Source organism: Spirillospora sp. NPDC000708 (assembly GCF_040299565.1).
In the GTDB taxonomy this organism is placed as follows: Bacteria; Actinomycetota; Actinomycetes; order Streptosporangiales; family Streptosporangiaceae; genus Spirillospora.
Window position 1 is genome coordinate 1 of the sequence record NZ_JBEPCJ010000061.1, and the last position, 55643, is coordinate 55643.

Annotated in this window: 56 protein-coding genes (1 of these 56 running past the window's edge); 24 read left to right on the forward strand and 32 right to left on the reverse strand. The window is 74.9% G+C overall.

Annotation, left to right across the window (positions count from 1 at the left end; genetic code table 11):
- Positions 1–311 (reverse strand): hypothetical protein (locus tag ABT299_RS34030; RefSeq protein WP_500253230.1); only part of this gene is annotated, 311 nt, incomplete at its 3' end.
- 89 nt (positions 312–400) lie between these two features.
- Here ABT299_RS34030 and ABT299_RS34035 point away from each other — a divergent pair.
- Genes ABT299_RS34035 through ABT299_RS34050 form a run of 4 tightly spaced genes read left to right on the forward strand, consistent with a single transcriptional unit; the run spans position 401 to position 3224 of the window.
- Positions 401–1306 (forward strand): LysR family transcriptional regulator, encoded by a 906-nt coding sequence (locus ABT299_RS34035; protein ID WP_500253231.1) that lies wholly within the window; start codon positions 401–403, stop codon positions 1304–1306.
- Positions 1307–1319: 13 nt separating this feature from the next.
- Complete coding sequence (mgrA, locus tag ABT299_RS34040) at positions 1320–2345, forward strand: L-glyceraldehyde 3-phosphate reductase (RefSeq protein ID WP_387026206.1); 1026 nt, start codon at positions 1320–1322, stop codon at positions 2343–2345.
- 55 nt (positions 2346–2400) lie between these two features.
- Positions 2401–2853: a YbhB/YbcL family Raf kinase inhibitor-like protein gene (locus ABT299_RS34045; RefSeq protein ID WP_190868172.1), complete on the forward strand. Its 453-nt coding sequence runs from the start codon at positions 2401–2403 to the stop codon at positions 2851–2853.
- Positions 2850–3224, forward strand: a complete 375-nt coding sequence (locus ABT299_RS34050; RefSeq protein ID WP_500253232.1) for a DUF6343 family protein — start codon at positions 2850–2852, stop codon at positions 3222–3224. Before ABT299_RS34045 ends, ABT299_RS34050 begins: the two co-directional genes overlap by 4 nt.
- Here the strand turns inward: ABT299_RS34050 and ABT299_RS34055 are convergent, their stop codons facing one another.
- Positions 3225–4106: a helix-turn-helix transcriptional regulator gene (locus ABT299_RS34055; RefSeq protein WP_500253233.1), complete on the reverse strand. Its 882-nt coding sequence runs from the start codon at positions 4104–4106 to the stop codon at positions 3225–3227.
- Positions 4107–4208: 102 nt separating this feature from the next.
- Between ABT299_RS34055 and ABT299_RS34060 the strand changes: the two genes are divergently transcribed.
- Positions 4209–5636, forward strand: coding sequence for an MFS transporter (locus tag ABT299_RS34060; protein ID WP_500253234.1), 1428 nt, complete (start codon positions 4209–4211; stop codon positions 5634–5636).
- A gap of 25 nt (positions 5637–5661) precedes the next feature.
- Here the strand turns inward: ABT299_RS34060 and ABT299_RS34065 are convergent, their stop codons facing one another.
- Positions 5662–6486, reverse strand: a complete 825-nt coding sequence (locus ABT299_RS34065) for a glycosyltransferase family 2 protein (RefSeq protein ID WP_190868178.1) — start codon at positions 6484–6486, stop codon at positions 5662–5664.
- 17 nt (positions 6487–6503) lie between these two features.
- The gene (locus ABT299_RS34070) at positions 6504–7391 is read right to left on the reverse strand and encodes a glycosyltransferase family 2 protein (protein WP_190868180.1); all 888 of its coding nucleotides are present in this window, start codon (positions 7389–7391) and stop codon (positions 6504–6506) included.
- 269 nt (positions 7392–7660) lie between these two features.
- On the opposite strand from ABT299_RS34070, the gene ABT299_RS34075 reads away from it, so the two are divergent.
- The 10 genes from ABT299_RS34075 (at position 7661) to ABT299_RS34120 (ending at position 18709) form a co-directional block, all read left to right on the forward strand.
- Positions 7661–9301, forward strand: a complete 1641-nt coding sequence (locus ABT299_RS34075; RefSeq protein ID WP_500253235.1) for a carbamoyltransferase family protein — start codon at positions 7661–7663, stop codon at positions 9299–9301.
- Positions 9298–10818 carry an HAD-IIIA family hydrolase gene (locus ABT299_RS34080; RefSeq protein WP_500253236.1) on the forward strand — a complete coding sequence of 507 codons (1521 nt, stop codon included), beginning with the start codon at positions 9298–9300 and terminating at the stop codon, positions 10816–10818. Before ABT299_RS34075 ends, ABT299_RS34080 begins: the two co-directional genes overlap by 4 nt.
- Entirely contained in the window at positions 10815–11843 is a 1029-nt protein-coding gene (locus tag ABT299_RS34085) for a glycosyltransferase family 9 protein (protein ID WP_500253237.1), read from the forward strand. Before ABT299_RS34080 ends, ABT299_RS34085 begins: the two co-directional genes overlap by 4 nt.
- The gene (locus ABT299_RS34090) at positions 11840–12835 is read left to right on the forward strand and encodes a glycosyltransferase family 4 protein (RefSeq protein ID WP_190868186.1); all 996 of its coding nucleotides are present in this window, start codon (positions 11840–11842) and stop codon (positions 12833–12835) included. Before ABT299_RS34085 ends, ABT299_RS34090 begins: the two co-directional genes overlap by 4 nt.
- Positions 12836–12843: 8 nt before the next feature.
- Complete coding sequence (locus ABT299_RS34095) at positions 12844–14049, forward strand: glycosyltransferase (protein ID WP_500253238.1); 1206 nt, start codon at positions 12844–12846, stop codon at positions 14047–14049.
- Positions 14046–14657 (forward strand): D-sedoheptulose-7-phosphate isomerase, encoded by a 612-nt coding sequence (locus ABT299_RS34100; protein ID WP_433135655.1) that lies wholly within the window; start codon positions 14046–14048, stop codon positions 14655–14657. Before ABT299_RS34095 ends, ABT299_RS34100 begins: the two co-directional genes overlap by 4 nt.
- A gap of 78 nt (positions 14658–14735) precedes the next feature.
- Positions 14736–16133: a PfkB family carbohydrate kinase gene (locus ABT299_RS34105; RefSeq protein WP_500253239.1), complete on the forward strand. Its 1398-nt coding sequence runs from the start codon at positions 14736–14738 to the stop codon at positions 16131–16133.
- Positions 16130–16807 carry an SDR family oxidoreductase gene (locus ABT299_RS34110; RefSeq protein WP_500253240.1) on the forward strand — a complete coding sequence of 226 codons (678 nt, stop codon included), beginning with the start codon at positions 16130–16132 and terminating at the stop codon, positions 16805–16807. The genes ABT299_RS34105 and ABT299_RS34110 overlap by 4 nt, the downstream gene beginning before the upstream one ends.
- Positions 16798–17742, forward strand: a complete 945-nt coding sequence (locus ABT299_RS34115; RefSeq protein ID WP_500253241.1) for a glycosyltransferase family 9 protein — start codon at positions 16798–16800, stop codon at positions 17740–17742. Before ABT299_RS34110 ends, ABT299_RS34115 begins: the two co-directional genes overlap by 10 nt.
- A 10-nt stretch (positions 17743–17752) precedes the next feature.
- The gene (locus ABT299_RS34120; protein ID WP_387026225.1) at positions 17753–18709 is read left to right on the forward strand and encodes an NAD-dependent epimerase/dehydratase family protein; all 957 of its coding nucleotides are present in this window, start codon (positions 17753–17755) and stop codon (positions 18707–18709) included.
- 20 nt (positions 18710–18729) lie between these two features.
- On the opposite strand, the gene ABT299_RS34125 is transcribed toward ABT299_RS34120, so the two are convergent.
- The 5 genes from ABT299_RS34125 to ABT299_RS34145 all read right to left on the reverse strand — a co-directional run bounded on the left by ABT299_RS34125 (position 18730) and on the right by ABT299_RS34145 (position 21760).
- Positions 18730–19617: a polysaccharide pyruvyl transferase family protein gene (locus ABT299_RS34125; protein ID WP_347257131.1), complete on the reverse strand. Its 888-nt coding sequence runs from the start codon at positions 19615–19617 to the stop codon at positions 18730–18732.
- Between the two features lie 320 nt (positions 19618–19937).
- Positions 19938–20300 (reverse strand): fluoride efflux transporter FluC, encoded by a 363-nt coding sequence (locus tag ABT299_RS34130; RefSeq protein ID WP_387026229.1) that lies wholly within the window; start codon positions 20298–20300, stop codon positions 19938–19940.
- Positions 20297–20647, reverse strand: a complete 351-nt coding sequence (locus ABT299_RS34135) for a DUF190 domain-containing protein (RefSeq protein WP_190868193.1) — start codon at positions 20645–20647, stop codon at positions 20297–20299. The genes ABT299_RS34130 and ABT299_RS34135 overlap by 4 nt, the downstream gene beginning before the upstream one ends.
- Positions 20644–21129, reverse strand: coding sequence for a fluoride efflux transporter FluC (locus ABT299_RS34140; protein ID WP_500253242.1), 486 nt, complete (start codon positions 21127–21129; stop codon positions 20644–20646). Before ABT299_RS34140 ends, ABT299_RS34135 begins: the two co-directional genes overlap by 4 nt.
- A gap of 130 nt (positions 21130–21259) precedes the next feature.
- Positions 21260–21760, reverse strand: a complete 501-nt coding sequence (locus ABT299_RS34145; protein ID WP_190868194.1) for an SRPBCC family protein — start codon at positions 21758–21760, stop codon at positions 21260–21262.
- A 228-nt stretch (positions 21761–21988) separates the two neighbouring features.
- Here ABT299_RS34145 and ABT299_RS34150 point away from each other — a divergent pair, with 228 nt between their 5' ends.
- Positions 21989–22804, forward strand: coding sequence for a SigB/SigF/SigG family RNA polymerase sigma factor (locus ABT299_RS34150; RefSeq protein WP_190868195.1), 816 nt, complete (start codon positions 21989–21991; stop codon positions 22802–22804).
- Positions 22805–22810: 6 nt separating this feature from the next.
- On the opposite strand, the gene ABT299_RS34155 is transcribed toward ABT299_RS34150, so the two are convergent.
- Positions 22811–23707 carry a S1 family peptidase gene (locus tag ABT299_RS34155; RefSeq protein WP_500253243.1) on the reverse strand — a complete coding sequence of 299 codons (897 nt, stop codon included), beginning with the start codon at positions 23705–23707 and terminating at the stop codon, positions 22811–22813.
- 120 nt (positions 23708–23827) lie between these two features.
- Between ABT299_RS34155 and ABT299_RS34160 the strand changes: the two genes are divergently transcribed.
- On the forward strand, positions 23828–24817 hold the full coding sequence (locus tag ABT299_RS34160) for a Gfo/Idh/MocA family protein (RefSeq protein WP_500253244.1): 990 nt from the start codon (positions 23828–23830) through the stop codon (positions 24815–24817).
- On the opposite strand, the gene glpK is transcribed toward ABT299_RS34160, so the two are convergent.
- From glpK to ABT299_RS34195, 7 genes are all read right to left on the reverse strand, one after another.
- The gene (gene glpK, locus ABT299_RS34165; RefSeq protein ID WP_190868200.1) at positions 24793–26310 is read right to left on the reverse strand and encodes a glycerol kinase GlpK; all 1518 of its coding nucleotides are present in this window, start codon (positions 26308–26310) and stop codon (positions 24793–24795) included. The genes ABT299_RS34160 and glpK overlap by 25 nt on opposite strands.
- Positions 26311–26392: 82 nt before the next feature.
- Entirely contained in the window at positions 26393–27244 is an 852-nt protein-coding gene (locus tag ABT299_RS34170) for an MIP/aquaporin family protein (RefSeq protein ID WP_241756529.1), read from the reverse strand.
- Between the two features lie 92 nt (positions 27245–27336).
- A complete protein-coding gene (locus ABT299_RS34175) occupies positions 27337–29028 on the reverse strand; it encodes a thiamine pyrophosphate-binding protein (protein ID WP_500253245.1) in 1692 nt (563 codons plus the stop codon).
- Positions 29025–29798 (reverse strand): cyclase family protein, encoded by a 774-nt coding sequence (locus tag ABT299_RS34180; protein WP_190869000.1) that lies wholly within the window; start codon positions 29796–29798, stop codon positions 29025–29027. Before ABT299_RS34180 ends, ABT299_RS34175 begins: the two co-directional genes overlap by 4 nt.
- Positions 29799–29903: 105 nt before the next feature.
- Positions 29904–30407 carry a MarR family winged helix-turn-helix transcriptional regulator gene (locus ABT299_RS34185; protein ID WP_387026242.1) on the reverse strand — a complete coding sequence of 168 codons (504 nt, stop codon included), beginning with the start codon at positions 30405–30407 and terminating at the stop codon, positions 29904–29906.
- A gap of 44 nt (positions 30408–30451) precedes the next feature.
- Entirely contained in the window at positions 30452–32125 is a 1674-nt protein-coding gene (locus ABT299_RS34190) for an FUSC family protein (RefSeq protein WP_500253246.1), read from the reverse strand.
- 77 nt (positions 32126–32202) lie between these two features.
- Complete coding sequence (locus ABT299_RS34195) at positions 32203–32664, reverse strand: nuclear transport factor 2 family protein (protein WP_500253247.1); 462 nt, start codon at positions 32662–32664, stop codon at positions 32203–32205.
- A 188-nt stretch (positions 32665–32852) separates the two neighbouring features.
- Here ABT299_RS34195 and ABT299_RS34200 point away from each other — a divergent pair, with 188 nt between their 5' ends.
- A complete protein-coding gene (locus ABT299_RS34200; protein ID WP_433234142.1) occupies positions 32853–33698 on the forward strand; it encodes a siderophore-interacting protein in 846 nt (281 codons plus the stop codon).
- Between the two features lie 74 nt (positions 33699–33772).
- Here the strand turns inward: ABT299_RS34200 and ABT299_RS34205 are convergent, their stop codons facing one another.
- Both ABT299_RS34205 and ABT299_RS34210 read right to left on the reverse strand, forming a co-directional pair.
- On the reverse strand, positions 33773–35131 hold the full coding sequence (locus ABT299_RS34205) for an AarF/UbiB family protein (RefSeq protein ID WP_190865711.1): 1359 nt from the start codon (positions 35129–35131) through the stop codon (positions 33773–33775).
- A 100-nt stretch (positions 35132–35231) separates the two neighbouring features.
- Positions 35232–35912 carry a QsdR family transcriptional regulator gene (locus ABT299_RS34210; RefSeq protein ID WP_500253248.1) on the reverse strand — a complete coding sequence of 227 codons (681 nt, stop codon included), beginning with the start codon at positions 35910–35912 and terminating at the stop codon, positions 35232–35234.
- A 168-nt stretch (positions 35913–36080) separates the two neighbouring features.
- Here ABT299_RS34210 and ABT299_RS34215 point away from each other — a divergent pair, with 168 nt between their 5' ends.
- Together ABT299_RS34215 and cphA are read left to right on the forward strand one after the other, a co-directional pair.
- Positions 36081–36914, forward strand: a complete 834-nt coding sequence (locus ABT299_RS34215; protein WP_190865715.1) for a cyanophycinase — start codon at positions 36081–36083, stop codon at positions 36912–36914.
- 2 nt (positions 36915–36916) lie between these two features.
- Complete coding sequence (gene cphA / locus ABT299_RS34220) at positions 36917–39574, forward strand: cyanophycin synthetase (protein ID WP_190865717.1); 2658 nt, start codon at positions 36917–36919, stop codon at positions 39572–39574.
- On the opposite strand, the gene ABT299_RS34225 is transcribed toward cphA, so the two are convergent.
- The 13 genes from ABT299_RS34225 to ABT299_RS34285 form a co-directional block, all read right to left on the reverse strand.
- Positions 39575–40474: a phosphatase PAP2 family protein gene (locus ABT299_RS34225; protein WP_387026258.1), complete on the reverse strand. Its 900-nt coding sequence runs from the start codon at positions 40472–40474 to the stop codon at positions 39575–39577.
- Positions 40475–40573: 99 nt separating this feature from the next.
- Positions 40574–42799 carry an MMPL family transporter gene (locus tag ABT299_RS34230; RefSeq protein ID WP_500253249.1) on the reverse strand — a complete coding sequence of 742 codons (2226 nt, stop codon included), beginning with the start codon at positions 42797–42799 and terminating at the stop codon, positions 40574–40576.
- Between the two features lie 161 nt (positions 42800–42960).
- Positions 42961–43554, reverse strand: a complete 594-nt coding sequence (locus ABT299_RS34235; RefSeq protein WP_500253250.1) for an acyl-CoA-like ligand-binding transcription factor — start codon at positions 43552–43554, stop codon at positions 42961–42963.
- Positions 43555–43692: 138 nt separating this feature from the next.
- Positions 43693–44853, reverse strand: coding sequence for a 4-hydroxybenzoate 3-monooxygenase (locus ABT299_RS34240; protein WP_387026262.1), 1161 nt, complete (start codon positions 44851–44853; stop codon positions 43693–43695).
- 66 nt (positions 44854–44919) lie between these two features.
- Positions 44920–45720 carry an IclR family transcriptional regulator gene (locus ABT299_RS34245; protein WP_190865728.1) on the reverse strand — a complete coding sequence of 267 codons (801 nt, stop codon included), beginning with the start codon at positions 45718–45720 and terminating at the stop codon, positions 44920–44922.
- A gap of 14 nt (positions 45721–45734) precedes the next feature.
- Positions 45735–46124, reverse strand: coding sequence for a 4-carboxymuconolactone decarboxylase (pcaC, locus tag ABT299_RS34250; RefSeq protein ID WP_500253251.1), 390 nt, complete (start codon positions 46122–46124; stop codon positions 45735–45737).
- Positions 46125–46167: 43 nt separating this feature from the next.
- Entirely contained in the window at positions 46168–46962 is a 795-nt protein-coding gene (gene pcaD / locus ABT299_RS34255) for a 3-oxoadipate enol-lactonase (protein WP_500253252.1), read from the reverse strand.
- Complete coding sequence (gene pcaB / locus ABT299_RS34260; RefSeq protein WP_500253253.1) at positions 46959–48152, reverse strand: 3-carboxy-cis,cis-muconate cycloisomerase; 1194 nt, start codon at positions 48150–48152, stop codon at positions 46959–46961. Before pcaB ends, pcaD begins: the two co-directional genes overlap by 4 nt.
- A complete protein-coding gene (pcaG, locus tag ABT299_RS34265; RefSeq protein WP_500253254.1) occupies positions 48142–48708 on the reverse strand; it encodes a protocatechuate 3,4-dioxygenase subunit alpha in 567 nt (188 codons plus the stop codon). Before pcaG ends, pcaB begins: the two co-directional genes overlap by 11 nt.
- On the reverse strand, positions 48708–49373 hold the full coding sequence (gene pcaH, locus ABT299_RS34270) for a protocatechuate 3,4-dioxygenase subunit beta (RefSeq protein ID WP_387026272.1): 666 nt from the start codon (positions 49371–49373) through the stop codon (positions 48708–48710). Before pcaH ends, pcaG begins: the two co-directional genes overlap by 1 nt.
- Positions 49374–49622: 249 nt before the next feature.
- Positions 49623–50609, reverse strand: coding sequence for a sigma-70 family RNA polymerase sigma factor (locus ABT299_RS34275; protein WP_190865735.1), 987 nt, complete (start codon positions 50607–50609; stop codon positions 49623–49625).
- A gap of 151 nt (positions 50610–50760) precedes the next feature.
- On the reverse strand, positions 50761–51009 hold the full coding sequence (locus ABT299_RS34280) for a DUF397 domain-containing protein (protein ID WP_433135689.1): 249 nt from the start codon (positions 51007–51009) through the stop codon (positions 50761–50763).
- 251 nt (positions 51010–51260) lie between these two features.
- A complete protein-coding gene (locus ABT299_RS34285; RefSeq protein ID WP_387026276.1) occupies positions 51261–52133 on the reverse strand; it encodes a helix-turn-helix domain-containing protein in 873 nt (290 codons plus the stop codon).
- A 502-nt stretch (positions 52134–52635) separates the two neighbouring features.
- Here ABT299_RS34285 and ABT299_RS34290 point away from each other — a divergent pair.
- From ABT299_RS34290 to ABT299_RS34305, 4 genes are all read left to right on the forward strand, one after another.
- Positions 52636–53250, forward strand: coding sequence for a hypothetical protein (locus tag ABT299_RS34290; RefSeq protein WP_387026277.1), 615 nt, complete (start codon positions 52636–52638; stop codon positions 53248–53250).
- Between the two features lie 76 nt (positions 53251–53326).
- A complete protein-coding gene (locus ABT299_RS34295) occupies positions 53327–54802 on the forward strand; it encodes a B12-binding domain-containing radical SAM protein (protein ID WP_500253255.1) in 1476 nt (491 codons plus the stop codon).
- 76 nt (positions 54803–54878) lie between these two features.
- Positions 54879–55433, forward strand: a complete 555-nt coding sequence (locus ABT299_RS34300) for a universal stress protein (RefSeq protein WP_190865739.1) — start codon at positions 54879–54881, stop codon at positions 55431–55433.
- Positions 55434–55477: 44 nt separating this feature from the next.
- Positions 55478–55643, forward strand: partial view of an adenylate kinase family protein gene (locus tag ABT299_RS34305; protein ID WP_190865741.1) — the 5' portion only. Its footprint extends 479 nt past the window's final position; the window shows 166 of its 645 coding nt (coding positions 1–166); the start codon lies at positions 55478–55480; its stop codon lies beyond the right edge, outside the window.

Genomic DNA, 55643 nt, shown 5'->3' on the forward strand with positions numbered 1-55643 from the left:
GCCAGCGCCAGCGCGGCGAGCGCGAGCGCCCCGGCCGCCGCCAGCACCACCGGCACGTGCAGCCGCGCCGCGACGCGCTTGGCGGCGAACGAGCCCAGCGCGCTCGCCGCGAAGAAGCCGCTCAGCGCCAGCCCGAACCCGGTGGCGGAGACGCCCAGCCCGCGTTCGACGGGCGTGGCGAGCGCCGCGACGCCGAACGCCGGCGTCATGGCCGCGACGGACGTCAGCACGATCGCGCCTATCCCCGCCCAGGGCCGGCCGGTGCTCCCCGCCGGGCGGGCCGTCCCGATCTCGATCTCAGTGGTCGTCACTGTCCCCCTCCTCGGTCCCCAAGGCTGGCCCCGCCGCGCCGCCGCGTCGAAGATCCATCGTTATGCCTGGATGGAATTAGCATTCGGGCATGGACGTAGCGATCCGGTCGCTCCGGTACTTCGTCGCGGTCGCCGAGGAACTGCACTTCACCCGCGCCGCGGAACGGCTGCGCATCGCCCAGCCCGCGCTCTCCAAGTCGATCCGGCGGATGGAGCTGGAGATGGGCGTGACGCTCTTCGAGCGCAGCCGCCAGGGCGTGGCGCTGACCGACGCGGGCCGCTCGCTGCTGCCCGTCGCGCGCGGCGTGGTCGGCGACCTCGACTCCTGGCTCGCGGGCGTGCGCCGGGCCCGGGACGCCGCGTCCCGCGTCCTCCGCGTCGAGTACCACTCCGGCATGGACGCCGGGACGATCGAGCCCGTCATCGCCCGGTTCGCTCGGCTCCGTCCCGGCTGGCGGCCCGACCTCCGGCTCGGCGACTGGCACGACCCGGCCGGCGGCGTCCTCGACGGCCGGGCGCACGCCGCGTTCATCCCGCTGCCGGTGCCCGGCCAGGAGAGCCTGGACACGGAGATCCTGCGCCGCGAGCCCCGCCGCGTCGCGCTGCCCGCGGAGCACCCGCTGGCCGCGCGGGCGACGGTCCGGCTGGACGACCTGCGCGGCGAGAGGTTCGTCGCGCTGCCGGCCTCGTCCGGCCCGCTCCGCGAGTTCTGGCTCGCGACCGCCGAGTTCGGCCGGACCCCCGCGATCGGTGCCGAGGTCGACAACTCCGAGGACTGGCTCCAGGCGGTGCTGTCCGGGCGCGGCGTCGCGATGATCAGCGAGTCGAGCGCCCGCGTGTACGCGCGGCCGGGCATCGTCTACCGGCCGGTGGAGGGCGTCGCGCCGGCCGTCCGCGCCGTCGTGTGGCGGCGGGACGCGACCGATCCCGTCCTGCGCGACTTCGTGCGCGCCTGCGTCGAGGCCGCCGCCGGGGCGCGGGCGGGGCGCGCCTGAAATACTCGTGACCATGACTTACACGGCCGACGGCGACCGATACGAACGACTTCCCTACCGGCGGTGCGGGCGCAGCGGGCTGCGGCTCCCCGCGATCTCGCTCGGGCTGTGGCACAATTTCGGCGACGACCGCCCGATCGACGTCCAGCGGGCGATCCTGCGGCGGGCGTTCGACCTCGGGGTGACCCACTTCGACCTCGCCAACAACTACGGACCGCCCTACGGGTCGGCGGAGACCAACTTCGGCCGCATCATGCGCGAGGACCTCGCGCCCTACCGGGACGAGCTCGTCATCAGCACGAAGGCCGGCTACGACATGTGGCCGGGCCCGTACGGCGAATGGGGGTCGCGCAAGTACCTGCTCGCCAGCCTCGACCAGTCCCTGAAGCGGATGGGCCTGGACTACGTCGACATCTTCTACAGCCACCGGTTCGACCCGGACACGCCGCTGGAGGAGACGATGGGCGCGCTGGACCACGCCGTCCGGTCCGGGAAGGCGCTGTACGCGGGGATCTCGTCGTACTCGCCGAAGCGCACCGCGGAGGCCGCGCGGATCCTGCGGGAGATGGGGACGCCGCTGCTGATCCACCAGCCGTCCTACTCGATGCTGAACCGGTGGATCGAGGGCGGCCTGCTCGCCACCCTGGAGGAGGAGGGCGTCGGCTGCATCGCGTTCTCGCCGCTGGCGCAGGGCATGCTCACCGGCAAGTACCTCGGCGGCATCCCGGAGGGGTCGCGGGCCAGCCGGAACACCTCGTTCTCCAGCGACCTGCTCACCGAGGAGAACGTCCGGCACGTCCGGACGCTCGACGAGATCGCCCGGGGCCGCGGCCAGTCCCTCGCGCAGATGGCCCTCGCCTGGTCGCTGCGGGACGAGCGGGTCACCTCGGCGCTCATCGGCGCGAGCAGCGTCGCGCAGCTGGAGGAGAACCTCGCCGCGCTGGACCGGCTCGACTTCACCCCGGACGAGCTGGAGGCGATCGACCGGGACGCGGTGGAGGCCGGGATCAACATCTGGGCGGCGTCCAGCGCCGACTGACCGAAGGCGGCGGCGCGGCGTGCATCGTCGTGCCCGCACCGGGCACGAGGCCCGCATGGAAGAGATGACGCTGCGCAGTGCCGCATTCGACGATCACACGCTCATGCCGTCGGAGTACTCGCACGACAGGGGCGACGTCTCGCCGCCGCTGGAGTGGTCGCCGGTCCCGGAGGAGGTGGTGGAGCTGGCGCTCGCCTGCGAGGACCCGGACGCCCCGGTCGGGACGTTCGCGCACTGGCTGGTCGCCGGGATCGACCCGGTCACCACCGGCCTGGACGCCGGCGAGCGGCCGACGGGCGCGGTCCTCGGCCGCAACGACTACGGGACCGAGGGGTACGGCGGGCCGAAGCCGCCGGCCGGCGACGACCCGCACCGCTACTTCTTCCGCCTGTACGGGCTGTCGGAGCCGTCCGGGCTGCGGGACGGCTTCACGGCGGAGGAGCTGAGGGACGCCGTCGAGGACAAGGTCGTGGCGTCGGGCACGCTCGTCGGCACGTTCGCGCGGTGACCGCCGCGAGCCCCGGCCCGGACGACGACGACCGCGGCCGCGAGCACGACCACCACGGCGACGAGGGCGGCGAGCACCGTGAGGACGGCGGGCACCGCGAGGGCGGCGGGCACCGCGAGGGCGGCGGGCACGGCGGGCGCGAGGAGCCGCCGGGGAACGAGCCGCTGACCGCGCGGAGCGCGCTGGGCCTGCGCGCCGTCCTGTCCGGCATCGCGCTGGTGGCGGCGGCCGCGGCCGCCATCGTGTTCGCCATCGTCGCGAACCATGACGGGAGCGGCTCGGCCTGGGGCGCGGCGGTGGTCTGCGTCATCGTCGCGGCGATCGCGGCGACGGACCTCGCGGTGATCGCCCGCCGCGCCCGCGGCCGCTGATCAGTGGCGGTGGGCCGGCGCGGCGAGCTCGGGGTGGACGAGCAGCCAGGAGATCCGCTCGCGGCTCTCGTCGTCGGTGGGCGTGTACACGGTCAGCCGGGCGCCCGCCGACCCGGCGATGTCCAGGTTGGTGGTGCGGGTGCGGATCTCCTCGACCACGGGGTGCCGGAAGACCTTCACGCGCGGGCCCGGCAGGGCCACCTCGTGCTCGGCCCACAGCCGCGCGAACTCCGGATTGGCCGCCTGGAGCCGCTGGACCAGCTCCTTCCAGCCCGGCTCGTTCATGTGCCGGCTGTAGCGGTACCGGAACACCGCGACGTGCATCGGCATCTCCTCGGCCATGTTCCCGATCGGGTTGCAGCACGGCGGCGTCGTGAACGTGATCCACATCGTGTTGCGCTCGGACGGCGGGAACGTCTCGACGCTCGGGAAGATCGCCGAGAAGGCGGCGTTCCAGGCGAGCACGTCGGAGCGGGCGTTGCACACCGACGCGGGCAGCGGCAGCAGCTCGTCCAGGATGGTCCGCATGTCCTCGGGCAGCTGCTCGGCCTCGTCGGGCGGCTCCGCCTCCGGCACCTCGGCCAGCCGGTACAGGTGCTCGCGCTCGGCGCCGTCGAGGCGCAGCGTGCGGGCCACCGCGTCCAGCACCTGGGTGCTGGCGTTGATCGGGCGGCCCTGCTCCAGCCAGGTGTACCAGGTGACGCCCACCCCGGCGAGCTGCGCGACCTCCTCGCGGCGCAGACCGGGCGTGCGGCGCCGCGGGCCCGGCGGCATCCCGACCTCGTGCGGGGTGATCCGCTCGCGCCTGCTGCGCAGGAACTCGGCCAGTTCGGTGCGGCGCCGGGACGTCCCGCGCCTGGTCGCCGTTCCGGTGGTCGTCACGGTTCCACCCTGCCCTCCGCGCGCGTCCGTTGCCAGGTGCTGTCAGTACCAGTATCGAGGGGCTCTCGTTACCGGTACCGGATCGGCGCCAGTGTCGTTCCTATGACACAGACAACCGACCTGCGCGGGGTCGTTCCCGAGCGGGACGCGCGGAGCGGTCCCGGCGGCCTGACGCTCGGCCTCCTGCTGCTGGGACAGTTCATGGCCATCCTCGACGTGAACATCGTCAACGTGGCGCTGCCGACGATGCGGGCGGACCTGCACGCGTCCGGCGCGGGGCTCCAGCTGATCGTCGCCGGGTACACCATCACCTACGCCGTGCTGCTGATCACCGGGGCGCGGCTCGGCGACATCGCCGGGCACCGCCGGGCGTACCACGCCGGCCTGGCCGCGTTCACGGTGCTGTCGCTGGCCTGCGGCCTGGCGCCGTCCACCTGGCCGCTGGTCGGGTTCCGGTTCCTGCAGGGCGCCGGGGCGGCGCTGATGACGCCGCAGGTGATGTCGATGATCCAGCGGAACTTCGCCGGCGCGGCACGGGCGCGCGCGCTCGGCCTCTACTCGGCGGTGATCGCGGGCGGGGTGGTCGTCGGCCAGGCGGCCGGGGGCCTGCTGGTGAGCGCGGACCTGTTCGGCGCGGGCTGGCGGACGGTGTTCCTCGTCAACGTCCCGATCGGCGCGGTGCTGCTGGCGGCCGGGCCGCGGCTGCTGCCGCGCGACGGCGGCGCGCGGGGCGGGGGCGTCGACGTCCCTGGGCTGCTCACGCTGTCGCCGGCCGTGCTGCTGTTCGTCGTCCCGCTGATCCTCGGGCACGAGCTGGGCTGGCCGCTGTGGGGCTGGTTCTCGCTCGCGGCGAGCGCAGCGTTCCTCGCCGCGTTCGTCGCGGTGGAGCGGGGCGCGGCGGCGCGCGGCGGCCGGCCGCTGATCTCGCCGCGGGTGCTGCGGGCGCCGCGGCTGCTGCCCGCCTGCGGGGCGCTCATGCTGGCGCCGGGGACGTGGGGCTCGTTCCTGTTCACCACGACGCTGCACCTGCAGGGCGACCTGAGGATGTCGCCGCTGCGGTCGGGGCTGGCGTTCGTCCCGTGCGTCGCCGCGTTCGCGCTGGTGGGGCTGAACTGGCAGCGGCTCCCGGCCCGCTGGCACCGCCGGGTGATCCCGGCCGGCTTCGCCCTCGCCGCCGCGGGCTACCTGTGCGTCGGCCCGGTGGCGGGCGGCGGCGTCGCGTACGAGCTGCTCACCGCGGTGATCGGGTTCGGCCTCGGGGTCATGTCGATCATCATGACGGTGGGGCTGGAGCACGTCCCGGCGGCGGACGCGGCGGACGCCAGCGGGCTGCTGCTGACGCTCATGCAGATCAGCCAGGTCATCGGCATCGCGACGATCGGGACGCTGTTCCTGACCGCGGCGGAGTCGAGCGGCTCCACCCGGCACGCCGAGTACGGCACCGGGTGGGCGCTCGGGGCGGTCGCGCTGGTCGGGACCGCGTTCACGGTGCTGCTGGCCCGGGGCCGGGCGGGCGCGCGCGACGCGTGACGCTTCCCGCCTCGGGTGAGCGGCTCTAGGCGCCGAGGCGGGCGCGCGCGGCCTCCACGGCGGGCGGAAGGGGCCGCCGGGCGCCGGCCAGCCGCGGCAGCGCGCGCGCCGCGTCGGCGAGCCCCGCCCGGCCGTCGCGGGTGCCCAGCGCCGTCCCGGCCATCCGCGCGACCGCGGGGAGGGGGCGGCGCAGCCAGGCGGTCAGCAGCGCGTTGCGGATCTCCCGGCGGCGCCGTGCCGCCGGGTTGCGGCCGCTCCGCGACGGGTGGTGGTGCACGACGAGCTCCGGCACGTAGGCGAGCCCCCAGCCGGCGGACGCCAGGTCGAGCGCGAGGAGCTCCTCCTCGCCGGCGAAGTGCAGGACGCCGGAGAAGCCCCCGGCGTCGAGGTAGGCGTCGCGGCGGACGATCGCCGAGCACGCGAGGAAGCCGAGGACGGCGGGTCCGGGCAGCCCGTCCGGCCGCCCGAGCGGTGCCCGCGCCATCGCCTCCGACACCGGTTCCAGGCGTTCGTCGTCGCCGACCAGGACGCGGGCGGCCAGCAGCGCCGTCCTCGGATGGGCGTCGAGGATCTCCACGGCCCGCTCCAGCGCTCCGGGCGCCCACCATGAGTCGTCGTCGGCGAAGGCGACGTAGCGGGTCGCGGCCTCCCGCACGCCGGCGTTGCGGGCGGCGGCGCCCAGGTTGCCCGGCAGCCGCAGCACCCGCGCGCCGGCGGCCTCCGCGACCTCCGCGGTGCCGTCGGCGGAGGCGTTGTCGGCCACGATGACCGGCGCGGCGTGCCGGGTGAGGCTGTGGCGCAGTTCGGCGGCGCGGTCGCGCGTCGCGACCACGATCGTGACGTCGGGCATGCTCTCCCCCGCTTCCATCAGCTGACGTACCGGCGCGCCTTGGAGGTCCGCTGCGCCTCCTCCAGGCTGCGCAGCCTGGCCTCGACGTCGCGCGGCAGCGTGCGCCGCTCCCGGGCGACCCAGCGCAGTCCCGCCGCCGCCTCGGCGAGCGCGCCCGCGGTGACGCGGTCGCGCGGCAGCGTGCGCAGCAGCCCGGCGGTGCGGCGGAGCGCGACGGGCAGCGGGCGGCGCAGCCAGGTGAACCACAGCGTGTTGCGGATGCCGTGGCGGCGCCGCAGGTGGGCCTCGCGCAGCGGGGACGGCTCGTGGTGCACGACGACGTCCTCGGCGTAGCAGAGGTGCCAGCCGAGGGCCATCAGGTCGGCGCTGAGCAGCTCCTCCTCGCCGCCCAGCCACAGCCGGGCCGAGAACCCGCCGGCCTCCCGGAACGCCTCGGCCCGCAGCATGGACGCCCCCGCCAGGAACGAGCCGAGCGCGGGCCCGGGCATCCAGGACGGCCCCGGGACGGGCGAGTCGCGCAGTTCAGGGACGATCGGGTCCTCGCGCCCGCCGGGCTCGACCAGGATCCGCCCGGTCACCACGGCCAGCCGCGGGTGCGCGTCCAGCAGGTCGGCGGCGCGCGGCAGCGCGCCCGGCTCCCACCAGGTGTCGTCGTCGCAGAACGCCACGTACGGGGTGCGGACGTGGTCGACGGCCAGGTTGCGGGCGACGGCGCCGAGGTTGCGCTGCGACCGGATCAGCCGGAAGCCGGGGAACTCCTCGGCGACGGCGTCGGGCGACCCGTCCCGCGAGGCGTTGTCCACCACGATGACGGGCGGCGGCCCGGGCAGCGCCCGCAGCCGCCCGAGCGTCGCCAGCAGGGAGCGCCGGCGGTCCCGGGTGATGACGACGAGCGTGCATCGCATGGCCCGCCCCGTACCCGCCGCACCCGCCTCCATGTCCGACTTACGTCTTGAAAGCCAACAAAAGCCCTCAATCATAGTGATGCACGTAAAACCCGCTTGAACTGTCAGTTCACTCATCAGCGGCTTTTCCGACACAGCGTTTAGAGCCGGACTTCCCGGTAATGCACGAAATCACCTATAGGGGATTCGCTCCCATCGAGATCCCGGGCCGGTGCCCACGACGGACGGCATCGGCACTCCACCGAACGCTGCGCCGAAACGGGGCTCACATGCGCGTGCTCGGAATCAACGCGATCTTCCACGACCCGGCCGCCGCCCTCGTGGTGGACGGAACGGTCGTGGCCGCGGCTGAGGAGGAACGGTTCAGCCGCCGCAAGCACGGGAAACGGCCGGTCGCCTTCTCCGCCTGGGAACCGCCCGAGCAGGCGGCCCGCTGGTGCCTGGAGCGCGCCGGGCTCGAACCCGGCGACCTCGACGCCGTCGCCTACTCCTACGATCCCGACCTGGTCGAGCCCGGCCTGGACGGCCACGACGAGCAGTGGGAGCGGCTGCGGACCCTGTACGCGCGCCGCGCCCCGAACTTCCTCGCCGCCGCCCTGCCCGGCCTGGACCCCGGGATCGTCCGGTACGTCCCGCACCATGTCGCGCACGCCGCGTCCGCCGCCCTGGCCGCGCCGCGGCCCTGCGACGGCGACGTCCTCGTGCTGGACGGCCGGGGCGAGTCGCACTCGCACCTCGCCGGGACCTACGGCGGCGGCGAGCTGACCCCGCTGCACGCGCAGCGCCTGCCGCACTCGCTCGGCCTCATGTACGAGGACCTCACCGAGCACCTCGGTTTCCTGCGCTCCAGCGACGAGTACAAGGTGATGGCCTTGGCCTCCTACGGCGAGCCGCGCTTCCTCGACGAGCTGCGCGAGCACGTCCGGGCCACCGGCGACGGCGGGTTCGCGGTCGCCCCCATCGACTGGGGCGCGCTCGCCAAGGCCCGCTCGTCCGACGGCGAGTGGACCCGCGACCACGCCGACCTCGCCGCCAGCGTCCAGGCGCGGCTGGAGGAGGTGCTGCTCGACCTGGTGACGTGGCTGCACGGGCGGACCGGCTCGCGCCGGCTGATGCTCGCCGGCGGCGTCGCACTGAACTGCGTGGCGAACTCGCGGCTCGCCGCGGACGGACCCTACGACGACATCTGGGTGCAGCCCGCCGCGGGCGACTCCGGCACCGCGCTCGGCGCCGCCCTGCACCTGGCGCACGACGGCGGCGACACCGTCACCGCGATGCCGGGCGCCGACCTCGGCCGCCAGTGGGACGAGGCCTCGATCGCGCGCCGCCTCGACATCGCCAAGGTGCCGTACGAGCGTCCACCCGACGTCGCGGCGGCCGTCGCCGAGGCGCTGGCCCGCAACGAGATCGTCGCGTGGTTCCAGGGCCGTTCGGAGTTCGGCCCGCGCGCGCTGGGGCACCGGTCGCTGCTCGCCCATCCCGGCCACGCCGCCAACGTCGAGCGGCTCAACGACGTGAAGGGCCGCGAGCAGTTCCGGCCCATCGCCCCGATGGTCGCGCTGGAGCACGCCGCCGAGATCTTCGAGGGCCCGATCCCGAGCCCGTACATGCTGTTCGTCCACCGCGTCCGGCCGGAGTGGCGGGAGCGGATCCCCGCCGTCGTGCACGTGGACGGAACCGCCCGGATCCAGACCGTCGCGAGCGGCCACGAACCGCTCGTCGCGCGGCTGCTGGAGGAGTTCCGGTTGCGCACCGGCCTGCCGGTCGTCGTCAACACCAGCCTCAACACCGCGGGCCGGCCCATGGTGGACGACCCGCGGGACGCGCTGGAGTGCTTCGGCTCCGCGCCCGTGGACCTCCTCGCGATCGGCCCGTTCGTCGTCCGCCGCCGGGAGGTGCACGCCCGATGAGCTGCACCGTCGTCATCCCGACGATCGGCAGGCCGAGCCTGCGCACGGTGCTGGACGCCCTGCTGGACTCGATCGCGGGCGGTCCCGAGCCGGCCCCGCACGAGATCATCGTCGTCGACGACCGGCCCGCGCACGGCGCGCCGCTGCCGCTGCCGGACTCCCGCGGGCGCCGCGTCCGGGTGATCCGCTCCGGCGGGCGCGGCCCGGCCGCCGCCCGCAACGCGGGCTGGCGCGCCGCCGCCACCGAATGGGTCGCCTTCCTGGACGACGACGTCGTCCCCGACCCCGGCTGGACGCGGCGGCTCGCCGCCGACCTCGCCGGGCTGCCGCCGAAGGTCGCCGGCTCGCAGGGCCGCGTCACCGTCCCGCCGCCGGACGGCCGCCGCCCCACCGACTGGGAGCGCACCACCGCCGGGCTCGCCGGCGCCGAGTGGATCACCGCCGACATGGCCTACCGGCGCGGCGTCCTCGCCGAACTCGGCGGCTTCGACGAGCGGTTCCGCCGCGCCTACCGGGAGGACGCCGACCTCGCGCTGCGCGCCCTCGCCGCCGGGCACGACCTGGTCCGGGGCGAGCGGCACGTCACGCATCCGGTCCGCGCGGCCGGGTTCTGGGCCTCGGTCCGCGCCCAGGCCGGCAACGCCGACGACGTCCTCATGTGGCGGATCCACGGCGCCGGCTGGCGGGACCGCGCGGGCGAGGGCAGGGGCCTGCTGCGGCGGCACGTCCTCACGGCCGCCGCCGGGACCGCCGCGCTCGCCGCCGCACCCGCGGCGCTGCGCGGGAGCCGGGCCGGCGCGGCCGCCGCGGCGCTGGCCGCCGGCGCGTGGGCGGTCTCGACCGCCCGGTTCGCGTTCGAGCGGGTCCGTCCCGGGCCCCGGACGCCCGGCGAGGTGCTGAAGATGGCCGCGACCAGCGCCGCCATCCCGCCCGCCGCCGTCGCGCACCGGATCAGGGGGCTGCTGGCGCACCGCGACGCCCGGCCGTGGGCCGGGCCGTGGGTCGTGCTGTTCGACCGCGACGACACCCTCATCCGCGACGTGCCGTACAACGGCGACCCGGCGCTGGTCGAGCCGATGCCGGGCGCGCGGCGGGCGCTGGACCGGCTCCGCCGGCACGGCGTGCGGATCGGCGTGGTGTCCAACCAGTCGGGCGTGGCGAAGGGGCGGATCACGGTCCGCGACGTCCGGCGCGTCAACGCGCGGGTCGAGGAGCTGCTCGGCCGCATCGACGTGTGGGAGTTCTGCCCGCACGACGGCGACGACGGCTGCGAGTGCCGCAAGCCGCGGCCCGGGATGATCGTGCGGGCCGTGCGGCGGCTCGGCGCGCTGCCGGCCGACTGCGCCGTCATCGGCGACATCGGCCGCGACATCGAGGCCGCGGCGGCGGCCGGCGCGCGGGGCATCCTGGTGCCGACCGTCCGCACCCGGCCCGCCGAGATCGCGCGGGCGCTGGAGACCGCGCCGAACCTCGGCGCCGCCGTCGATCTGGTCCTCGGCGGAAGGCGGTCGCGATGAGGGTGCTGCTGGTACGCCAGGACAACCTCGGCGACGTGCTGCTCGCCGGGCCCGCGGTACGGGCGGTCGCCGCGCGCGCGGACGAGGTCGTGCTGCTGTGCGGCCCGCGCGGCCGCGCCGCCGCCGACCTGCTGCCCGGCGTGGACGCGGTCATCGAGTGGCGCGCGCCCTGGATCGACCCGGAGCCCGACCCGGTCGACCGGGCCGACATCGAGCGGGCCGTCGCGAGGCTGGCCGGCTTCGACCGGGCGCTGGTCCTCACCTCGTTCCACCAGTCGCCGCTGCCGCTCGCGCTGCTGCTGCGGCTGGCCGGGACCCCGTGGATCGGCGGCATCAGCGAGGACTACCCCGGCTCCCTGCTGGACCTGCGGCACCGTCCGGAGGGCGACGTCCCCGAGCCGCTGCGGATGCTGGCCCTCGCCGAGGACGCCGGGTTCCCGGCGCCCGCCGACACCCGGCTGCGGGTGCGCGAGCCGCTGCCCGACACCGACCACCTCACCGGCGGCCCCGGCTACGTGGTCGTGCATCCGGGGACGTCCGTCCCGGCGAGGGCCTGGCCGCCGGAGCGGTGCGCCGAGGCCGTCCGGCTGCTGCGCGCCGCCGGCCACCGGGTCGTCGTGACCGGGCACGGCGAGGAGAAGGAGCTGACCGCGCTGGTCGCCGGGGAGGACGGCCTCGACCTCGGCGGCCGCACCGCCCTGCCGGAACTGGCGTCGGTGCTGCGCGGCGCGCGCGCCGTCGTCGCCGGCAACACCGGCCCCGCGCACCTCGCCGCCGCCGTCGGCACCCCCGTCGTGTCGCTGTTCGCGCCGACCGTGCCCGCCGCCCGGTGGGCGCCGTTCGGGGTGCCGATGGCGCTGCTCGGCGACCAGGGCGCCCCCTGCAAGGACAGCCGCGCCCGCGAGTGCCCGGTGGAGGGCCACCCCTGCCTGGCGTCTGTCGGCGCCGACGAGGTCGCCGCCGCCGTCGAGGTCGTCGCCGCGGACCCGCGCGGAACCCCCCGTGAGGAGGCCCCCGCCCGATGAGAGTCCTGCTCTGGCACGTCCACGGCTCGTGGGCCACGTCGTTCGTGCACGGGCCGCAGACCACGCTCGTCCCCGTCACGCCGGACCGGGGGCCCGACGGCCGGGGACGCCCCGACACCTTCACCTGGCCGGACCGCGCCGTCGAGGTGGCCCCCGAGCGGCTGCGGCACGAGGACGTCGACGTCGTCGTCCTGCAGCGCCCCCACGAGCTGAGGCTCGCCGAGGAATGGCTCGGCCGCCGCCCCGGACGCGACGTCCCCGCCGTCTACGTCGAGCACGACACCCCCCGCCGCACGCCCGCGGACGCGAGCCTCCCCGAGGAGGTCGTCCCCGACAGCCGCCACTTCCTGCACGACCGCGACGACATCCCGGTCGTGCACGTCACCCACTTCAACCGGCTGTTCTGGAACTGCGGCCGCGCGCCGACCACGGTCATCGAGCACGGCGTCGTCGACCCCGGCTACCGCTGCACCGGCGACATGCCCCGGGCGGGCGTCGTCATCAACGACCCGCTCCGGCGCGGGCGCGTCGCCGGGACCGACCTGCTCGCCGGCCTGGCGCGCGCCGTACCACTGGACCTGTTCGGCATGAACGTCGCGGGCGTCCCGGAGGCGCTCGGCATCGCGCCCGAGTCCCTGTGGACGTTCGAGGACCTCCCGCAGGCGCGGATGCACGAAGAGCTCGCCCGCCGCCGCGTCTATGTCCACCCCTACCGGTGGACCTCGCTCGGCCTCGCCCTGATCGAGGCCATGATGCTCGGCCTGCCCGTGGTGGCGCTCGCCACCACCGAGGCGGTCGAGGCGGTGCCGCCGGAGGCCGGGGTGCTGTCCACGCGGGTCGCCGCACTGGCCGACGCCGCGCGGACCCTGGCCGCCGACCCGCCGCGCGCCCGCCAGATGGGCAAGGAGGCGCGCGCCCACGCCGTCGAACGCTACGGCCTGCCGCGGTTCCTGCGCGACTGGGAGCGAACTCTCACGGAGGTAACGCGATGAGAATAGCCATGATCTCCGAGCACGCCAGCCCGCTGGCCGCCAAGGGCGGGCTGGGCGGGGCGGACGGCGGCGGCCAGAACGTCTTCGTCGCGGAACTGGCGGCCGAGCTCGGCCGGCAGGGCCACTACGTCACCGTCTACACGCGGCGGGACGCGCCCGCCCTGCCGCGCCGGGTGCGGCTCGCGCCCGGCGTGACGGTCGAGCACGTCCCGGCGGGCCCCGCCGAGCGCGTCGGCAAGGACGACCTGCTGCCGTGGATGCGCGACTTCGGGCTGTACCTGGAGCAGCGCTGGGCCGCGGACCCGCCGGACGTCGCGCACGCGCACTTCTGGATGAGCGGCCTCGCCGCGCTCCAGGCGGCCGCGCCGACCCTGGCGCGGCGCGTGCCGGTGGTGCAGACCTACCACGCGCTCGGCACCGTGAAGCGGCGCCACCAGGGCGGCAGGGACACCAGCCCGGCGTCGCGGCTCCAGCTGGAGCGCGCGATCGGCCTGTCCGCCGACGCGGTCATCGCCACCTGCGCCGACGAGGTCGCCGAGCTGGCCGCGATGGGCGTTCCGCGCGAGCGGATCTCGGTGGTGCCCTGCGGCGTCGACCTCCGCCTCTTCACCCCGGACGGGCACAGCGCGGACGGCCGGGAGCGGCACCGCCTCGTCGTGCTGTCCCGGCTCGTCGAGCGCAAGGGCGTGGACACCGCGATCCGGGCGCTGGCGCACCTGCCGGACGCCGAGCTGGCCGTCGCCGGCGGCCCGCCGCGGCGGGGCCTGGGCGGCGACGCGGAGGTGCGGCGGCTGCGGCGCGTCGCGCGGGACGCGGGCGTCGCCGGGCGGGTGGAGTTCCTCGGCAGGCTCGGCCGCGAGGAGGTCCCGCCGCTGCTGCGGTCGGCCAGCCTCGTGGTGACCCTGCCCTGGTACGAGCCGTTCGGCATGGTGCCGCTGGAGGCGATGGCGTGCGGCGTGCCGGTCGTGGCCAGCGCCGTCGGCGGCCACCTGGACACCGTCGTGGACGGCGCCACCGGCGTGCTCGTCCCGCCGCGCGACCCGGAGGCGGCGGCCGCCGCGATCCGGGCGCTGCTGGACGACCCGGCGGGCCGCGCCGCGATGGGCTTCGCCGCGGGCGACCGGGCCCGGGACCGCTACTCCTGGGCGCGCGTCGCCGCCGACACCGCCGGCGTCTACGAGCGCGCGGCGGCGCCGAGCGGGGTGGCCGCATGACGACCACCACGCAACGGATCGCGCGGACGCGCACCGCCACGGCGCGCGACGGGCGCCTGGAGGCGCTGGCCGAGGCGGCGCTGGCGTTCCGCGAGCAGGTCCCGACCATCGAGGCGTGGGGCCGCCGGCTCGCCGGCGTGCTGCGCGCCGGCGGGCGGCTGCTCGCCTGCGGGAACGGCGGCAGCGCCGCCGAGGCCCAGCATCTGACCGCCGAGCTCGTCGGCCGGTTCGAGGACGAGCGGCGGCCGCTGTCGGCGATCCCGCTGCACGGCGACACCTCGTCGGTCACCGCGATCGGCAACGACTACGGCCCGGCGCACGTGTTCGCCCGGCAGGTGCAGGCGCACGGCCGCCGGGGCGACGTGCTGGTGTGCCTGTCGACCAGCGGCCGCAGCCCCAACGTGATCGCCGCGGCGGACCGGGCGCGCGAGCTCGGGATGACCGCCTGGGCGGTCACCGGGCCCGGCCCGAACCCGCTCGCCGACGCCTGCCACGACGCGATCACCGTGCGGGCCGCGGCGACCTCGACCGTCCAGGAGATCCACCTCGCCGCGGTGCACCTGCTGTGCGGGGTGGTCGACGACGTCCTGGGGGCGCCTCGTGCCTGAACCGGGCTCGCGCCGCGGCCGCACGGGCGCGGCCGCCGCCGGGAGGCACGGGGGCCCGTCCCCGCGGAAGGAGGCGAGATGACCGCACCGCTGGTGGTCGTGGGCGACGTGCTGCTCGACGTCGACATCGTCGGCACGAGCAGCCGGCTGTGCCCGGACGCGCCCGTCCCGGTCGTCGAGCAGGCGGAGGAGCACGCCCGGCCCGGCGGCGCCGGGCTGGCCGCGCTGCTGGCGGCGGCCGGCGGCCGGGAGGTCGTGCTGGTCACCGCGCTCGCCGACGACGAGCCGGGCCGGCGGCTGCGCGCCATGCTGGAGCGGCACATGGAGGTCGCCGCGTTCCACCTGCACGGCGGCACTCCCTGCAAGCTGCGCATCCGCTCGGGAGACCAGTCGGTGGCGCGCCTGGACGCCGGGGAAGGGCAGGCCCTCGACGGGCCCGTCGGCCCGCGCGTCACCGACGCGATCGCGGGGGCCGGCGCGGTGCTGGTCTCCGACTACGGGCGCGGGGTCACCCGGCACCGCGCCGTCCGGTCGCTGCTCGCCGCGCTGCCGCGCGGCGTCCCGGTCGTGTGGGACCCGCATCCGCGCGGGGAGCGGCCGGTGCCGGGGACGCGGCTGCTCACCCCGAACGAGGAGGAGGCCGCCCGGCTGGCCGCCGCGGACGGCGCCGACATCACCGGGTTCGGGCTGTCGGCGGCGGGCCGCCGGGGCCGGCACCTCGGCCGGTCGTGGGGCATCGAGGGCGTCGCGATCACGCTCGGGTCCGAGGGCGCGCTGCTGTGCGACGGGTCGGAGGCGCCGTTCCTCGCGCCCGCCGAGCCGGCCCGCGGCGACGCCTGCGGCGCCGGCGACAGCTTCGCCACCGGGACGGTGGAGGCGCTCGCGGACGGGGCGTCGCTCGCCGGCGCCGTCACCGCGGGCGTGCGGCGCGCGTCGGACTACGTCCGGGCGGGCGCCGCGGCGGCCGTCGCGGCGCAGCTCGCCGAGTCCGGCACGGCCCGGCTCGTCCCCGAGCGCGGGGAGGACGCCTGGGACGTCGTCGAGCGGACGCGGCGGGCGGGCGGCACGGTCGTGGCGACCGGCGGCTGCTTCGACCTGCTGCACGCCGGGCACGTGAGCATGCTGCAGCAGGCCCGGCGGCTCGGCGACTGCCTGATCGTCTGCGTCAACTCCGACGCCTCGGTGCGCCGCCGCAAGGGCCCGACCCGCCCGGTGACGCCGGCCGCGGACCGCGTCCGGGTGCTGGAGGCGCTCAGCGACGTGGACGCCGCGGTCGTGTTCGACGACGACACCCCGGCCCCGCTCCTGGAGCGGCTGCGCCCCGACGTCTGGGTCAAGGGCGCCGACTACGCCGGGACGATCCTGCCCGAGGCCGAGACGGTCCGGGCGCACAACGGCGAGGTGGTCCTGCTGCCTCTGCTGGAAGGGCGCTCCACCACGCGCCTGCTGTCCACCACGAAGGGAAACGCGTCATGAACGTCCTCATCACCGGCGGGGCCTCCGGACTCGGCGCGGCCGTCGCGCGCAAGGTCGCGGAGGACGGGGGGCGGCCCCTCATCCTCGACCGGCACCCCCCGAAGGACGACTTCGAGCACATGCAGGCGGACCTGGCGGACCGGCCCTGCGCCGAGCGCGCCGTGCACGGGCTGGCGCGCGCGGCGGGCGGGCTCAACGCGGTCGTCACCGCCGCAGGCACCGACGCGTGCGGCACCCTGGGCGACGTGCCCGCCGAGGACTGGGAGCGGGTCGTGCAGGTGAACCTGCTCGGCACCGCCGCCGTCGTCCGCGCCGCGCTCCCTTACTTGGATAACCAGCCGAGCGGGCGGATCGTCACGGTCGCCTCGACGCTCGGGCTGCGGGCGCTCAGCGACGCCACCGCGTACTGCGCGTCCAAGTTCGGCGTCGTCGGCTTCACCCGCGCGCTGGCCGCGGAGATGGCCGGCCGGGTCGCCGTCACGATGATCGTGCCGGGCGGGATGGACACCGCGTTCTTCGACGACCGCACCGAGCAGTACAAGCCGGGGCCGGACGCCCACCTGAACAGGCCGGAGGACGTCGCCGCGGCGATCGCCTTCGCGCTCCGGCAGCCGCCCGGCTGCGAGGTGCGGGAGATGGTGGTCTGCCCGTCGAAGGAGCCCTCGTGGCCGTGACGGCCCCCCGCCGCGCGCTGGTGCTGCGGGCGCTCGGGCTGGGCGACCTGCTCACCGCAGTGCCCGCGCTGCGGGCGCTGCGGCGCGGCATGCCCGGCGCGCGGATCACGCTCGCCGCGCCGCCCGCGCTGGCGCCGCTGGCGCTCGCCACGGGCGCTGTCGACGACGTCCTGCCGGCGGACTCCGGGCTCGGCCCGCTGCCGCCCGCCGAGCCGGTGGGCACGGCCGTCAACCTGCACGGCCGGGGCCCGCAGAGCCACCGGCGGCTGGCGGCGCTGGGGCCCGCCCGGCTGCTGGCTTTCGCGTCCGCGGGCGCGCTGCACACCGACGGGCCCGACTGGGATCCGGGCGAGCACGAGGTGGCGCGCTGGTGCCGGCTGGTGCGCGCCTACGGGTTCGACGCCGATCCCGACGACCTGGACCTGGCGCCGCCGGCGATCCCCTCGCCCGCGCCCGGCGCCGTCGTCGTCCATCCGGGGGCCGCGTTCGCGGCGCGGCGCTGGCCGGCCGAGCGGTTCGCCGCGGTCGCGGCGGCGCTGCGCGCCGGCGGCGAGCGGGTCGTCGTCACCGGCGGCCCCGGCGAGGGGCCGCTCGCGCACCGCGTCATGGAGCTCGCGCGGCTCGACCTCCGCGACGACCTCGCCGGCCGCACCCGTCTGCCGCAGCTGGCCGCGCTCGTCGCGGGCGCCCGGCTGGTGGTGTGCGGCGACACCGGCGTCGCGCACCTCGCGACCGCCTTCCGCACGCCGTCGGTGCTGCTGTTCGGGCCGACGCCGCCCGCCCGGTGGGGGCCGCCCGACCGGGCCGAGCACCGGGTGCTGTGGGCGGGGCGGTCCGGCGACCCGCACGGCGGCGAACCCCACCCCGGCCTGCTGGAGATCTCCGCGGACGAGGCCGTCGAGGCCGCCGGGAAGGCGCTCACGCTACACGCTTAGGAGGAAACCGATGAGGCATGCCCGCGCCGTCGTCACCGGAGGGTCCGGCTTTCTCGGCTCGCACCTGTGCGAGGCGCTGCTGGCCCAGGACATCTCGGTCGTCTGCCTGGACAACCTGCTGACCGGCACGTCCCGCAACATCGCGCACCTCGCCGACCGGCGGGACTTCCGGTTCCTGAGGCGCGACCTCACCGAGCCGGTGCACGTGCCCGGCGACGTCGGCTACGTGTTCCATCTGGCGTCGTCGGCGTCCCCGGCGGACTACATGCGGTATCCGATCCAGACGCTGGAGGTCGGCAGCCAGGGCACCCGGAACGCGCTCGAGCTCGCGGAGAGCAAGGGCGCCCGCTTCGTGCTGGCGTCCACGTCCGAGGTGTACGGGGACCCGCTGGTGCACCCGCAGCCCGAGACGTACTGGGGCAACGTCAACCCGGTCGGCCCGCGCAGCGTCTACGACGAGGCCAAGCGGTTCGGGGAGGCGCTGACGTCGGCGTTCCGGCACTCCCGGGGGCTGGACGCCGGGATCGTGCGGATCTTCAACAGCTACGGGCCGCGGATGCGCCCCGACGACGGCCGCGCGATCCCGACGTTCCTGCGGCAGGCGCTGACCGGCGAGGACCTCACCGTCACCGGGGACGGCTCGCAGACCCGGTCGATCTGCCACGTCTGCGACACCGTACGGGGCATCATCGCGCTCGCGATGTCGGACCATCCGGGGCCGGTCAACATCGGCAGCCCGTACGAGATCTCCATGGCCGACCTCGCCGGGCTGGTCGTCGAGCTGACGGGGTCGCGGTCGCGGATCCGGTTCGTCGACCGGCCGCAGGACGACCCGAAGGTGCGGCGGCCGGACACCTCGCTCGCCGAGAAGGTGCTCGGCTGGCGCCCGCGGTTCGGCATCGAGGAGGGGCTGCTCTCCACCATCGAGTGGTTCTCCCGCGAGCTGCTCGTCGCCCGTCCCGCCTAGCCGCGGCCGGGCGCCACGGGCTAGGCCCGGAGGGCGGCCAGGAGGTCGGTGAGGAGGCCGGCGGACGGGGGCCGGGCGGGCGTGCGGCCCGCGCCCCCGGGCGCCAGGCACCAGCGCCACCACCGGTCGAGTTCCGCCGGGTCCAGCAGCGGCGGCGCGTCGTGTTCGCCCGTGGTGACGACCGCGGGCCACGACCAGGCGCGGGCCTGCGCGGCGACCTTCGCGCCGCCGGCCACCGGGTCGACGGCCAGGGCGGGGACGCCGTTCTTCAGCGCGAGGACGAGCCCGTGCAGGCGTGTCGTGACGACCACGTCGAGGCGGCGCAGCGCGGACTCCAGCTCGGCGGCCGTCGAGAACAGCCGCCAGTCGCGCGGGTCGAGCCGGGTGTCGAGGGGCAGCCGCGCGCACGCGCGGCCGGTGAGCCAGTCCGTGAGCTCGGCCTCGATCCGGTCGTGCCGGCGGCGCGCCCCGTACTCGCGCTGGCCCGGGGCGAGCACGACCCCCGCGACGGGCACCCGCTCCGCCTCCGGCAGCGCCGCGAGGTCGTGCCGCGCCGCCGTCCCCGGCGCGTCCCTCGGCAGGACGGCGTCGAAGCCGGTGACGGCGGGGTCGTCCGGATCGATGACCGAGACGCCGACCGCGACGCGCCGGCAGCGCGCGTACCTTCGGTGCAGCTCCTCGACCTGCGCGCCGTGGAGCGGGCCGCAGGCGAACACCAGGTGGCTGTAGCGCGCGGGATCCGCCCGGCCGAGGTCGAGGCCGCCCGGGCGGAAGACGGGGCTCCAGGCGACGTCGCACCCGATCCCGGCGCCGACGAGCGCCCGGCGGACGGCCTCCATCGCCAGGACGTCCCCCGCCGTGGCCTCGCCGTGCAGGAAGCTCGGCCAGCCGGTCACCAGTGCCCGCACGCCGCCCTCGGCAGACCGTTCGGACGAGCCATGTCGATCCCCCCGTAGCTCACGCGCGGGTGGCAGTTACCCGGGGACGGCGCGCCCATGTCCGCGGCGGCCCCGGCTTGGGCGGCTCGTGACGGAGCGCGGGCCGCCGCGTGGCCCGCCTCCCCGCTCCGTGACACTTCGGACACCTGCCGGTTTACCGAACTGGGCGGACGGGAACGGTACCGTCGCGGCCCACTCGCCGGCCGGGTTCTGCCAGGTCCCTTGGTCAGCGAGCCTGGGCCGCGCCAAGTTTCCGCCGCGCCCTGCGCGCTTGCGCGCGGGACGGGCCGTCAGCCCGTGAACGCCTGCGCGAGTGCCATCCCGCAGTAGGCGGCGCCGAGCCCGCCGGCGATGCTCGCGCCCGCGTTGAGGACCGCGTAGAAGCGCGCGCCGTCCTCGGCCAGCCGGAGCGTCTCGTAACCGAACGTCGAGTACGTCGTCAGCGCGCCGCAGAAACCCGTCGCGGCGAACGCCATCGGGCCCCCGGACACGGGCAGCGCCGCCAGGAACCCCAGCAGCGCCGACCCCGCCACGTTGACGGTGAACGTCCCCCACGGGAACACCGAGTCGTGGCGCGCCTGCACGGCCCGGTCGGTGAGGTACCGCAGCGGCGCGCCGAGCGCCGCGCCCAGCGCGACGAGCAGGACCGTCACGCCTCCCCCTCCGTGCCGCGGCCCGTGTAGCGGATCACCTCGACCGGGTCGATGATCACCAGGCCCTCCTCCACCAGCTCGTCCAGCTCCGGCAGGAAGGCGCGGATCTTCCGCTCGGCGTCCACGATCACGATCACCATCGGCAGGTCCTCCGACAGCGACAGGATGCGGGACGTGTGGATGCGGCTGGACGCGCCGAACCCCTCGCATCCGCGCAGCACGCTCGCGCCGGCGAGCCCGGCCCGGTGGGCACGGTGCACGATCTCGGTGTACAGCGGCCGGTGGTTCCACCGGTCGCTCTCCCCGACGAACACGGTCAGGCGCAGTGCCGGACCCTGGATTCTCATGACCGCTCCCTGGGACGCGCGCGGACGGCGAGGCGGGTCAGCCGGACGCCCGCGAACACCGCGGCGAGCGTGGCGGCGAGTGTTCCCCCGAGGTACAGCAATCCCACTCCGGGCGCCCCGGCCGACAGCGCCTTCTGGAAGTCGACGATGTGGGTGGAGAAGGTGGTGTAGCCGCCGAGCACCCCGACGCCGAGGAACGGCCGCACGAGCCGGTGCACGCGCCACGTCTCGGTGATCAGCACCATCAGCGCCCCGATCAGCAGGCAGCCCGACACGTTGATCAGGAACACCGGCCACGGGAACTCTCCCGGCCGGTACGGCATCGCCTCGGTCAGCCCGTACCGGGCGAGCGCCCCGAGGATCCCTCCCGCGGCGATGGCACCGAGCGTCGCCCACGGGGCGCGGCGCAGCTCGAACCGCTGGCGCGGCACGCTGAGGTCGACGTCGGGGTCCACGGGACGTCCCGTCACGGCATCGGGCACGGCACACTCCTACCAGCGGAACATCGGTCACCGGTAGGGACCGTTGGCGGATCGCACCGCGGTTCTCCCCGTGGCGGGGACGGCGGGCCCCACCGCCGTGGCGCCGCTCTCCCGAGGGCGCGCGCCCAGTCTACCGATCACCGGGACCGCGCCGGAGCGGCCCCGCCCGGTCAGGACCCGGACGGCCGGCCTCGCCGCGCCGCCCGCCCGTCCGCCCGCCCCGCGACTCCACGAACGTCTTGAAGCGCCGCAGGTCGGCCTTCACGCGGCGGTGCAGCGCCCCGGCCCTGTCGCCGGTCTTCTCCACGAACCCCTGGGGCGCGAACTCCATCTGCGCGGTGACGCGGGTGGTGTCGCCGTCGAGGCGGCGGAACGTCACCACGCCCGCGTGCGCCGGGCCCTCCGTCGACGTCCACGCGACGCGCTCGTCCGGCACCTGCTCGGTGATCCGCGCCTCGAAGCGCCGGGTGACGCCGGCGACCCGGACGGTCCAGTGCAGCGTGGTGTCGTCCACCCGCCGGATCTCCTCGACGCCCTCCATGAACCGCGGGAACTCCTCGAACCGCGCCCACTGGTCGTAGGCGACGCGGATCGGGACGGTGACGTTGACCGACTCGGTGATCGTGCTCACGGGGCTCCCCTTCGTCCGTCACCCGCCCCGCTACCCGTACCGCCCCCGTCTACACAGTGCCTTCCGCCTACACGGTGCCTTCCGTCCACTCGGTGCCTTCCGCCTGCGCGCGGTGGGCTTCCGCACAGCGGCGGGCGCGGTGTGAGCGGCGCTTCCCCGGGTACAGGAGGCGCAGCGATCAGCGTCCCCGCCCATCGCCGGCACCTCTGCGAAGGAGACCAGACCCCCATGACGTCGGCGCGTCCGTCCAGCTCCCCGCGTTCCGACGACCCGCTCCCCCGCTTCGGGGACGGCGAGGCCGAACTCCTCCTGGCGGAGATGAGACGCCTGCCGGAGGACGATCCGCGGCGCGACCGGCTGCGGACGCGGATCGTGGAGATGCACGGGCCGCTCGTCCGGGGGATCGCGCGCAGGTACGCCAACCGGGGCGAGCCGCTGGACGACCTGCAGCAGGTCGCGTTTCTGGGGCTGGTCAAGGCCATCAACCGGTTCGACCCCGAGGTGGGCGACCGGTTCGTCACCTACGCCTACCCGGTCGTGACCGGCGAGGTGAAGCGGCACTTCCGGGACAAGACGTGGGGTGTGCGGGTGTCGCGGCGCATCCAGGAGCTCCGGCCGGTGCTGCAGAGCACCGTCCAGAGGTTCACCCGCGAGCACGGCCGCTCGCCCACGACCCGAGAGATCGCCGCGGTCATGGAGATCACCGAGGAGGAGACGGTCGAGGTGATCATCGCCTGCGACGCCTACCGGCCGCTGTCGCTGGAGGCGCCGGCGGACGGCGGCGCCGAGGGCGACGCGGCGACGGTCGGCGAGCGCCTCGGCTCCGACGACCCCGCCCTGGAGAACCTCATCGACGGCGACGCGCTGCGGCCGCTGATCGACGAGCTGCCCGAACGCGAGCGCACGATCCTGCTGCTGCGGTTCTTCGGCAACAAGACGCAGACGCAGATCGCCGAGCAGGTCGGGCTGTCGCAGATGCACGTGTCGCGGCTGCTGCGGGCGACCCTGGAGCGGCTGCGCGGCGGGCTGCTCGCGGAGGGCTGACCCGGGTCAGGGCCGTGGCAGCGCGCAGGACCCGCCCAGCGCCACGTCGTTGCCCTCGCCGAGGCACCGTGCCAGCGGGTAGGTCTGCTGGGCGTAGTGGGTGCCCTGCCGGACGGTGACGTTCCCCTTGCGGTCCACCTCGCACGGGTTGTTCAGCGTGCAGCGCTCGCCGTCGTCGTTGCCGGTGTTGTTGATCGCGACGACGTGGTGGGTGTTCGCGTCGATGACGGGCGAGCCGGAGGTGCCGTGGACCGTCCGGCACTGCGGCGTGTACCGGATGGAGTCCTTCCACGTCCATCCGGCCTCCCGCAGCCGGTAGACGGTCGCGTCGGTCTTGCACGCGTAGCTGGTCTGCCAGTAGCCCGACACGACCCGGATCTCGGTGCCGTCGTGGGGAGGCGCGGTCGACAGCCGGAGCGCCGGGACGCCGTACCGCTTGCGGATGGTCCCGTAGCTCTCGTCCAGCCGGTACACGGTGACGTCGGTGTCGGTCATGGTCGAGTACTCGACCCTGGTCGCCCGCAGCGTGCCGAGGCTCGAGCGGCCCGTCCGGTCGAGCAGCGTGAACGCCCGGGCGGACGGCCGGTCGACGATGACCTGCCCGGGCTCCGGCATCCCGCCTTCCAGGCAGTGGCCGTTGGTCAGGACCAGGGCCGCGTCGGAGTCGCGCGAGCGCGGCCCGCGCACCAGGGAGCCCGAGCAGTTGCTGAGCGCGACGATCCCGGTGAAGTCGGCCTCCCCGTGCCCGCGGGCGGCGGGGCCGGCGGGGGCGGCGGGGCCGGCGGGGGCGGTGGCGGGGCCGGCGGTCGGGGCGGCGCTCGCCGGGGCGGCCAGGGCCGCGGCGCCGGCGGCGCCCGCGAGGGCGATCGACGCGGTGACGGCTCCAGCGAATGGCCGGTTCATGCGGGGTCCTCTCGGGCGGACCGGCACGCACGGTGACCGGCCGGTGACGACGCTGTCCCCGGCGGATGCTAGATCAACATCACCGCCGGTGGAAGGACCGCCACCCCGTACGATCGGCTCATGACCGACTCACCGCTGCGCTGGGGCATCCTCGGGACGGGCGGCATCGCCTCGGTGTTCACCGAGGACGTGCGGCGCCTCCCCGGCCACGAGGTCGCCGCCGTGGGCTCGCGCTCGCACGGCACCGCCGCCGCGTTCGCCGAACGGTACGGCGTCCCCCGGGCGCACGGCTCCTACGCCGCACTCGCCGCCGACGACGGCGTCGACGTCGTGTACGTCGCCACGCCCCACCCCCTGCACTACGAACCCGCGCGGCAGTGCATAGAGGCGGGGCGGGCCGTGCTGGTGGAGAAGCCGTTCACCACCGGCGCCGCCGACGCCGAGAAGCTCGCGGCGCTCGCCCGCGAGCGCGGCGTGTTCGCGATGGAGGCGATGTGGACCCGGTTCAACCCGCTCGTCCGGCGGCTGCGCGACCTCGTCGCCGGCGGCGCGATCGGTGACGTGACGGCCGTGTACGCCGACTTCTCCATCACCCGGACCTACGACCCGGAGCACCGGCTGTGGTCGCCCGAGCTGGGCGGCGGCGCGCTGCTGGACCTCGGCTGCTACCCGCTGTCGTTCACCTGGCCGCTGCTCGGCCCGCCCGCGTCCGTGCAGGCCACCGCGTCGCCCGCGCCGACCGGCGTGGACGCCAACACGGGCGTCCTGCTCGGCTACGCGTCCGGCGCGGTGGCGCTGCTGCACTGCGGGCTGCTCGGCGACTCGCCGCACACCGCCACCGTCATCGGGACGCGCGGCCGCGTCGACGTCGCGTCCCCGTTCTACCGGCCCGCGTCGATGACGGTCGTGCGGACCGGCGGCGACCCCGAGGTCCTCACCGCGGACATCGAGGGGCACGGCTACACCTACCAGGCGCAGGAGGTGGCGCGCTGCCTGCGCGCCGGCCTCACCGAGTCGCCGCTGATGCCGCTGGACGAGACCGTCGCGATCCTGCGGACGATCGACGAGATCACCGCCCAGTTCGGTCAGTCGACCTCCACCCAGCCGTAGGTCCGCTCGACCGCCTTCTTCCAGCCGGCGTAGCCCTTCTCGCGCTGCTCGTCGTCCCAGGTGGGCAGCCAGCGCTTGTCCTCGTTCCAGTTCTGGCGCAGCTCGTCGGTGGTGTTCCAGAAGCCGACGGCGAGGCCGGCGGCGTAGGCGGCGCCGAGGGCGGTGGTCTCGGCGACGACCGGGCGCGACACCGGGACGCCGAGGATGTCGGCCTGCATCTGCATGCACAGCTCGTTCGCCGTCACGCCGCCGTCCACCTTGAGCACGTCCAGCGAGACGCCGGAGTCCTCGCGCATCGCCTCGACGACGTCCTTGGACTGGTAGCAGATCGATTCGAGGGTGGCGCGGGCGAGGTGGGCGTTGGTGTTGAAGCGCGAGAGCCCGACGATGGCGCCGCGCGCGTCCGACCGCCAGTACGGGGCGAACAGGCCGGAGAACGCGGGGACGAAGTACACGCCGCCGTTGTCCTCGACCTGCCGGGCCAGGTTCTCGCTCTGCGCGGCGCCGGAGATGATGCCGAGCTGGTCGCGCAGCCACTGCACCGCCGACCCGGTGACCGCGATCGAGCCCTCCAGCGCGTACACCACCGGGTGGTCGCCGAACTTGTAGCAGACCGTCGTGAGCATCCCGGCCTTGGAGCGGACGAGTTCCTCACCGGTGTTGAGCAGCAGGAAGTTGCCGGTGCCGTAGGTGTTCTTGGCCTCGCCGGGCGAGAAGCACACCTGGCCGACCGTCGCGGCCTGCTGGTCGCCGAGGATGCCGGTCAACGGCACCTCCCCGCCGAGCGGGCCGTCCGGGCGCGTCACGCCGTACGGGTCGGGCGCCGACGACGGCCTGATCTCCGGCAGCATCGCGCGCGGGATGCCGAAGAACGAGAGCAGCTCCTCGTCCCAGTCGAGGGTCTCCAGGTCCATCAGCATGGTGCGGCTGGCGTTGGTGACGTCGGTGACGTGCACGCCGCCGTCCGTCCCGCCGGTCAGGTTCCACAGCACCCAGGTGTCCATGTTGCCGAAGACGGCCTCGCCCTTCTCCGCGGCCTCCCGGACCCCGTCGACGTTCTCCATGATCCACTGGACCTTGCCGGCGGAGAAGTACGTCGCGGGCGGCAGCCCGGCGCGGTGCCGGATCGTCTTGCCGCGGCCGTCGCGTTCCAGCGCGGAGGCGATGCGGTCGGTGCGGGTGTCCTGCCAGACGATCGCGTTGTAGTACGGGCGGCCGGTGCGGCGGTTCCACACCAGCGTCGTCTCGCGCTGGTTGGTGATGCCGAACGCGGCGAGGTCGTCGTGGTGCAGGTTCGCCTTGTTCAGCGTCGTCTGGACGGCCGCGCGGGTGCGCTCCCAGATCTCGGTCGGGTTGTGCTCGACCCAGCCGGCCCGCGGCAGGATCTGCTCGTGCTCGAGCTGGTGGCGGGCGACCTCGTTGCCGCCGTGATCGAAGATCATGAAACGGGTGCTGGTCGTGCCCTGGTCGAGGGCGCCGACGAAGTCGGCCATGCGGCTCTGCCTTTCTGCGCGGGACGTTCGGGGCGGGGACGTGCGGGCGGGGACGTCGAGGGCGGGAAACGGGCGGCGCCCGTCACTCCTCGACGTCGTACTCGGGCCTCGGCTCGGTGCCCCCGGGGCCTTCCTCGGGGATGTTGCGGCCGATGAGCAGGATGTACAGGCCGGCGCCCAGGATGCCCCCGATGACCGGCGCGACGAGGGGCACCCAGAAGTAGAAGTGCCCGAACTGATCTCGCCAGGCGGTGTCGTAGCCGGTGATGTACTGCGCGAGGCGCGGCCCGAAGTCGCGCGCCGGGTTGATCGCGTACCCGGCGGCCGAGCCGAACGCCATGCCGATCGCGACCACGACGAGCCCGATGATGAGCGGCGCCATGTTCGCCAGCGGAGGCGAGTTGCGCGCGTCGGTCAGCGTCAGCACCAGGAACAGCAGGATCGCGGTGCCGATGATCTGGTCGCGGAACGCGCCCCAGGTGTGGATCGGCAGGGTCCCGTTGCCCGGCAGGGTGGAGAACACGAACTGCGTCTTGACGGTGTGCCCGGGATCGAACTTGGCGAGGATCTCGCTGTAGTTCCACCGGACGATGAGCGCCGCGATGAACGCGCCGAGCATCTGGGCGAAGATGAACGGGATGACCTTCCGCCACGGGAAGCCCTTGAAGACCGCGAGCGCGATCGTCACCGCCGGGTTGATGTGGCCGCCGCTGAGGCGCGCCGACACGTAGACGCCGAGCGTCACGCCCCATCCCCACGCCCAGGTGATGGCGTCGTGGCCGCCGAGGCTCTGCGGGGCGCCGAGCCCGCTGGCCGCGACGGCCTGCGCGACGACGCCCACCCCGAACAGGATGAGGATCAGGGTCCCCGCGAACTCCGCGGACATCTCGACGGCGAGGTCCGGGAGTCTTCGTCCTCGCGGGAGTGCGGCCATCTCTCCTCCTCGGGGATGTGACGCTGGGTCAGTGGATGATCACTTTCCGCGTTCCTTCCCCGGTGATCGCCCGCTACACGAACCGGCGCGGGTCAGTGTCCCCGGAAGGCCTCCTCCAGCCACCAGGACGGCCGCCCCCGCGTGATCTTCGCGTGCACCAGCATCGGCCGGTCGCGGGGCCCTTCCAGCCAGCGCGCCACCGCGCCGAGGTCGGCGGGCCGCCGGACGGTGGCCGCCGCGCAGCCGTAGCCGCGGCCGATGGCGGCCAGGTCGGCGGGCGGGAACGTGACGGTGCCGAGCGGATGGCCGGACGGCCCGAAATGGTGGACCTCCGCGCCGTAGGCCTCGTCGTCGTACACCACCACCAGCAGGCCGAGGCCGAGCCGGACGGCCGTCTCCAGCTCGGCGGCGGCCATCAGCGCGCCGCCGTCGCCGAGCGCGGCGACGGTGAGCCGGCCGGGGCGGGCCACCGCCGCGCCGATCGCGGTGGCCAGGCCCAGCCCGATCGACTGGAACGCCTGCGTGAACACCAGCCCGTCGGCGTCCGGGACGTCCAGGAACATCGCGGGGTAGCCCATGAAGTTGCCGGAGTCGACGGCGACGGTGCGCTCGCGCGGCAGCAGCCCGTCCAGCGCGATCGTCAGCGTGCGCGGGTCGATGCGCGGGCCGCCGTCCGGGTGCCGGTCGTGCTCCTTGTCCTCCTCGTAGGGGACGTCCTGCCAGCGGCCCTCGCGGGCGAGGCGCTCGGCGACGTCCGCGGTGCGGTACCCGGTGGCGGAGTGCCCGCGCGCCTCCAGCTCCGCGTCGGCGGCCCGGGCGGTCTCCGCGACGTCGCCGATGAGGCCGAGGTCGACCCGGTGGTGCGCGCCGAGCGCCCGGGCGTCCACGTCGACCTGGACGACCGCGGCCGTGCGGCCGACGAGGGCGCCGTGCCGGGTCGTCCACATGTTCAGCGAGCAGCCCCACGCGACGAGCAGGTCGGCGCCGGCGATGAGCTCGGCCGCCGCGGGCGTCGCGAACCCGCCGCTGACGTCCAGGCCGAACGGGTCGCCGGCGAACAGCCCCCGCGCGACGGCGGAGGTGGCGACCAGCGCGCCGCACCGGGCGGCGAGCGCGGCGAGCTCCCGGCCGGCGCCCGCGAGCCGCGCGCCGCGCCCGGCGATGAACACCGGGCGCTCGGCGGCCTGCAGGGCGTCGGCGAGGCGGGCGACCGCGCCCGGCGGCGGCACGGGCAGCGGCGGGACCCGCGACGGGCGGGGCCGGTAGCCCGCGGGCGCCCGCGCGTCCCCGGCGGGCAGCTCCGCGCCCTGGACGTCCAGCGGCAGCCCGAGCAGCACCGTGCGGCGCTCCGCGAGCGCGGTGCGACAGGCCCGCGCCACGTCGGCGAGCGCGGTCTCCGGGGAGTGCACCCGCTCCGGGACGGCGCCGACGGCCGCCGCGAGCGCGGCCTGGTCGATCCGGAAGTTCGAGCGGACCGCCGACGCGGCCACCTCGCCGGCCAGCACCAGCAGCGGCGTGCGGCTCTTGGCGGCCTCGGCGATGCCGGTGACGGCGTTGGTGAGGCCCGGCCCCTGGTGCACCGACACCACCCCGAGCCCGCCGCTCACCCGCGCGTAGGCGTCCGCCATCGTGGCCGCCCCGCCCTCGGTGCGGGCGGCGACGAAGCGGGCGCCGTGCGCGGCGAGCGCGTTGGTGACGTGGAAGTTGCCGCTGCCCACCACGCCGAACACCGTCTCGGCGCCGAGGCGGGCGAGGGCCTCCCCCACGGCCTCCGCGACGATCATCGCTCGACCAGGGCCAGCACGCGGGCCGGGCTGCCGGAGCCGCCGACGATCGGCAGCGGCGCGGCGACCAGCACGGCGCCGCGGACCGGCAGGCGGGCCAGGTTCTGCAGCTGGGTGAGGCCGTACTTGCCCGCGCCGAGGAAGTAGGAGTGGCAGGGGAACGGCGGATCGAACGCGTGCGCGCCGCCCGCGTCGGTGCCGACCGTCTCCACCCCGAGGCCGAGCAGCGGCGTCTCCTCCGCCAGCCAGCGGGCGCACTCCGGCGAGACGCCCGGCGCGTGCGAGCCGTTCTCGTCGGCGTTGAGGAACTCCTCCTGGTCGCCGGAGCGCGCGTCCCAGCCCGTCCGGTACAGCAGCCAGCCGCCGTCGGGCAGCGGGCCGTTCGCCCGCTCCCACGCGCGGACGTGGTCGATCTCCAGCAGGAAGTCGGGGTCGGCGGCGGCGTGCTCGGAGGCGTCGAGCACGACCGCCGGGGCGACGAGCCGTCCGGCGGGGACCTGCGCGACGTCCTCGCCGTCGCGGCCGGTCGCCCAGTGCACGGGCGCGTCGAAGTGGGTGCCGACGTGCTCGCCGGTCGTGATGTCGTTCCAGTACCAGGCGGGCCCGCGGTCGTCGTACCGGCTGATCTCCCGCAGCGAGAAGGGGACCGTGTTCGCGAACGGCTCGGGCAGCCGCAGGATCGGCGTCCGGTCCGACAGCGGGGCGGTGAGATCGACGATCTCCACCGAGCCGGCGGCGAGGGCGGCGAGGAGCTGGTCGAGGACGGGCATCGTTCCTCCGGGCGGAGCGTACGGGCTGGGGGGTCTCGCGCGGGGCGATCCGAACGTACCGCAGATGCCCCTGTTCGCAGGGTCACCCGGCGCAGGTGCGCCGCCCTATCCGATCAGTCCGCCGAGCCTTCCCTCCAGGACGACGAGCAGCTCGGCGAGCGCGCCGGCGAGCGCGTCGCGCCGGTCCTCCGGCAGCCCCGACAGCAGCGCGGACTCGTACCCCACCTGGTCCGGCATGATCCGGTCGATCAGCGCCCGGCCGTCCTCGGTGAGCGCCAGGTGCTGGACCCGCCGGTCCCGCTCGTCGGGGCGCCGCTCGACCAGGCCGCGCTCCTGCAGCCGGCGCACCCGCTTGGTCACCGCGGCGCCGGAGGAGAACGTCTCGCGGGCGAGCCGGGTCGGGGTGACGCCGGGCCCGAGCCGGCGCAGCGCGGTCAGCACGTCGAACTCGGCCCGGACGAGCCCCTCGCGGCTCAGCGGGCCCTCCTCGGCCTGCTGCAGCAGCGCGGCGCAGCGGGTGATGCGCCCGATGACCGCCAGCGGGGCGGTGTCCAGCCCGGGATGGACGACCCGCCACTGGCGGATCACCTCGGCGACCACGTCCTCCACGCCCGCCTCCCCCTCCGCGTGCCGTCCGGGCGATCGTACGCCCGTCACGCGGCGCGGGACGCGGGGCCGCGGCCGGGCGCGAGCGCGGCGAGGGCCCGGTGCCCGTCGCGTTCGGCGCGTTCGACCCGTTCCGCGGGCAGTGCCCCCTGCCACCACTCGCCGGACGCGACGTCGACCGCGTCCCGCACGTCGACCAGCACGGACGCCAGGCGGTCGCGGGCCCGCGCCGCCTCCGCCGGGTCCGGGGCGCCGCCGCCGAGCGCGCGGGCGGCGGCGGTGGCGGCGTCGAGCCGGGCGAGCGCGGCGCCGATCCGGCCGGTGGCGCGGCGGTTGGTGACGAGCGCGCAGCTCAGCAGGCCGCCCGCGACGCCGACGCAGGTGTCCAGCCAGCGCTCGGCCGCCAGCCTCCCGGCGGGCTGGAGCGCGGCGAGCTCGACCATCAGCAGCGCCATCGGCGTCACGAACACGCTGCCCAGCCAGTAGTTGCGGGCCATGGTCGCCTCGGTGCAGAACTGCAGCGCCATCACGGCGGCGACCAGCGCGAGGCCGCCGGCGCGGGTCGTCGGGAGCAGGACGGTGAACAGGGCGAGACCGGCCAGGTTGCCCACGGCGCGCTGCAGCCCGCGGCGCCAGCTGAGGGTGATGTTGGCCTGGAAGACGGCGGCGGCGGTCACCACCGCCCAGTAGGGGCGCCCGACGCCGAGCGCCATCGACGCCCAGCCGGCGAGCGCGGCGCCCATGGCGACGCGGGCGGCGACGGGCAGCAGCGGCGAGCCCGGCCGCAGCGCCCGCAGCAGGCCGCGGACGCCGCGCGGCGCCGCGGCGGCGCGGTCGGCGGCGATGCCCGCGAGCTCGCCGTCCTCGCCGGGACGGGCGGGCGGGCGCGGGACGGGCCGGTCGCGCCGCAGGTCGGCGGCCCAGCCGGCGAGCCGGCCCGGGTCGTCCGGGGTCCCGGCGACGACGGTCCCGGCGTGCACGAGGAGGCGTTCGAGCCGCCGCCGGTTCGCGGCCCTGGCCGGGGTGCGGGCGCCCGCGCGCAGCAGCGTGTGCCAGGCGGCGTTGATCGCGGCGGCGGTGTCGTGGCGGGCGCGCGCCGCGCCGTCCGGTTCCGCGCCGGCGAGGCGGGACGCGGCCTCCAGCGCGCGGGCGACCGCCGTCCGCTCGGGTCCGTCGGGCCGGACGAGTCCGGGCGCCATGGTGACCAGCCAGGCGACCGCGCCGCCCGCGAGGCCGAGGGCCAGGTGGAACGGGACGTCCGCGAGCCGCTCGTGCGGGACGAACAGGCAGCTCGCCGCGACGAAGGTGAGGATGAGGCCGCCGGGCGGCCCGGTGCGCGCCGCGTCGCAGAGCGTCTTGTGGGCGGCGGCGAGCAGCGCGGCGACCGCGACGCGGATCGCCGCGGAGTCGGTGGAGGCCGCGGTGACGAGCGCGATCCCGACGCCGGCGAGCATGCCGAGGACCATCACCGCCATGAAGCGGGCGCGGGAGGCGTACGGCTCGCCGTGCGAGTAGATCGCGCACAGCGACCCGGCGGAGGTGTAGAGCGCGAGGTCGAGGCGGCCCAGGGCCAGCAGGACCAGCGCGGGCACGCCGAACGCGATGGGCGCGCTCAGGGCGGCCTTGTGCCAGATGTCGGCCGCCTTCCCGACCTTCAGGACGCCGCGCAGCGGAAGCGGCCGGATCCGGACGGCCGGGGCGCCGATGCTCTTCTCGCTCACCCCTAAAGCTTAACAAGTAATTTACTCGTGAAATATATGGGAGGCGTGTGCTCCCCGCCACGTGCCCGCCGCCCCGGCTACTCCGTCAACCAGGGATAACGGGCCGTGTCGCCGCCCGCGTAGTCCGGATCCAGGTAGATGAACACCCGCTGGATCTTCCAGTCGCGGATCTCGAACACGTCGCACCACCGCCCGGCGCCCCACTCGGGCACGCCCGCCCGCCAGGGCCCGTCCCGGTGCTCGCCGTGGCTCGTGCCCTCCACCACCAGGATGTCCCCGCCGGAGAACACCCAGTTGAACGTGGCGTAGTGGTGCTCGATGGACGCGATCGTCGCGCCGACGTCGCCGAACAGCCGCCCGATCGCCTCCTTGCCGGTCGCGAGGCCCCACTTCGGGAAGTAGACCTGCGCGTCGTCGGCGAACAGGTCCAGCAGCGGCGCGCCGTCGGACGTCACCCCGCCGTTGTCGAACCCCTTGAGATACTCCAGCGCGACCGACTTGCGCTGCTCGTCCGTCATCGTCTGCCTGCTGACCGCCAACCGCCTCACCCGTCCCGTGCGCAGAGGAAGCCGCCCCGCAGACCGTACCCCGGCGGGCGTCCGGCCGTCGGCCCCCGGCGTCCCGCCGGGCACGGGCGGCGGAACACGCCGGGTCCGGCGGAACAATCCTGACGCGTCAGAGGTTAGGGTTGCCTAATTACCACTGATCCATATCGGCGGAGGTCCGCATGGCGACGGAACCGGTACGCAAGGGGCGCAGGCTCAACCGGGGGACGGTGCTGCGCACCGAGCGCCTCACCCCGCACATGATCCGCGTGGTGCTCGGCGGCGAGGACCTCGCCGGGTTCGGCGCCGGAGCGTTCACCGACCACTACGTGAAGCTGCTGTTCCCCCAGCCGGGCGTGGAGTACCCCGAGCCGTTCGACATGGAGAGGGTCCGCGCCGAGATGCCGCGCGACCAGTGGCCGAGCGTCCGGACCTACACCGTCCGCGCCTGGGACCCCGAGGCCGTCGAGCTGACCATCGACTTCGTGCACCACGGCGACAAGGGCATCGCCGGGCCGTGGGCGGCGCGCGTCCGGCCGGGCGAGGAGATCTTCTTCAACGGCCCCGGCGGCGCCTACGCGCCCAGCCCCGACGCCGGCTGGCACCTCCTGGTCGGGGACGAGAGCGCGCTCCCCGCGATCGCCGCCTCGCTGGAGCGGATCCCCGACGGGGTGCCCGCCCGCGTGTTCGTCGAGGTCGCCGGGCCGGAGGAGGAGCAGGACCTCCGCGCCTCCGCCGGCACCGAGATCGTCTGGCTGCACCGCGACGGCGGCCAGGTCGGCGACCTGCTCGTCGAGGCCGTCCAGAAGCTCGACTTCCCCGACGGCGACGTGCACGCGTTCGTCCACGGCGAGGCCAACTTCGTCAAGGCGCTCCGCCGCCACCTGCGCGTCGACCGCGGCCTGCCGATGGAGCGGCTGTCGATCTCCGGGTACTGGCGCCGGGGCCGCGACGAGGACGGCTGGCAGTCGAGCAAGCGCGACTGGAACCGCCAGGTCGAGGAGGAAGAGGCCCGCGCCCTCTCCTGACGGCGGCCTCCGCTCGCCGGCGTCCCGCGGCGTCCGCCGCGCGTTCGGCCCGGCCGCGCGGCCGGGCTCGCGGGTCAGGCGGTGGCCTCGGTCTCGTCGTTGAGGTCGGGGCCGTCGTCGTCGGCGAAGCCGGGGAGCCAGCGCTCGGCCTCGGCGCGGTAGTCGCCCTCCGCCTCCAGCTGGCAGAGCACACCGCCGCCGCCCGCCAGGGCGCGGCTCACCGCCAGGTACTGCGGCGGCAGCCGGAACTGGCGGGCGAGCGCGCCCGGCCGCATGTCGGAGGCGAGGCCGAGGCCGCGCGCCGTCTGCTCCCGCATCCATTCGCGGGTGTAGCGGAACCGGTCGACGGCGAACGGCGCGGCGTGCGGGGTGACGAGCGCGGCCACCTCCTCCGGGTCGACCTCCGCGTCCGGCGCGAGGAAGCCCTCCTCCCACAGCGCGTCCACGATCTCGTCGGGGTCGCCGAGCGTGCCGATGCGCAGCAGCCGGCCGATCGACCACTGCAGCTCGTCGGGGACGCGGGCGGCGCCGCCGAAGTCCATGACGCCGAGCCGGCCGTCGTCCAGCAGCCGGAAGTTGCCGGGGTGCGGGTCGATGTGGATCATCTCGCAGCGGGACGGGCCCGACAGCAGGAAGCGGAACAGCAGCAGGCCCGCGCGGTCGCGCTCCTCCCGGCTCCCCTCGGCGATGACCTTGGCCAGCGGGGTGCCGTCCAGCCACTCGGTGACCAGCACGTTCCCGGACTGCGCGACGACCGCCGGGACGACGAAGTCGGGATCGCCGGCGTAGGCGTCGTGGAAGGCGGTCTGGGCGCGGGCCTCGTCGACGTAGTCGAGCTCCTTCTGCAGCCGCCGCTTCAGGTCGGCGACGACCGGCTTGACCTCGACGCCCGGGAACAGCGGCGTGATCACGCGGCTCAGCCGGGAGATCTGGTTGAAGTCGCTCATCAGCGCGTCGGCGGCGCCCGGGTACTGGACCTTGACCGCGACGGTCCGCCCGTCGTGCCAGACGGCCTTGTGCACCTGGCCGATGGACGCGGCGGCGGCGGGCCGGTCGTCGAACTCGGCGAACCGGTCGCGCCAGTCGGCGCCGAGCCCTTCGGCGAGGACCTTGTGCGTGGTGGCGGCCGGCATCGGCGGCGCGGCCTCCTGCAGCCGGGTGAGGCTCGCGCGGAACGGCGCGGCGACCTCCTCGGGCAGCCCGGCCTCGAAGATCGACAGGAGCTGCCCGACCTTCATCGCGCCGCCCTTGAGCTCGCCGAGCACGGAGAACAGCTGCTCGGCGGTGCGCCGCTGGACCTCCAGCGCGACGGCCTCGGCGGGACGGCCGATGGTCCGCTTGCCGAAACCGAGGGCGGTGCGCCCGGCGAAGCCGAGCGGGAGCGTCGCCAGTTTCGCGGTGCGCGTCACCGCGCGGCGGGGGATGTCAGTCACGGCCCGGCCGTCCCTCGTTCGACAGTGCGTCCAATGATCTCCAGCCTCTCATGGCGGGTTAATGCCACGAAATAGTCATTCCCGCTAAAAACCCCAGCGCTCAGACGGGCTCGGAGATTCCCTCGCCGTCGCGCGGCCGGTGTCCGTGAGCCGCCGCCGCCTCGTGCGCACAGGGCCGCAGCAGCAGCTCCACCACCTCGAGGGCCTGCTCGATCTCCGGCCGGTTCCCGCCCAGGTAGTGCGCGTACATGAACGAGTCGGCGATGCGGACGACGGCCTGGGCGAGCGTCCGGGTCGGCAGCGGCACCCGCAGCGCGCCGCGGTCGATCTCCCGCTGGAGCTCCCGGGTCAGCAGCTCGGTCGCGCGGTCCTCGATGGTGCCGGGCATCGTGGCGAGCCGGATGAACAGCCGGGGCTCGCGCTCGGTGAACGCCTTGAGCGGCGCGGCGTCCACCACCGCCCGCATGAACCGGTCCAGCACCGTGAGGATCCGCTCCGGGCCGGTGCCCCGCACGCCGCGCGCGGCCACCCGGTAGGTGCGCTCGGTCATCTCCGCCAGCACGGTGCCGAGCAGCTGCTCGCGGCTGCCGACCCAGCGGTAGAGGGTGGCGCGGCCGACGCCCAGCTCGGCGGCGAGCGCGGACATGTCGATCGGCTCTCCCCGCCGGTAGTGCGCGGACGCCGCGGCGAGCGCGGCCTCGGGCCCGGTCGGGCGGCGCGCCGGCGCCGGGACGGGCGACGGGCCGGGAGGCCCGCTCGGGGGAACAGAGCTGCCGCTCATCCGCCCAGCATGACACAGCGGGGACGATGCTCCGGCAGGTCCGCGAACGCGGTTCCGGCAGGCCCCTCCCCCGGCGCGCGGCCGCTGCCGCCGGCGGGCCGGAGAACCGTTCCGATGACAGCTCGCGAACGTGCGACTACCCGGAGTGATCAAGGGTAGTCGGTAGGTGTGAAAGAGAGAAGCGGGGACGCCGGACGCAAGGGCCGGCTGCTGATCATTGGCGGGGCGGAGAACCGGACCTGCGGGGCCGGGCCCCTGGAGACGTTCGTCGAGCTGGCCGGCGCGGAGGACGCGCGGATCGTGGTGGTGACGACCGCGACCGAGGTTCCCGAGGAGGTCGCCGAGGAGTACACCGCGGTGTTCGGGCGGCTCGGCGTGCCGTCGGTGCGGGAGCTGCGGCTGCTCGGCCGCGCCGCCGCCGACGACGCCGCGACGCTGCGCGCGCTGGACGCGGCGACCGGGGTGCTGTTCAGCGGCGGCGACCAGTCGCGGATCCGGACCCTGGTGGGGTCGCGGACCAACGAGCTGCTCAAGCGGCGGCTGAAGCAGGAGGGCCTCGTGATCGCGGGAACGAGCGCCGGCGCGACCGCGATGGGGCATTGGATGATCCTCGGCGGCCACGGCCATGAGGTCGCGGCCTCCAGCGTGAAGGTGGGTCCGGGCTTGGCGCTGTTGGACAACGTGCTGATCGACATGCATTTCAACGAGCGGGGGCGGCTGCCGAGGCTGCTCAGCGGCATAGCCCTGGACACCCGGCTGCTCGGCGTCGGGATCGACGAGGACACCGCGATCGTGGTCGGCGACGGGCAGTTCCAGGTGGTCGGCACGGGGGTCGTGACCGTCGTGGACGCGGGCCAGTCGACCGTCGCCTACGCCGCGTCCGACGACGAGCCGATGGCGATGTTCGACGTCTCCCTGCACCTGCTGCCCGCCGGCTGCTCGTTCCAGATGCACGACCGGCTGCCCGCGATCGGCACGATGCGCGGGCCCGGGGAGGAGTGACCGTGCGGCTCTTGCATGTGCGCCGCCTCGGCGGCCCGAACGTCTATCTGAACCGCCCGGTCGCCGTCGCGCGGCTGGACCTGCAGGACCTGACCGGGCACGAGACCACCGACCACCCGGGCTTCGCCGAGCGGCTGGTGGCGGCGCTGCCGGGGCTGCGCTCGCACCACTGCTCGGCCGGGCGGCCGGGCGGGCTGCTCGACGCGATGGACCGCGGCACCTATTTCGGCCACGTCACCGAGCACGTGACGCTGGAGCTGTCCGGGCTGATCGGCCGGGAGGCGTACTTTGGCCGGACGGTCCGCGCGGGCGGCCCCGGCGACTACGAGCTGATCCTCGAATGCCCCCGGGACGAGCCGGCCGAGACGGACCTGGTGGAGAGGCTGGTCGAGCTGGCGGTGCGGACGGTGACCGCGGCGCTGTCCGGGACGGTGCCGGACCCCGCGCCGGACCTCGCCCCGATCGCCGCCGACCACGAGGCGGGCAGGCTCGGGGTGAGCACCGCCGCGCTGGCGCGCGCCGCCCGCGAGCGGGGCGTGCCGGTTCGCCGCGTCGGCGGCCTGAACCTGCTGCGGCTCGGGTACGGGCGGTACCGCCGGCTGGCCTGGGCCGCGATGACGGACCGCACGTCCGCGATCGGGATGGAGGTCGCCGCGGACAAGCGGCTGGCGCACCGGATGCTGGCGGACGCGGGCGTCCCCGTGCCGGAGGGCCGGGTGGCGCAGTCGCCGGCCGAGGCGCTGGAGGCGCTGCGGGAGATCGGCGCGCCGGTGGTGGTCAAGCCGCTGTCGGGGCACCAGGGCGAGGGCGTCCACATCGAGTTGTCGGAACCGCCGGAGGTGGTAGCGGCGTTTACGTCGGCGGCGGGCGGGGACGGCCGGGCCGATGCCCCCGGGGTGCTCGTCGAGTCCTACATCCCGGGCCGCGACTACCGGGTCCTGGTGGTCGGCGGACGGATCGCGGCGGCGGCCGAGCTGACCGCAGCGCGGATCACGGGCGACGGGACGTCCACGGTCGCGGAGCTGGTGGAGCGGGTCAACGCCGACCCCGCGCGCGGCGAGGGCCACGACCGTCCCCTCACCCGGCTGGCGCTGGGCGCGACCGAGCTGGCGCTGCTGGCGCGGCAGGGCCACGGCCCCGACTCGGTGCCCGGGGAGGGCGAGACGGTGCGGCTGCGCCGCAACGCGAACCTGTCCACCGGGGGGACGAGCCGGGACGTCACCGACGACGTGCACCCCGAGGTCGCCGCGATGTGCGTGCGGGCCGCCGCGACCGTGGGGATGGACGTGTGCGGCATCGACCTGCGGCTGCCCGACATCGGCTCGCCGCTGCCCGCCGAGCGCGGCGCCGCCGGGATCCTGGAGGTGAACGCCGCGCCGGGGCTGCGCATGCACCTGGCCCCGTACGAGGGCGAGCCCCGCGACGTGGCGGGCGACGTCATCGACCTGATGTACCCGCCGGGGACCCCGTCGCGGGTGCCGGTGGTGTCGGTGACCGGCACCAACGGCAAGACCACCACGGTCCGGATGATCGCGCACATGCTGGAGCTGCACGGCGTGCGCACCGGCATGACCAGCACCGAGGGCGTGTACGTGGGCGGCCGGCTGATCCACCGGTCGGACGCGTCCGGGCCGCGGTCGGCGGAGATGGTGCTCGGCGACCGGTCGGTGGAGGCCGCGGTGCTGGAGACGGCGCGCGGCGGGATCGTCCGGCGCGGCCTCGGCTACGACCGCGCCGACGTCGCCGTGGTCACCAACATCACCCGCGACCACCTCGGCATGGACGCCACCGAGTCGGTGGACGACCTGATCGACATCAAGGCGCTCGTCGCCGAGGAGATCCGCCGGGGCGGCCATCTGGTGCTGAACGCGGAGGACGGCCCGTCGGCGGGGCTCGCCGGGCGTCCCGCGGTGGCGCGCCGCGACCCGGAGGTGTGCTTCTTCGCGATGTCGGCGGACGCCCCCGTGCTGGTCCGGCACCTGGCGGGCGGCGGCGCCGGGTACTTCGTCGAGAACGGCCGGCTGACGGAGGCGCGCGGCGGCCGCCGCACGCCGGTGCTGCCGGTGGAGGAGGTCGCGGGCGCCTTCGGCGGCCGCGCCGGGCACGTCGTCGCGAACGCGCTGGCCGCGCTGGCCGCCGCCCGCGCGCTGGGCGTGCCCCTGGACGTCGCCGCGGAGGCGCTGCGCACCTTCGAGCCGCACACCCGCAATCCCGGGCGCGGGTGCGTGTACCAGGTCGGCGACAACCCGGTGCTGGTCGACTACGCGCACAACCCGGCGGCGGTCACCGCGATCGGCGAGTTCGCGCGGGCGCGCTGGGGCGGGGGCGGCGTCGCGGCGGTGACGCTGCCCGGCGACCGGTCCGACGAGCTCGTCGCCGAGACGGCCCGGTGCGTGGCCGGCGCGTTCGGGCGCGTCGTCGTCTACGAGGACGAGGACCTGCGCGGCCGCCGGTCGGGCGAGATGACGCGGCTGATCGTCCAGGGGCTGCGGGAGGGCCGCCCGGACGTGCTGCACCACCCGGCGGGCGACCTGAAGGGGGCGCTGACCTCGGCGCTGGACATGGCCGGGCCCGGCGAGCCGGTGCTGCTGCTGTACGAGAAGCTGCAGCCGGTCGTCGAGCTGCTCGAGACCCTCGGCGCCGAGCCCGCGGCGCCCTGACTAGGACGTCTCCGGTTCCGCGCGCGCCTCGCCTGCGGAGGGCGTCTCGCCAGGGACGCGCGTCTCGTCGGGAGCACGCTTCTCGCCGCGGGCGCGCGCCTTGCCGGGGGCGCGCGGCGGACCCGCGGCGGGCAGCGCCGCCGCGGGAGGCCGCAGCAGCAGGACGGCGACGGCCAGCAGCGCCAGCACGACGATCCCGTCCATCCAGTAGTGGTTGGCGGTGCTGACCACGACGGCGACGGTCGCGGCGAGATGCGCCAGCCACAGCCACCGCCAGCGCGTCCGGCACGTGACGATGAGCCCGATCGCGATGATCGCGGCCCAGCCGATGTGCAGCGACGGCATCGCCGCGTACTGGTTGGCCATGGTGTCGTGCTGCGGCGACCCGTACACCGAGGGGCCGAAGCGGGCGGCGGTGTCGATCAGGCCGGTGGCGGGCAGCATCCGGGGCGGCGCCAGCGGGACGAGCAGGTGCAGCGCGAGCGCCCCGGCCGTCAGCGCGACCAGCACCCGGCGGATCCACCGGTAGTGCGCGGGCCGGCGCAGGTAGATCCAGAGCAGGAACAGCGCCATCGCGGGAAAGTGGACGTAGGCGTAGTAGCAGTTAGCCACGTGCACCAGGAACTGGCTGTGCAGCAGCCCGTGCTGGAGGTGCAGCTCGTTCGGCAGGTCGAGGGCCCGCTCCACGTCCCAGATCCGGCGGGCGTTGCCGAACGCCTCGCCCACCCGGTCGTTGGCCAGCAGCCGCCCGAGCTTGTAGACCGTGAACAGCACCCCGATGAGCAGCAGCTCGCGGACGGGCCGCGGCCGCCCGCCCGGCCGCGCCCCGCCCGGTCCTCCCGGTCTGCGCAGCCGCGCGAACGACGAGACCGGCCGGGACGGCTGTTCGAGGAGGCTCATGGGAGGTCCTTTGGCGGGCGGGTCCGCCGCGCTCGGGTGAGCCGGCGGCTGCTGGGACGGCCCGGGCCGGCCCCCGCGAGGGACGGCCCGGGCCCTGGGTCAGGTCACGGCCGGGTCGAGCTCGCGCTCGCCCTCGCCGGGGCGCGGCGCGGGGTCGCCGCCGCCGTGCCCGTCGTGGAGCAGATGCCGAAGCCTCTCACCTTCGACGTCCACGTTGGGCAGGATGCGCGCGAGCCACCGCGGCAGCCACCACGCGGCCCGGCCGACGAGCGCCATCACCGCCGGGACGATCGTCATCCGGACGACGAAGGCGTCGAAGGCGACGCCGGCGGCGAGCGCGAAGCCCATCATCTTGATCATCGACTCGGAGGAGGAGAGGAACCCGGCGAACACCGCGATCATGATCACGGCGGCGGCGGTGACGACGCGGGCGCCGTGCCGGAAGCCGGTGACCACCGCCTCCCCCGGGGGCGCGCCGTGCACGTGCTCCTCGCGCATCCGGGTGACCAGGAAGACCTGGTAGTCCATGGCCAGCCCGAACACCACGCCGATCATGAAGATCGGCATCATGCTCATGATCGGGCCGGTCTCCTCGACGCCGAACAGCCCGGACAGCCAGCCCCACTGGAACACCGCGACGACGGCGCCGAAGGTGGCCGCGACGGTGAGCAGGAACCCGAGCGTGGCCTTCAGCGGGACCAGCAGCGACCGGAACACCAGCATCAGCAGGATGAACGCGAGCCCGACGACGAGCCCGAGGTAGGGCGCGAGGGCGCTGCTGAGCTTGGCCGACACGTCGATCATCATGGCGGTCCGGCCGGTGACCATGGCCTGCGCGCCGGTCTGCGCCTTCAGCCCGTCGCCCTTGCCGCGGATGGCCGAGACGAGGTCCTCGGTCTGCTGGCTGCTCGGCCCGCTCTTCGGAACGACGGTCAGGACGGCGGTGTCCCCCGCCGGGTTCGCCTGCGGCGGCGTCACGGCGGCGACGTCCGGCAGCGCCTTGATCTCGCCGGCGAACCGCTGCCCGGCCGCCTGCGCGTTCGCGCCGTCCACGACGACCATCAGCGGGCCGTTGAAGCCGGGCCCGAAGCCCTTGTCGAGCAGGTCGTACGCCTTGCGCTGCGTGGTGGCGGACGAGGCGACCTCGTCGCCGGGCATGCCGAGCCGCAGATCCAGCGCCGGAACGGCGATCACGCCCATGCCGGCGATGGCCAGCAGGAGCACCGGCAGCGGGCGCCGGATGACGAACCGGGCCCACCGCTCGCCGAACGGCGGGCGGCCGCGGCGGGAGACGCCGCCGCGCAGGAACGGGATCCAGCCGCCGAGCACCTTGCGGCCGGCGAAGCCGAGCAGCGCGGGCAGCAGGCTCAGCGCGATCAGGACCGCGACGACCACGGCGAACGCGGCGGCGAGCCCCATCTCGGTGAGCATCGGGATGTCGACCACGGCGAGGCCGGCCAGCGCGATGACGACGGTCAGCCCGGCGAACACCACCGCCGACCCGGCGGTGCCGACGGCGCGTCCCGCGGCCTCCTCGCCGGTGCGGCCCTCGCGCAGTTCGTGCCGGTACCGGGAGACGATGAACAGCGCGTAGTCGATCGCGACGGCGAGGCCGAGCATCAGCGCGAGCGTCGAGGTCATCGAGCTCATCTCGAACAGCCCGGTCGCCGCGGTGATCCCGGCCATCGCGATGCCGACGCCGAGGATGGCGTTCAGCAGCGGCAGCCCGGCGGCGATCAGCGACCCGAACGTGATGATCAGCACGACCGCGGCGACCGCGACGCCGATCACCTCGGTGGCGCTCTGCTCCGGCATCGCCTCGGTCGCGTCGCCGCCCATCTCCACCTGGAGCCCGGCGTCCCGGCCGGGCTGGGCGGCGGCGGTCAGCGCGTCGCGCGCGGCGTCGGTGACGTCGATCGCCGGCACCTTGTAGGTGACCTGCGTGTAGGCGATCCGGCCGTCCTGCGAGACGGCCTTCGCCTGGTAGGGGTCGACGACGGAGGCGACCTGCGGCGCCGCCTTCAACCGAGCGACGACCTTCTCGACGCCCGCCTTGCCGGCGGGGTCGGTCACGGTCCTCCCGTCGGGCGCGGCGAACACGACCCGGGCGGTGGCGCCGTCCGCCGACGCCTGCGGCATCCGGTCCTTGAGCAGGTCGATCGCCTGCTGGGACTCGGTGCCCGGGATCGAGAAGTCGTTGGAGGTGGGCCCCTTGAGCACGGCGGCGCCGACGCCGAAGAGCACGAGCAGCCCCACCCAGAGCAGCGTGACGAGCCGGCGGCGCCGGAACGAGAACCGGCCGAGCCGGTAGAGGAAGGTGGCCAAGAGAGCGTCCCATCGGTAACGGGGCGTGCGGACATGGCCCCACGGCGGCCGGCCGTCGGGCTGTCACTTCGGTCAGGGGGGTGGTGGGGGTGCGGCCGCCCTGCTGGGGGACCCGGCGCCGCTGGGCGGCGGCGCGGCGCCGGGGGTCGGGAGGCGCCCGGTCACGGGCCGGGCAGCCCGGCGCGCAGCTGCGCGAACGCCGAGTCGATCAGTTCGGGCAGGTCGGCGCCGCCGCGCCCGTCGACCCACAGGTCGACGGCGGTGCGCATGGCGACGCCCGCGGCGCCGGCCAGCAGGTGCGGGTACAGGTCGCGGCCGGCGTGGGTGCCGGTGCGCGCGGCGATGACCTCGGCGATCTGCCGCTGCATCTCGCCGAGCCCGCACAGCTGCTTGCCGACGAGCGCGGGGTTCCGCTTGACCACGCGCAGCAGCGCGATGGTCTCGTCGCGGGTGTCGGTCGGCAGCAGGGCCTCCCGGACGACCTCGCGCAGCGCGTCCCAGATCGGCTCGCCCGCCGGGCGGGCGCGCAGGGCGTCGATCACGGCCTGCGCCCCGTCGGTGAGCGGCGCGACGATCGCCTCTTCCTTGCCGGGGAAGTAGTTGTGGAACGTGCGGGGGGAGACCCCGGCCGCGTCTGCGATCGCCTCGATGGTGACGCCCTCGACGCCGCGCTCCACGGCGAGGAGCGCGGCGGCGCGGCTGAGCGCCCGGCGCGTCGCGACCTTCTTGCGCTCGCGCAGGCTCGTCTCGGTCATGCCCTCACGGTAAACCGAACTTGCGTGTCCGGCAAAATTTCAGGCACTGCCAGCTTGCGTGATGTGCATCTCATCGCGGGCGGGAACGGATCCGCGGCGTCCGCCGTTCAGTGCCCGCACCGCCCCTACGCGGCGTCGTTAGTCGAGCGGCAGCCCCGTGTAGTTCTCCGCAAGCGACGCCTTCGCGGCCTCGGAGGAGGCCACGTAGTCCAGGTGCGAGCGCTGGAGCCGCAGGGCGAAGTCATCGGCGGCCGGATCCACGTGCAGCAGCGTGGTCATCCAGTAGGAGAAGTGCTCGGCCCGCCACACGCGCCGCAGGCAGGTCGAAGAATACGCGTCGAGCAGAGCGTCCGAGCCCGTCGCGTACCGCTCCGTCAGCGCCCTGGCCAGCACGATCACGTCCGACACCGCCAGGTTCAGGCCCTTGGCGCCCGTCGGCGGGACGATGTGGGCCGCGTCGCCTGCGAGGAACAGCCGGTCGTGCCGCATCGGCTCGGCCACGAAGCTGCGCATCGGCGTGATCGACTTGTCGGTGATCGGCCCCTCGCGCAGCTTCCAGCCGTCGTCGGTGGCGAACCGGGCCGCGAGCTCCTCCCAGATCCGCGCGTCGGACCAGTCCGCGATGTCCTCGTCCGGCGCCACCTGCAGGTACAGCCGGCTGACCTGCGGGGAGCGCAGGCTGTGCAGCGCGAACCCGCGGTCGTGGTTGGCGTAGATCAGCTCGTCGGTGGACGGCGGGACGTCGGCGAGGACGCCGAGCCAGGCGAACGGGTACTCGCGGGAGAACGTCCGCAGCCCCGGCACCGCCGGGCGGCTGACGCCGTGGAACCCGTCGCAGCCCGCGATGTAGTCGCAGTCGAGCGTGTGCGTCCCGCCGCCGGCGTCGCGGAACGTCACGCTGGGCGCCGACGGGTCGAGGCCGACGACCTCGGTCTCGAAGCGCACGTCGCCGCCGTCCGCCAGCCGCCTGGCGACCAGGTCCTTGACGATCTCGGTCTGCGCGTAGACCGTGACGGTCCGGCCCGTCAGGTCGGTCAGCGGGACCCGGTGCCCCGCGCCGCCGAACCGCAGCTCCAGGCCGTGATGGACGAGGCCCTCGCGGTCGAGCCGCTCCCCCACTCCGCTCTCGCGGAGCACGTCCGTGGTGCCCTGCTCGAGCATCCCGGCCCGCTGCCGCCGCTCCACGTAGCCGCGGTCACGGCTCTCCAGGACCACCGAATCGATCCCCTGCAGATGCAGCAGATGCGACAGCAGCAGCCCCGCCGGGCCGCCGCCGATGATCGCCACCTGGGTACGCATCGAGCCTCCTCGTCATCGCTCTCTCGGGGGGATCCCCCTGTGATGCTGGCGCGCGTACCCGCAGGTTCAGGCGCCGGTCTTCCGCTCGGTGGAAAACACCTCAGGGTGTCCGCGCCAGTGCTGGGCGACGTCCCGCGACAGCGCCCGCGCCGCCGTCGTCAGGGGCGGCAGCAGCCGCCGCAGGTCCGCGCTGCGGGTCCGCGCGACCAGCGACAGCGCGGCCACCACCTCCCCCGTCCCGTCGCGGACGGGCGCGCCGACCGACGAGGCGCCCAGCGTCATCTCGTCGCGGGTCAGCGCGTACCCCGAGCGGCGGACCTGCTCCAGGCAGCGCCGCATCTCGTCCGGATCGGTGATCGTGCGGGCCGCGTACCGCTCCAGCCCCGCGTCGATCACCCGCCTGCGGTACTCCGCCGCCGCGAACGCCAGCAGGACCTTCCCGACGCCGGTGGTGTGCAGCGGCAGCGTCGCGCCGACCTGCGTCACGACCGGCACCGAGCGCGTCCCGCGCAGCCGCTCCACGACCAGGGCGCGGTCATCGCGCAGCACGGCGAGCTGCACGTTGTCGTGGGTCGCCTCGTACAGGTCCTCCATGTGCGGCAGTGCCAGCTCGCGCAGCCCGGTGACGGCGGGGGCCTGGCTGCCGATCCGCCACAGCCGGGTGCCGATGCGGTACGTCCCGTCCGGCACCCGCTCCAGGAACCCGCCCGCGGCCAGCTCCCCGACCAGCCGGTGCCCGGTGGCCAGCGGCAGCTCGGCGCGGCGGCAGATCTCGCTCAGGTTCAGGCGCACGTCGCCCTGGGCGAAGGCGTTCAGGATGGCCATCACCTTGCCCGCCACGCTCACCGGGCGCGCGCGCTCAGCCATGGCCCTCCCGCCGGTCACTCCTGTTCGGCCAGTACCCGCTGGGCGACGGCGAACGCCGAGTTCGCGGCGGGCACTCCACAATAGATCGCGGTCTGCAGCAGGACCTCCTTGATCTCCTCGGGGGTCAGCCCGTTGCGGAGGGCGGCGCGCACGTGCATGGCCAGCTCGTCCAGGTGGCCACCCGCGACCATGGCGGTCAGCGTGATGCAGCTCCGGGTCCTGCGGTCCAGGCCGGGGCGGGTCCAGATCTCGCCCCAGGCGTACCGGGTGATCAGGTCCTGGAAGTCCTCGGTGAAGGCGTCCTTGCGGGCCTCGGCGCGGTCGACGTGCGCGTCGCCGAGCACTTCGCGGCGCGTCCGCATGCCCTCCGCGTGCCGTTCCTCGTCGGTGCCGCGCGCGCTCATCGGGCACCCTGCGGGGGGACGGCCCCCCACCGGTTCGCTTCGCTCATTCTCGTCCCTTCCATGTGCGGTCCAGGTGCGCGGTGATCGCCTCGGTGACGGGCTCGGGGCGTTCGGCGTTGGCGAGGTGCCCGGCGCCGTCGACCACGACGAGCTCGGCACCGGGGATGCCTTCGGCGAGCCGGTCGGCGTGCCCGCGCGGCGGGGTGGGGCCGTCCTCCGCGCCGGCGATCACCAGCGTCGGCGCGGCGATGTTGACGAGCGTCGCGGTGGCGTCGAAGGAGGCGAGCGCGTCGCAGCAGCCCGCGTAGCCCTCCGGGTCGGTCGCGCGGAGCATCGCGACGTACGGGTCCGCGCCGGTGAAACCGGGCGTGAACCAGCGTCCGGCGGCCGTGGCGGCGACCGGCTCCAGGCCTTCGCGGCGGACGAGCTCCGCCCGCTCCCGCCACGGCCCCGGGTCGCCGAAGCGGGGCGAGGTGCAGCACAGGACGAGGCTCCTGACGCGCACCGGGTCGAGAAGCGCGAGGGCGGTGCCGATGGCGCCGCCGAGCGACACCCCGGCGTACGCGGCCCCGGTGATCCTGAGGCGGTCGAGCAGCAGGGCGACCCCGGCGGCGAGGCCCTCGACGGTGTACGGGCCGGGCGGCGAGGGCGCGCCGCCGTGCCCCGGCAGGTCGTAGCGCAGCACCCGCCACCTGCGCGTGAGCGCCGGAAGCTGCGGCAGCCACAGGTCCATCGAGGTGCCGAGCGACGGGCCGAGGACGACGACGGGCGCGTCCGGCGGCCCGTCGAGGCGGTACTGCGGGATGCCGTGGTGCAGGGTTCCCGGATGCGGGGTCATGCGCGGTTCCTCCGGTACGCGTCGAGGGCGCGGTCGGCCAGGGCGGCGGCCGCGCCGGTGCCGGGATCGTCTCCGAGGACGTCCAGCAGGCCGTCGAGGTTCGCGCGCATCCGGTCCGCCGACACCTCCAGGCCGCAGACCAGTTCGGCGGCGGTCTCGGCCGCGCCGCCGGTCAGCCGCAGGCACTCGCGCAGCGGCTGCCATTCGGCGTGCCACTCCCCCGCCGGGCGCTCCAGCGGCGCGGCCTGCGCGGCGAGGACGACCTGCGCGTACGCCGGGACCTGCAGCGCCGCCGAGCGGACGAGGGCCGACAGCGCCGGGTTGCGCTTGTGCGGCATCGACGACGAGCCGCCGCGCCCGGGCCCGGCGGCCTCGGCCACCTCGCCGACCTCGCTCTGCGCGAGCAGCCACACGTCGGTGGCGATCTTGCCGAGGGCGCCGGCGGTCACCGCGAGCGCCGAGGCCAGGTCCGCGACGGGGGTCCGGCGGGTGTGCCACGGCAGGTCCGGCGCGTCCAGGCCGGTCTCCTGCGCGAACGCGGCCACGAGGTCGAACGCCCGGTCGCCGTAGGCGTCCAGCGTGCCGGCGGCGCCGCCGAGCTGGACCGGCAGCGCGACCGCCGCCAGCCGCTCGCGCGCCTCCAGGCAGCCGAGCAGCCAGTTCGCCGCCTTCGCGCCGAACGTGGTGGGCAGCGCCTGCCGGCCGAGCGTGCGCGCCGCCATCGGGGTGTCGCGGTACCGCGCCGCGGTCCCGGCCAGCGCGTCCAGTGCCCGGTCGAGGTGGGCGAGGACGGCGCGCCTGGCCCGGGCCGCGACGAGCATCGCGCCGGTGTCGGCGATGTCCTGGCTGGTGGCGCCCTTGTGGACGTGCTCGCCCGCCGCGCCGGCGAGGCCGCGCAGGTCGGCGACCAGCGGGACGACGGGGTTCCCCGACCCGCGGGCCCGGCGCGCCACGTCCGCCACGTCGATCCCGCCGGACGCGGCGGCCGTGGTGATCGCCTCGGCCGCCGCGGCCGGAATGATCTTCAGGCGGGCCTGGGCCCGGGCCAGCGCCGCCTCGGCGTCCAGCATCGCCGCCAGGTACGCGGCGTCGCTCGTGGCCGCCTCGGCCTCCGTCCCGGCGCGCACGGGCGACAGCAGCCCCGCGTCGGGCGACGGCCCGCCGGGGGGCGGCGACGTCTCAGAAGGCAAGGAAGACCGTCTCCCCCTCGCCCTGCAGCCGCACGTCGAACCGGTACGTCCGGTCGCCCTCCCGCTCGGCGACGAGCGTCCCGCGGCGGTCCGCCGGGACCTCCGCGAGCAGCGGGTCGCCGGCGTGCGCGGCCTCGTCCTCCGGGAAGTAGATCCGGGTCGCGACCGGCTTCAGCAGCCCCCGCGCGAACACCAGGAGCGCGATGTAGGGCGCGCCCGCCCCGACCGCGCCCGGCTTCACCGTGGTGAACCAGAACCCGCCCGCCGGGTCGGTGCCGCACCGCCCGAACCCGGAGAAGTCATGGCCCTCCCGGACGATGCCGCCCGGCCGAGCCGGGATCTCCCCGTTCTCGTCGGCCTGCCAGATCTCCAGCAGCGCGTCCGGCACCGGCTCGCCGGCGCCGTCGAGCACCCGCCCGCGCACGGTGATCGCGTCCGGGCGCCACGCGGGCGCGACCCGCGGGCCGGCCTCGTACGGCAGCGCGTAGCCGTAGAACGGGCCGACGGTCTGCGAAGGCGTGGCCTTCGCCGATGCGCTGTTCGCGGGCACGGTCATCACGCCTCCATCGGGGTGTCGCCCAGCACGATGTCCCACTGGAACCCCAATGCCCACTCCGGCTCGGTGAGATCCATGTCGAACCGCGAGATCAGCTTCTCGCGGTCCTTCTCCTCGGGGATCGACTGGAAGATCGGGTCGAACGGGAACAGCGGGTCGTCCGGGAAGTACATCTGCGTGACGAGCCGCTGGGTGAAGGCGGTGCCGAACACCGAGAAGTGGATGTGCGCCGGCCGCCACGCGTTGTGGTGGTTGCCCCACGGGTAGGCGCCCGGCTTGATCGTGATGAACCGGTAGCGGCCCTCGTCGTCGGTGAGGCACCGTCCCGCGCCGGTGAAGTTCGGGTCCAGCGGCGCGGGGTGGATGTCGCCGAGGTGGTTGTAGCGGCCTGCGGAGTTCGCCTGCCAGACCTCGACGAGCGCGTTCCGCACCGGGCGGCCCGCGCCGTCCAGGACCCGCCCGGTCACGATGATCCGCTGGCCGAGCGGCTCGCCGGAGTGCTGCACGGTCAGGTCGTGGTCCAGCCGTCCGAGCTCCTGGTGGCCGAAGACCGGCGAGGCCAGCTCGACGCTGTCCGGGCCGAGCTTCGGCATGATCAGCTCCTGCGACGGGGCGCGGAGCACCGTGCTCTTGTAGCCCGGATACAGGTACGGGGGATGCGTCATGCGCTCGTTCCTTCCTCGGCGTGCTCCGCCGGTGCCGCCCCGGTCGCGGCGCGGCGGCGCCCACCCCACCGTGATCCCGGCAGGGCCGCCTGCGCCGTCCGCACTGCCTCAACCCTGGCAGCAGCCGGCGACGGCGGCCCACCCGGGTTTCCACTCAACGGAAAATCAGGGCCACCGTCAGCACCGGACACCGGCGGGCTCCCCGGTGGAATCCGGGCACCGACCGCCTTACGCCTCCCCGGGCGGCGGTCAGAGCGTCTCGGGCAGGCCGAACACGGGGAACAGCGACGTGTCGAAGAACGCCGACACCTGCGCCACCCCCTCGCCGGTGATGCCGAGCACCTGGAGCTGGAACGGCCGGTGCACGCCCTCCGCGTCGCGCCGGTACATGCCGAAGGCGGGCTGCCCGTTGGCGGACGCCGGCACCATCCGCAGCTCCCCCGGCTCGGGCCCGCACTGCGCCTTGATGAGCCGGACGATCGTGTCCGCGCCGACGAACCACTGCGGGAACGGCGGCATCTCCCAGACCGCGTCCTTCCTGAACAGCTCCAGCAGCGCGTCCACGTCCGCGTCGTCGAACGCCCTCGCGTACCGTTCGAGCAGGTCGCGCTGGCCCGGGTCGGTGGGCTCGACCAGCTCGTCGCGGAGCGGCGCCGTCTCCTCCAGCTGCGCCCGCGCCCGCTGCAGCGCGCTGTTGACGGCCGCGGTGGAGGTGCCGAGCAGCTCGGCGGCCTCGGCCGCCTTCCACTTCAGGACGTCCCGGAGGATCAGCACGACCCGCTGCTTGGCGGGCAGGTGCTGGAGGGCGGCGACGAAGGCGAGCCGGGTGCTCTCGCGGGCGGCGACGATGGTGGCGGGGTCGGCGGCGTCCGCGCCGAGCACCGCGTCGGGCGCAGGCTCGAGCCACGGCACCTCCGGCGAGGCCACCACGGGGCGCTCCGGCTCATCGCTCGGGGCGCCCAGCCCGGACGGCATCGGCCGGTGGCCGCGCTGGTCGATCGCGGTCAGGCAGACGTTCGTCGCGATCCGGTAGAGCCACGTCCGCAGCGACGACCGCCCCTCGAAGCCGTCGTAGGAGCGCCAGGCCCGCAGGTACGTCTCCTGGACGAGGTCCTCGGCGTCGTGGATGGACCCGAGCATCCGGTAGCAGTGCGCCAGCAGCTCCCGCCGGTACGGGTCGGCCAGCTCCTGAAAGTCCCGGTCCGTCTCTTTGGTGCTGTTCGCCATGGTGGTCATCACCTTCACTGGGGCGGCGTCACTGTGGCGGCGCTCACACGGCCGCCTCACACCCCGACCGTAGGCGACCCCACCGACAGAACAGACGGGTTCCACCGATCCTACGCCCGACCTGCGGATTCACCAGTGCCGACCCGAGGGATCCGCGACCTCACCCGGCCGCGCCCCGAACGCCCGCCAGCAGCCCGGCGAACGCCTCGCGCGTCATCGCGATCACGGGCCCCGCCGCGTCCTTCGAGTCTCGGACGAGCACCCCGGCCCGGCCGCTCGCGACCTCGACGCATTCGGCCTCCCGGCTCGCCGACGCCTTGCGCCAGCGCGGGGCTCCGGCGGAGCCTTCATGAGCGCCGGTGGGCGCGGCCCCATCGGACGGGGAGCCGGACCGCTGGACCAGTGACACCAGAGCCTCCCACCGGCCTCGCCGAGGCCGTTTCGCGTATCGACGGGCGCCGATGCCCGATGCTTACCCAAAGCGACCGACGAGCACTCTCGGTAGCGGCCGCGGATCTTGGCAGGAAGATTTGTACCAGTTCCGGTACCGCCGGGGCCGCCGCAACGGGACTCTTGGCACCGGGATCGACCGCGGCGCGGGCGGCATGCCCTCGCCACCGGGCCGGGGGACGGCCGGCCGTCACGTCCGGTCACGTCCGGTCACGTCATCGAAGCGATGATCTCCTCGATGAAGCGGCCCGTCTCGTCGGGGCGCACGGCCAACTGCCGGAGGTTCTCGTACGCCGCCCGGTAGGCGGTGATCCTCGAGTCCGGATCCATGACGGTGACATCCGTCTGCTCCAGGTAGAGGACGTCGTTCACCCGGGCATCGGCGAACTCGAGAACGGTGAACCCTCCCCCCATGCCGAAGTGGGCGCCCTTGGAGAAGGGGATGACCTCGATCGACACGTAGGGCTTCTCGATCATGGCGAGAAGGTGCCGCAGCTGCCGGGGCATGACGCCGGGGTCGACCTGTCCCCCCACCCTGCGGCGGAGCGCCGCCTCGTCCACCACCATCGACACCTGCGGCGGCTCGCTCTGCGAGAAGATCTCCTCCTGCCGCCGCATCCGCACCTCCACCACGACGTCGCGCTGGTTCGGAGTGGGAACGAACTCGATCGTCACCGCGTTCGCGTACTCCTCCGTCTGCAGAAGCCCGGGCACCAGCAACGGCTGAAAGCTGCGGATGATCGAGGCGCCGTTCTCGTACCCGATGTACCTGAGGTATTCCGGCGCCAGCTCGTTCTTGTAGAGCGCCCACCAGCCGCGCTGCCGGGCGTCGCGGGCGATTTCGGTCAGCTTTGCGACCTGCGCGTCACCGTCCTGAATTCCGTAGTGGCGCAGCAGCGCGTGCAGATCCGTCGTGGAGACGCCGACGGCTCCGCCCTCGATGCGGATCAGTTTCGATGTCGACCAGTCGAGCGCGGCGGCCACCTGCTCCTGGGTCACGCCGTTCTCCTGCCGGAGGCGCTGCAGCTCGCTCGTCAGGATCGCGCGCTGGACCATCGGTCCGGGCCGGGAGGGCACGCCCATGCTCACCCCTCTGCTCGCCCTGGCAAAGCGGCACATCACCGAACGCCGCCGTGCGGGATGTCTCCATTAAAACAGCGATGTGGCAGTTTGCCAGACCCACCGCACCAGGTCGCACTTTGCCACGGGACAAGAGCACTCCGCCTGCTTCCACACCGCCACTCGTCCCGATGCGATCCCGCAACGCGCATGCCGCTCGATTGCCACTTATCGCGGCGACAGGTGGTGAAAAAGATTCTTGCGATCTGCGCCGGGCAATCAGCCGCGAGCAGAGGCCTCTCGGCGGGTCGGCGCATAATTGTGGGCGAAGTCCGACAGCCGCCCGCGGGCCGACGAGAACCACCAGAAGCCCGTAACGACAGTGGCGGGACCCCTGCTGCATCAGGAGCCCCGCACGTGACCGCAGCAGCCATTCCCAGAAAGGCCTCGATCCTCGATGAGGATACGACGCGCGCACGACCGGAAGCCAGTGTCACGGGACGCTTCCGTCGCCCAGGTGCGCTTCATGGGCGGGTGGGCGCCGTGCCCGGCCGTCCCCGCCGACCCGCGGCACTACACCCATCTCCTCGCCGTCGACGTGGTGGGGTTCGGCGCCCCGCATCGGGACGAGGCGATCCAGGAGGAACTCCGCGGCGCGACGTACGCAGTGCTGCGGCGGGCGTTCGAGATGACCTGGCTGCCCTGGGAGGCCTGCCATGTCGAAGACCGGGGCGACGGCGCGCTCGTCGTCCTGCCGCCGGGGATGCCGGGACATCTGCTCCTCGATCCGCTCGCTCATCATCTCGGCGCGATGCTGCGGCACTCGAACCGGTGCAGGAGCGAGGCGTCGCGGCTGCGGCTGCGGGTCGCCGTGTCCGCCGGCCTCGTGCGGCGGGACGCCCACGGCGTGGCCGGCCATGCCTTGGTGCATCTGTTCCGGCTGCTGGAAGCGCCGGCCTTCAAGGAGGCGATCGAGCTGTCCGGTTCGGACGTCGGCCTGATCGTCGGCGACCGGATGTTCGAGGACGTGACCGGCGGCGGCGGATGCGTCGAGCGCGAGCGGTACCGGCCCGTCCACGTGGCCTGCAAGGAGACCAAGGCGACGGCGTGGCTGTGGACGTCGGGTCCCGGCTCCGGGTAGGGGGTCCGGCGGGACCTCCACGAGATCGGCACATCGGGCGCACAGGTCGCACCTTTCCGGGCGGGAGCGTGGGGGCATGCGCGTGAAGATGATCCTGCCCGCCCTGACCGAGGCGTCGTCGCCGTTCTTCAGGCCGATCAAGTACTCGCTCTTCCCGCCGCTCGGGCTCGCCACGCTCGCCGGCTACCTCGACCCGGACGACGACGTGACGCTGACCGACGAGCACGTCCAGAAGGTCGACCTGTCCGACGAGCCCGACCTGGTGGTGATCCAGGTGTACATCACGTCCGCTCGGCGGGCCTACGAGCTGGCGGACCACTACCGCGCGCGGGGCGCGTACGTGTGCCTCGGCGGGCTGCACGTGACGTCGCTGCCGGACGAGGCGGCGGCGCACGCCGACACGATCTTCTGCGGGCCGGGCGAGGACACCTGGCCGCGCTTCCTCGCCGACCTGCGCGCGGGGCGGCCGGCGCCGCGCTACGACTCCTCGGAGCGGACGCTGGCCGGGCTGCCGCCGGTGCGGCGGGACCTCATCGACCGGCGCCGGTACCTCGTGCCGAACTCGATCGTCGTGTCCCGCGGCTGCCCGCACGTCTGCGACTTCTGCTACAAGGAGGCGTTCTTCGAGGGCGGCAAGTCGTTCTACACCCAGACCGTGGACGCGGCGCTAGCCGAGATCGACCGGCTGCCCGGCCGGCATCTGTACTTCCTGGACGACCACCTGTTCGGCAACGCGCGGTTCGCGGGGGCGCTGTTCGACGGGATGCGCGGGATGGGGCGGCTGTGGCAGGCCGCCGGAACGGTCCAGTCGGTGCTGCGGCCGGGGCTGCTGGAGAAGGCCGTGGAGTCGGGGCTGCGGAGCCTGTTCGTGGGGTTCGAGACGGTCAACTCCGGCAACCTGGCCGAGCAGCGCAAGTGGCAGAACATCGACCGGGACTACGGGCAGGTGATCAGGCGCCTGCACGACCACGGCGTCATGGTGAACGGCAGCTTCGTGTTCGGCATGGACCAGGACGACCCGAGCGTGTTCGGGCGGACGGTCGAGTGGGCGGTCGGCCAGGGCATCGAGACCGCGACGTTCCACGTGATGACGCCGTATCCCGGCACGCGGCTGTACGCGCGGATGGAGAAGGCGGGACGGATCCTTCACCGCGATTGGGACCGCTACGACACGCGTACGGTCGTGTTCAAGCCCGCCCGGATGACCGCCACGCAGCTGGAGGACGGGTACTGGCGCGCCTACCGGGACTTCTACCGGTGGCGGAACATCGCGCGGGGCGCCGCGTCGAAGCCGACGCTGCGCGGCAAGGCCCGGCACGCCGCCTACGCGGGCGGGTGGAAGAAGTTCGAGCCGGCGTGGGACGTGGTGATCCGCGCGAAGCGGGCGGGTGCGGCGCTGCCGCTGCTGGAGTCGGTCCTGTCGGGCTTCGGAGCCCGGCCCGCGGGCGCCGGACGGCCCGCGGCGGCACCCGACGACCGGCCCGCGGCGGGGCGCGGCGAGCGGCCCGCGGGCGACACGCCGGTGACGATTGCGGAAACTCCGCTTTCCTGAAGCGGAAACACTTCCGTCGGAACGGGTATGCCTGCACCCTAGAGTGCACATCAGTCCGTTGCCTTCAGGAGGGACCGTGATCGCGAGACCGGAGGGCGGCCCGCGCGTCGTCGTGGGAGTCGATGACTCCTCGGGGGCACGATGCGCGCTCTCCTGGGCGATCGGCGAGGCGCGGCTGCGCCGGCTGCCGCTGCTCGTCGCCCACTCCGCGCCGCTGCCGCCGCACGTCTCGGCGGCGGGCCAGCTCGGCTGCGGGATCACCGACGCGCTGCGCGGGTCGGGCGCCGAGCTCGTCGCCCGGCTGCTGGACGAGGTGAGCGGCGGCCCGCCGGACGGCGTGGAGATGAGCGCGCTGGCGCTGGTCGGGGAGCCGGGGGCGACGCTGGTCCGGCTTGCGGGCGAGGACGACATCCTCGTCGTCGGGCACGGGACGCGGGGGCCGTTCTCGCGGCTGCTGCGGCCATCGGTGCGGCTGCACTGCGCGCGCCGGGCTCGGGCGACGCTGGTGTGCGTGCGGCCGCCGGCGATCGGGACGCTGCCGGACTGCCTGACGCTGCGCGACGAGCCCGAGCACGTGCCCGACCGCTCGCGGTTCCGGTGGCTGGGCCGGGCGCTGCGGCTCGCGCGCTGACCCGGGGCGCGGCCGCCCGGGCCCGCGCCGCATAGGCTGCGGGCATGCGCAAGTACGTGATCATCGGCGCCCAGGGCAGCGGGAAGGGGACGCAGTCGCTGCTGCTGGCGCGCGATCTCGACCTGGTGCACATCGGGGTCGGTGACATCTTCCGCTGGCATGTGCAGAACCACACCAAGCTCGGCGCGCAGGTGCGGCGCGCGATGGCGG

Bases quoted from the DNA above. Each gene is read 5' to 3' on its own strand.
- ABT299_RS34080 (WP_500253236.1), top strand. From the start codon at position 9,298: ATGAGCTGCACCGTCGTCATCCCGACGATCGGCAGGCCGAGCCTGCGC.
- ABT299_RS34090 (WP_190868186.1), top strand. From the start codon at position 11,840: ATGAGAGTCCTGCTCTGGCACGTCCACGGCTCGTGGGCCACGTCGTTC.
- ABT299_RS34225 (WP_387026258.1), bottom strand. From the start codon at position 40,474: ATGAGCCTCCTCGAACAGCCGTCCCGGCCGGTCTCGTCGTTCGCGCGG.
- pcaH (WP_387026272.1), bottom strand. From the start codon at position 49,373: ATGACGCATCCCCCGTACCTGTATCCGGGCTACAAGAGCACGGTGCTC.
- ABT299_RS34070 (WP_190868180.1), bottom strand. From the start codon at position 7,391: ATGCGATGCACGCTCGTCGTCATCACCCGGGACCGCCGGCGCTCCCTG.
- ABT299_RS34035 (WP_500253231.1), top strand. From the start codon at position 401: ATGGACGTAGCGATCCGGTCGCTCCGGTACTTCGTCGCGGTCGCCGAG.
- ABT299_RS34100 (WP_433135655.1), top strand. From the start codon at position 14,046: ATGACGACCACCACGCAACGGATCGCGCGGACGCGCACCGCCACGGCG.
- ABT299_RS34095 (WP_500253238.1), top strand. From the start codon at position 12,844: ATGATCTCCGAGCACGCCAGCCCGCTGGCCGCCAAGGGCGGGCTGGGC.
- ABT299_RS34160 (WP_500253244.1), top strand. From the start codon at position 23,828: ATGACCGACTCACCGCTGCGCTGGGGCATCCTCGGGACGGGCGGCATC.
- ABT299_RS34245 (WP_190865728.1), bottom strand. From the start codon at position 45,720: ATGGCTGAGCGCGCGCGCCCGGTGAGCGTGGCGGGCAAGGTGATGGCC.
- ABT299_RS34135 (WP_190868193.1), bottom strand. From the start codon at position 20,647: ATGAGAATCCAGGGTCCGGCACTGCGCCTGACCGTGTTCGTCGGGGAG.
- ABT299_RS34075 (WP_500253235.1), top strand. From the start codon at position 7,661: ATGCGCGTGCTCGGAATCAACGCGATCTTCCACGACCCGGCCGCCGCC.
- ABT299_RS34155 (WP_500253243.1), bottom strand. From the start codon at position 23,707: ATGAACCGGCCATTCGCTGGAGCCGTCACCGCGTCGATCGCCCTCGCG.
- ABT299_RS34105 (WP_500253239.1), top strand. From the start codon at position 14,736: ATGACCGCACCGCTGGTGGTCGTGGGCGACGTGCTGCTCGACGTCGAC.
- ABT299_RS34290 (WP_387026277.1), top strand. From the start codon at position 52,636: ATGGGCGGGTGGGCGCCGTGCCCGGCCGTCCCCGCCGACCCGCGGCAC.
- ABT299_RS34170 (WP_241756529.1), bottom strand. From the start codon at position 27,244: ATGGCCGCACTCCCGCGAGGACGAAGACTCCCGGACCTCGCCGTCGAG.
- ABT299_RS34295 (WP_500253255.1), top strand. From the start codon at position 53,327: ATGCGCGTGAAGATGATCCTGCCCGCCCTGACCGAGGCGTCGTCGCCG.
- ABT299_RS34285 (WP_387026276.1), bottom strand. From the start codon at position 52,133: ATGGGCGTGCCCTCCCGGCCCGGACCGATGGTCCAGCGCGCGATCCTG.
- pcaC (WP_500253251.1), bottom strand. From the start codon at position 46,124: ATGAGCGCGCGCGGCACCGACGAGGAACGGCACGCGGAGGGCATGCGG.
- ABT299_RS34045 (WP_190868172.1), top strand. From the start codon at position 2,401: ATGGAAGAGATGACGCTGCGCAGTGCCGCATTCGACGATCACACGCTC.
- pcaG (WP_500253254.1), bottom strand. From the start codon at position 48,708: ATGACCGTGCCCGCGAACAGCGCATCGGCGAAGGCCACGCCTTCGCAG.
- ABT299_RS34110 (WP_500253240.1), top strand. From the start codon at position 16,130: ATGAACGTCCTCATCACCGGCGGGGCCTCCGGACTCGGCGCGGCCGTC.
- glpK (WP_190868200.1), bottom strand. From the start codon at position 26,310: ATGGCCGACTTCGTCGGCGCCCTCGACCAGGGCACGACCAGCACCCGT.
- pcaD (WP_500253252.1), bottom strand. From the start codon at position 46,962: ATGACCCCGCATCCGGGAACCCTGCACCACGGCATCCCGCAGTACCGC.
- ABT299_RS34275 (WP_190865735.1), bottom strand. From the start codon at position 50,609: ATGACCACCATGGCGAACAGCACCAAAGAGACGGACCGGGACTTTCAG.
- ABT299_RS34180 (WP_190869000.1), bottom strand. From the start codon at position 29,798: ATGCCCGTCCTCGACCAGCTCCTCGCCGCCCTCGCCGCCGGCTCGGTG.
- ABT299_RS34175 (WP_500253245.1), bottom strand. From the start codon at position 29,028: ATGATCGTCGCGGAGGCCGTGGGGGAGGCCCTCGCCCGCCTCGGCGCC.
- ABT299_RS34235 (WP_500253250.1), bottom strand. From the start codon at position 43,554: ATGACCGAGACGAGCCTGCGCGAGCGCAAGAAGGTCGCGACGCGCCGG.
- ABT299_RS34240 (WP_387026262.1), bottom strand. From the start codon at position 44,853: ATGCGTACCCAGGTGGCGATCATCGGCGGCGGCCCGGCGGGGCTGCTG.
- ABT299_RS34150 (WP_190868195.1), top strand. From the start codon at position 21,989: ATGACGTCGGCGCGTCCGTCCAGCTCCCCGCGTTCCGACGACCCGCTC.
- ABT299_RS34085 (WP_500253237.1), top strand. From the start codon at position 10,815: ATGAGGGTGCTGCTGGTACGCCAGGACAACCTCGGCGACGTGCTGCTC.
- ABT299_RS34060 (WP_500253234.1), top strand. From the start codon at position 4,209: ATGACACAGACAACCGACCTGCGCGGGGTCGTTCCCGAGCGGGACGCG.
- ABT299_RS34120 (WP_387026225.1), top strand. From the start codon at position 17,753: ATGAGGCATGCCCGCGCCGTCGTCACCGGAGGGTCCGGCTTTCTCGGC.
- ABT299_RS34065 (WP_190868178.1), bottom strand. From the start codon at position 6,486: ATGCCCGACGTCACGATCGTGGTCGCGACGCGCGACCGCGCCGCCGAA.
- ABT299_RS34200 (WP_433234142.1), top strand. From the start codon at position 32,853: ATGGCGACGGAACCGGTACGCAAGGGGCGCAGGCTCAACCGGGGGACG.
- ABT299_RS34210 (WP_500253248.1), bottom strand. From the start codon at position 35,912: ATGAGCGGCAGCTCTGTTCCCCCGAGCGGGCCTCCCGGCCCGTCGCCC.
- mgrA (WP_387026206.1), top strand. From the start codon at position 1,320: ATGACTTACACGGCCGACGGCGACCGATACGAACGACTTCCCTACCGG.